The organism is Pseudomonas sp. BGI-2, assembly GCF_004310295.1.
Classification (GTDB): domain Bacteria; phylum Pseudomonadota; class Gammaproteobacteria; order Pseudomonadales; family Pseudomonadaceae; genus Aquipseudomonas.
This window is the reverse complement of sequence record NZ_SISB01000014.1, coordinates 57672-113935: the sequence shown is the minus strand read 5'-3', so window position 1 is coordinate 113935 and position 56264 is coordinate 57672. Positions and strand designations below refer to the sequence as shown.

Sequence of the window (56264 nt, the reverse complement as noted above, 5' to 3'; positions counted from 1 at the left end):
TGGACCTTTCCGGTTTCGAAAGTCGCCGAATCTGGCAGCTCTCGGGCGGCCAGAAGCAGCGTGTCGGCCTGGCCCGGGCCCTCGCCGCCGACCCTCGCGTTCTGCTGATGGACGAACCTTTCGGCGCCCTCGATGCCTTTACCCGCGAACAAATGCAGGAGCTGCTGCTGCAAGTCTGGCAGCGCACCGCCAAGCCGGTATTTCTGATTACCCATGACATTGAAGAAGCGGTGTTCCTCGCCACGGATTTGATTCTGCTGGCGCCGAACCCAGGGCAAATCGTCGAGCGCCTGAGCCTGGATTTCGGCCAGCGTTACGCAGCCGGCGAGTCGGCTCGCTCGATCAAGTCCGACCCGCGCTTCATCGAAACCCGCGAACACGTGCTCGCGAAAGTGTTCTCCCAACGCAGCACCGCCCAGCGGCAGGAGCGCGCATGAGCAGCTATGAAATTCCGGCCGCGACGGTAAAAACCAACGGCCAATCGGTGGTCATTCCGGTACGTCGCAGCCTCAGCACTCGGTGGATCAGCGTGCTGACGTTGGTCGCGCTCGTGGTCGTTTGGTGGGCCGTCACCGCCACGGGGATGATCGAACCGCTGTTCCTGCCACCACCCTCCGCCGTGCTGCAAAAAGGCTGGCTGCTGGCGACCACCGGCTACATGGATTCGACCTTGTGGCAGCACTTGGGCGCGAGTCTCAGCCGAATCGGTTTGGGTCTGGGTTTCGCGGTGCTGACCGCCGTGCCGGTCGGCATCGCCATCGGCCACAACCGCATCGCTCGCGGCATTCTCGATCCGCTGATCGAGTTTTACCGCCCTATCCCTCCATTGGCTTATCTGCCGCTGATCGTGATTTGGTGCGGCATCGGTGAGCTGTCGAAAGTTTTGCTGATCTACCTCGCGATCTTCGCCCCGATTGCCATCGCTACCGCCACCGGTGTGCGCACGGTCGACCCGGCCAAATTGCGCGCGGCGCAATCGTTAGGTGCAACCCGGGCGCAGTTGATTCGCCACGTGATTCTGCCCAGCGCCTTGCCGGACATTTTGACCGGTGTGCGCATTGGCTTGGGTGTGGGTTGGTCGACGCTGGTCGCCGCCGAATTGATCGCCGCCACCAGCGGGCTGGGCTTCATGGTGCAGTCGGCCGCGCAGTTCCTGGTCACCGATGTGGTGGTGCTGGGGATTCTGGTGATCGCGTTGATCGCCTTCGCCATGGAGATGGGCTTGCGCGCCCTGCAACGTAAATTGGTGCCGTGGCATGGCCAGGCTCACTAAACATTTTTAATGTGGGAGCGGCGGTGCGACGATTCGACTTGCTCGCGAATGCAATCTGTCAGTCGATATCCATGTGACTGATACACCGCTTTCGCGAGCAAGCCCGCTCCCACAGTCGGCGCCCCGGATTGAAGAGAAAGACCATGAGCATCCTGACAATCGTCCCCCTTAGCTCGGCCCTCGGCGCGCAAATCAGCGGCGTCGACATCAGCCAGCCGCTGAACCTGGAACATCGCGACGCCATCGAGCAGGCATTGCTCAAGTATCAGGTGCTGTTCTTCCGCGAGCAGCCAATCGAGCCACAGCAACAAGCGCGATTCGCCGCCAATTTCGGCGACCTGCATATTCACCCGATCTACCCGAATGTGCCGGAACAGCCCGAAGTGCTGATCCTCGACACCGCCGTCACCGACGTGCGCGACAACGCCATCTGGCACACCGACGTGACCTTCCTGCCGACCCCGGCCATGGGCGCAGTACTCAGCGCCAAGCTGCTGCCGGAGTTCGGTGGCGACACACTGTGGGCCAGCGGCATCGCGGCGTATGAAGCGTTGTCCACGCCGATGAAAACCTTGCTCGAAGGGTTGACGGCTACCCACGACTTCACCCGCTCGTTTCCGCTGGAACGTTATGGCAACACGCCTGAAGCGTTGGCCCAGTGGGAAGAGGCGCGCAGGAAGAATCCGCCGTTGTCACACCCGGTGATCCGCACACACCCCGTGAGCGGGCGCCGCTCATTGTTCGTCAATGAAGGCTTCACGTCGAAGATCAATGAGCTGTCGGAGACTGAGAGCGAGGTGATTCTGAAGCTGTTGTTTGCTCACGCGACACGACCGGAATTTACGATTCGCTGGCGTTGGCAGAAGGACGACGTGGCGTTTTGGGATAACCGCGTGACACAGCATTACGCCGTGGATGATTACCGGCCGGCGCGGCGGGTGATGCAGCGGGCGACAGTGTTGGGGGACGTGCCGTTTTTCCGGTGATCATCCAATACTTGTACTGACTTTGATGGCGCCTTCGCGGGCAAGCCCGCTCCCACACTGGTTATGTGTTGAACCAACATTCTGTGGCCAACCGATAAACCTGTGGGAGCGGGCTTGCCCGCGATGAGGTCAAAGCAGGCGCCAGATTATCCGGTGCCGAACACTTACTCCGCCGCCGAAGGCTTCTCCCAAAGATTAATCCCACCCTCCTGAGCAAACCGGTCAATCTCCGCCAGCTCTTCAGCGCTAAAGCTCAAATTCTTCAACGCCCCGACGTTCTCGACAATCTGCTCCGGACGGCTCGCACCGATCAATGCCGAAGTCACCCGCGGATCGCGCAACGTCCAGGCCAATGCCAGCTGCGCCAGACTCTGACCGCGACGCTTGGCGATCTCATTCAGCGCACGCACATGAGCGATGTTGGCTTCGGACAGGTGCGATGTCTGCAACGAACCACCGCCCGGACGATTGACCCGCGCATCCGCCGGCACACCGTTGAGGTACTTGTCAGTCAACAAACCCTGAGCCAGCGGCGTGAACGCAATCACACCCGTACCGAGTTCGTCCGTCGTATCGAGCAGGTCTTTTTCCACCCAACGATTGAGCAGGTTGTAAGCCGGTTGGTGAATCAGCAACGGGACTTTCCACTCTTTCAACAACGCAGCCATTTCACGGGTTTTAACCCCCGAGTAGGACGAGATGCCGATGTACAGCGCCTTGCCCTGTTGCACGGCGGTGGCCAGTGCGCTGGCGGTTTCTTCCAGCGGCGTGTCCGGGTCGAAGCGATGGGAGTAGAAGATGTCCACGTAGTCCAGACCCAGGCGTTGCAGGCTTTGATCAAGGCTGGCCAGCACGTATTTGCGCGAACCGCCGCCCTGTCCATAAGGGCCGGCCCACATGTCCCAACCGGCCTTGCTCGAGATAATCAGCTCGTCGCGATGCTGCTTGAAGTCTTCGCGCAGCAAACGACCGAAATTGATCTCGGCGCTACCGTACGGAGGGCCGTAGTTGTTGGCCAGGTCGAAATGATTGATGCCCAGATCAAACGCGGTGCGCAGCAATGAACGCTGGGTGTCGATCGGCGTGCTGTCGCCAAAGTTGTGCCACAGGCCCAGAGACAGTGCCGGCAGCACCAGCCCGCTTCGCCCCACGCGGCGGTAAGGGATGGAGTCATAGCGGTTTTCGGCAGCGGTGTAGGTCATCGAATCCTCTCTTGTCTGTTTTGAATGTGGTATCGACTGCTTCGCAAGTTGCCCAGCATACGCCCAGACAAACGCCGATAAACCTCTGACTCGAGAAAATGCTGAAACGTTTCATAGATGATCGTTCCCATGCTCTGGTCAATGGCGGGCTGTTTTAACTAAGCTCACACTGACACCGCAGTGCCGACTCAAAGGCCACACACACCTGAAGGGCGGAACACACCATGCACACCACCATCATCATCACCTTCGGCCTGATCCTGCTGGCGCTGATGCTGTTTATCGGCGAGAAAATCGGTTTCAGCCGCCAGACCCTGACCTACAGCTTTGTCATGCTGTGGTTCGCGCTGACGTTGATCAACGGTGCAGTCGGCATGGTCAGTGCTGGCCAGCCCTTTAGCACGGAGCTGGTAGTCGGCAGCGCCGTATTCGGCGTGCCGGTGGCGGCGATGGTGCTGTTCATGGTGTTGAGCGCCGAGACCTGAAAAGGGCCCGGCGCCACCGGTTCTCGATCAACGCACTAAATGCAAAAACTGCAAATGCCGTTCGTACTGATCAAGGATGTCGTTGATGATCTGCTCCTTGGTGTAACCCACCAGATCGTAGTCCTGACTGCCCTCGCTCAAATGCACTTCTGCCCGGTAGTAACGACGGTTGTTGAGTTCCTTGGAACCCATGCCGCCACGGGCAAACGATGGCGTGAAGTAGCCACGCATCTGCACCTGATAGATAAACGGATGCTCCTCGCCGTGACCGATTTCCAGGCTGACGTTGTCGTTGGCCGGATCCGGCTGAGTGACCACGTTCAAACCCTTTTCGACGAACACCGCCGAGACTTCTTCAATCGCCGGGCGCACCGTCGTATCGAGGAAGCGATAAACCTCATCGCGAGACGGGAAATGCACGGCCTGGGTCAAGCGTTGACGCCAGCCGCCACGCCGCGAGCCGGACACCGGCGCCAGGGAATGCAGCTGCGCGATCTGCTTCTGCGACTCCAGATAGAACGCCTTGTGCAGCCCCCACATCATCAGCAGCAAGATCAGCGAGAACGGCAACGAGGTCAGCACCACCGCTGATTTCAGCGCATCAATGCTGCCGGAGAACAGCAGCGCACTGGTCACCAGCGCCGTCATCGCACCCCAGAACACTCGCAGCCATTTCGGCCCGTCTTCATCCGGATTACCGCCCTTGGCGGACAGCGTCGACAGCACCACGGTGCCGGAGTCGGCCGATGTGACGAAGAACACGAAGCTGATGAACACCGTCACCGCGATGACCGTTTTGCTCCACGGATAGGTTTCCAGCAGCAGGTAGAGGGTCATCGACGGGTTGTCGATGGCCGACATGCCGAGCGCGCTCATGCCGTGGTTGAGCACCTGGTCGATGGCGCTGTTGCCGAAGATCGACATCCACGCCAGGGTGAAGCCGAGCGGAATCAACAGCACGCCGAAGACGAATTCGCGGATGGTCCGGCCACGGGAAATCCGTGCGATGAACAGGCCCACGAACGGCGACCATGCAATCCACCAGGCCCAATAAAACACGGTCCAGCCGCCCAGCCAGTCGCTGGGTTTGTCGTAGGCGTACAGGTCGAAACTCTTCATCGGCAAGGCGCCGAGGTAGTCGCCGATGTTCTGGATCAAGGTGTTGAGCAAGTGCTGCGTGGGCCCGGCAAACAACACAAACAGCAGCAGCGCACAGGCCAGCAGCATGTTGATGTCGGACATCACGCGCACGCCCTTGTCGACGCCGGACACCGCCACGAGGATCGCCGCGCCCATCATCAGCGTGATCAGCCCGACCTGAATCCACTGCGTGTGAGCGATGCCGAACAGGTAGTCCAGACCCGAGTTGAGGTGCAACACGCCAAAGCCCATGTCGGCGCCGAGGCCGAACACCGTGGCGATGATGCCAAAGCCGTCCACCGCGTAACCGATCGGGCCGTTGATGCGCTTGCCAATCAGCGGATAGAGCGCCGAGCGCAAGGCCAGCGGCAGGTTGTGACGGTAGGCGAAATAGGCCAGGGCCATGCCGACGAAAGCGAACACCCCCCAGCCGTGCAGGCCCCAGTGCAGAAACAGAATCTGCATCGCCTGACGCGCCGCATCTGCCGTGCCGGCTTCGCCTTGAGGCGGTTGCGCCAAGTGGGTCAGCGGTTCGGACACGCAAAAGAAGAACAGCGTGATGCTGATCCCGGCGGCGAACAGCATGCCGGCCCAGGACAGGTAACTGAATTCGGGCTCGTCGTGGTCGGCACCGAGCTTGATCTTGCCGTAGCCGGACAAGGCGGTGACCACCACGAAGACCAGGTACAAGGTCATCGCGAGCATGTAATACCAGCCGACCGTGTTGGCCGCCCAGTTTTGCGCTTCCAGCAGCCAGGCACCGGCCTGTTCAGGCATGGCGATGACGACGATGCCGAACAGCAAAATAAACGTCGCCGAGAAGTAAAACACCGGCGGATTCATGCGGACCTGGCCGCTTGGAGGGAGGGACGATGCACTCATGAAAGGTGCACCTCGAAAGGGTGAAACAGGTCAATCAATAACGGACTCGGCAAGGCAAGCCTCCTGTTGTGAACGGGCAGCAAACCGGCGGTTTAACTTGAATGAGCGTTCAAGTTAAACATGAATAGGGTGCTAAGGACTAATCGCAGGGCTCGGCGGTCACTTTCCTACGCTAGCTCAAGGATGGGTATGACGGGGGATTTGGAGGATTCGTTCAGAGGGAAATTATCTAAATGCCAGTATTTGGGTTCGGCTTAAAACCATTCGCGGGCAAGCCTCGCTCCTACAGGTTTTGTGTCGTTCACAAAATTGTCGTTCGACACAGACCCTGTAGGAGCGAGGCTTGCCCGCGAAGAGGCCGGGTCAATCAGCCGAGATTTCAGGGCTTACTTCTGCGTCCCATCATCATGCTGCAAATTCGCCTGCGTCAGGTTGCACCCGGCCGGCACGCTGCGGGTCAGCCAGACGTTGCCGCCAATGGTCGATCCCTTGCCGATGGTGATCCGCCCCAAAATCGTCGCGCCGGCATAGATCACCACATCATCCTCAACAATCGGATGCCGTGGATGGCCCTTCTGCAACTGGCCGTCCTCATCCGACGGGAAGCGCTTGGCGCCCAGCGTCACGGCCTGATAAATCCGCACGCGTTCACCAATGATCGCCGTCTCGCCGATCACCACACCGGTCCCGTGATCAATGAAGAAGCTGCGACCGATCTGCGCGCCTGGATGAATGTCGATACCGGTGGCCGAGTGGGCGATTTCCGCGCTGATCCGTGCCAGCAGCGGCAGCCCCGCGCGGTACAAATGGTGTGCCAGACGATGGTGGATCACCGCCAGAATGCCCGGATAGCAGAGCAACACTTCATCGACGCTACGGGCCGCCGGGTCGCCGTGATAGGCCGCCAGCACATCGGTGTCCAGCAAGCTGCGCAGCCCCGGCAATGCGAGGGCGAAGTCCTGAATGATCGAAATGGTCTTGGCCTCGACTTCGGTGTCGGCCTCGGCACTGTGGCGAGCGGCGTAACGCAGTTCGAGTCGCGCCTGCGCCAGCAACGCATTCAAGGCGACGTCCAGCGTGTGGCCGACGTAGAAGTCTTCACTCTCCTCACGCAAATCCACCGGTCCCAGACGCATCGGGAACAGGGCACCGCACAGCGCTTCAAGAATCTCCGCCATGGCTGCCCGCGAAGGCAACTCGCGACCGCCCTGCTCGCCGCTGGCACGGCCGTTTTGTGCGCGCCACTGGTCGCGCGCTGTACGCAGTTGGCTGACGATGGTCTGCAATTGCCAATGGCTTGAACGTTCGCTCACGGTAAAAACTCCTCACGGGCGGGCGGCCGGACTGCCTGGCCACGCTGACGGCGATTACTTTACGGCAAGGTCTTGAAGCCGAATTAAGAACCAATTGTGCTGTGTTCTTCACTTTCGGATATAAGCGATTGGCGGTTGCCCACGTATATAGGCGTGCCTATAGTCCTGACATCTCCCTTGGCCAGTACGGACCCATGATCAAACAACAGCTTGCCCGCTTTAACCGCCTCGACCTTCTCGGCCACCCTACCGCACTTGAAAAACTCGAACGCCTGTCGACCTGGCTCGGCCGCGATGTGTACGTCAAACGCGATGACCTGACACCGCTGGCCATGGGCGGCAACAAGCTGCGCAAACTCGAATACCTGGCGGCCGATGCCTTGGCACAGGGCGCCGACACGTTGATCACCGCTGGCGCGCTTCAGTCCAACCACGTGCGTCAGACCGCCGCCATTGCAGCCAAACTTGGCCTGGGTTGCATAGCGCTGCTGGAAAACCCGCTGGGCACCGACGACCCCAACTATCTCGGCAACGGCAATCGGCTGTTGCTCGACCTGTTCGATGCCAAGGTCGAGCTGGTGGAAAACCTCGACAACGCCGACGAGCAACTGCAAGCCTTGGCCGATCGTCTACGCAACAACGGCAAGAAACCGTACCTGGTGCCAATTGGTGGCTCCAACGCACTGGGCGCCTTGGGTTATGTGCGCGCCGGTTTGGAACTGGCCGAACAGATCAAGGACACCGGCCTGGAATTTGCCGCCGTGGTTCTGGCCTCGGGCAGTGCCGGCACCCACAGTGGTCTGGCGCTGGCACTGAGTGAAGTACTGCCGGATTTGCCAGTGATTGGTGTCACGGTTTCCCGTAGCGATGAAGATCAGCGCCCGAAAGTCCAGGGCCTGGCCGAGCGCACGGCCGAGTTGCTGGGCGTGAGCCTGCCGGCGAGTTTCAAGATCGAACTGTGGGACGAGTATTTCGGTCCACGCTACGGCGAGCCGAATGCCGGGACGCTCGCGGCGGTGAAGCTGCTGGCGGGTCAGGAAGGTTTGTTGCTGGATCCGGTGTACACCGGCAAGGCCATGGCCGGGTTGCTCGACGGCATCGGTCGTCAGCGCTTCAATGACGGCCCGATCATCTTCCTGCACACCGGTGGGGCGCCGGCGTTGTTTGCCTACAAAGAATTCCTGTAGTGATCAGCGATCGTTCCCACGCTCTGCGCTCATCGTTCTACATAACTCTGTTTTCAAGTATTTTGGAAACTCGGAAAAATGGAGAGCGATGAGCGCAGAGCGTGGGAACGATCTCGAACACGAGATCGCGTGAATCTAATATGCAAATAAAGAATAACAAACTGAATATTTATTATATTCCTATCTAAAGGCGCCATCATATAGTCACGCCGCAGGCGAATTTGCAGCGAGACGCATACGCTGCTTTAGGGCAGGATATTGCAGTCGTCCAAATCCCGATTTTGCCAACATTCCTAAAAAGCGTCTTCATAAGAAAACACAGGGGCTTGTCATGAATTTTTCCGCACTACGTCGAAATCTGCTGGTCGGTTCGCTGGGCCTGGCACTGAGCGCCGGTCTGCTGGGGCAAGCGGTTGCTGGTGAGCAGCTGCAAAAAATCAAAGACGCGGGCGTGATCAACGTCGGTCTGGAAGGCACTTACCCACCGTTCAGCTTCGTCGATGCCGACGGCAAACTGGCCGGTTTCGAAGTCGAGTTCTCCGAAGCCCTGGCCAAAGAGCTGGGTGTGAAGGTCAAACTGCAACCGACCAAATGGGACGGCATCCTCGCGGCGCTGGAATCCAAACGTCTGGACGCGGTGATCAACCAGGTCACCATCTCCGAAGAACGCAAGAAGAAGTATGACTTCTCCGAGCCGTACACTGTTTCCGGGATTCAGGCGCTGGTTCTGACCAAGAACAAAGACACCATCAAGACCGCCGCCGATCTGGACGGCAAGAAAGTCGGTGTAGGCTTGGGCACCAACTACGAACAATGGCTCAAGGACAATCAGCCGAAAGCCATTATCAAGACCTATGACGATGATCCGACCAAGTTCCAGGATCTGCGCGTCGGCCGCATCGACGCCATTCTGATCGACCGCCTCGCTGCACTGGAATACGCCAGGAAGGCCAAGGACACTGTCGCCGCCGGCGAAGCGTTCTCCCGTCAGGAAGCCGGTATTGCCCTGCGCAAAGGCGAGCCTGAGTTGCTGGCTGCGGTGAACAAAGCCATCGACAAGCTGCGTGCCGACGGTACGCTGAAAAAGCTTTCGGAAAAATACTTCAGCGCTGACGTCACTCAATAATGGAAGAAGCTTTCCAACTCGCACTGGACTCCCTGCCCTTCCTGCTCAAGGGGGCCTACTTCACGGTCATCTTGAGCCTGGGCGGGATGTTCTTCGGCCTCATGCTGGGCTTCGGCCTGGCACTGATGCGCCTGTCGCGCTTCAAGCTGGTGAGCTGGATCGCCCGTATCTACGTGTCGTTCTTTCGCGGCACGCCGTTGCTGGTGCAACTGTTCGTAATCTATTACGGCTTGCCGCAATTGGGCATGGAGCTCGATCCGCTGCCCGCGGCCCTGATCGGCTTCTCGCTGAACATGGCCGCTTACGCCTGTGAAATCCTGCGTTCCGCGATCAGCTCCATCGAGCGCGGTCAGTGGGAAGCTGCCGCCAGCATCGGCATGACCCGTGCGCAGACCCTGCGCCGGGCCATCATCCCGCAAGCGATGCGTACCGCATTGCCGCCGCTGGGCAACAGCTTCATTTCGCTGGTCAAGGACACTGCGCTGGCCGCCACCATCCAGGTTCCGGAGCTGTTCCGCCAGGCGCAGCTGATCACAGCACGCACCTTCGAAGTGTTCACCATGTACCTTGCCGCCGCGCTGATCTACTGGATTCTGGCCACGGTGCTCTCGCACCTGCAGAACAAGTTGGAAGAGCGGGTCAATCGGCACGATCAGGAGTCCTGACCCAATGATTGTCGTGGAAAAACTGACAAAGCAGTTCAAGGGTCAAGTAGTGCTTAACGGCATCGATCTGGAAGTGAAGGAAGGCGAGGTAGTGGCGATTATCGGGCCTAGCGGCTCGGGTAAAACCACCTTCCTGCGATGCCTGAATTTTCTGGAAGAACCCACCAGCGGCCGGATCAAGGTCGGCGACATCGAGATCGATGGCAGCCGCCCGTTGAACCAGCAGCAGAGCCTGGTGCGGCGCTTGCGTCAGCACGTCGGCTTCGTGTTCCAGAGCTTCAACCTTTTCCCCCATCGCACCGCCCTGGAAAACGTCATCGAAGGCCCGATCATCGTGAAGAAGATCCCGCACGCCGACGCCGTTGCCCTGGGTAAAAAACTCTTGGCCAGGGTTGGCCTGGCGGGCAAGGAAGACGCCTACCCGCGACGCCTTTCCGGTGGTCAGCAACAGCGTGTGGCGATTGCCCGTGCACTGGCGATGGAACCGGAAGTGATCCTGTTCGATGAACCTACCTCGGCGCTCGATCCGGAGCTAGTCGGTGAAGTGCTGGCGACCATCCGCAGCCTGGCCGAAGAGAAGCGCACCATGGTCATCGTCACCCACGAAATGGGCTTTGCCCGGGACGTGGCCAACCGTGTGGTGTTTTTCGACAAAGGTGTGATCGTCGAGCAAGGCGAAGCCAAGGCGCTGTTTGCCAACCCGAAAGAAGAGCGCACGAAGCAGTTTCTCAGCAAGTTCCTGAATAACGCCAGCCACTAATATCGCTTCATTACTTGTTAACTTCCATGGATGGAAGTGACAACTATCCCCGCTGCAAAAATCTTCCAACACTCTCTCATCGTTCATTCGAACAATGGATTATTCTCTGCAGCCACGTGCGGTACATATATATGTCCTGCAACAGATTTACCTCGCCTAAAATTCGCCAAATCCAACGCCATCTTCGAGCACAGGGTCGCCGCCACCCACCCATGAAAATCGATAAATACGCGGCCAAATTCGACAGAGCGATGCGGCTTATTAACTTCAAAGCGTAGGATTTTTCTGAATAACACTGAATACACTACTTAACTAGCCGGCTCTATTGACACCTATTCAAGCGCACTCTTATCTAGTCGCCAGCAGGCGTCAGCCATCGTTCCAAGTCATTATTTAAACTTGCAAATAGTGATCAACTTTGTTGCTCGGCAATACACGCCTTTGATCTTTCAGAAACGGACTTCGCTGCAAGGCTTCAAGGAGAAACCCATGACAAGCATCTCGAATACATCCGGACTTGCGGCCCCTACCCTGGCGCAATCTCACAAGACCGGCATCAATGTCACGTCGGCGGCCCATCTGCTGATCGACGTGGCGCCCTACCCCGGCATGGACGAAGGCGACCTGATCGAACTGTTCTGGGACAACTGCTACGTCGCCTCCCGCGTCCTCACGGCCGATGATGTCGGCGAAGTTGTCAGCCTGCGTGTGCCGCAAAGCTTCATCGCCAATGGCGCCTCCTGCATTCACTACCGCGTCATGCAGGTCGGACAAGGGCCGGCGCTGTCGCTCGCCACCCGGTTACAGATCAAGCTCGATTGCCCGGGCGGCCAGCCGCTGACGCTGTGCGGTCACGAAAACGAACACCTGGCACTGGTAGGCATCCCCGAAACCATTCGCCGTCAGGGGGTCAATCCGAACCAGATCAAGCGCGGCGTGCCGTTGACCATCGAGCCTTACCTGAACATGGCCGTCGACGACGAAATCACTCTGCGCTGGGGCGACATGCGCATGGACCTGCCGAAGCTCAAGGCTGGGGATATCGGCGAGCCGATTCAGGTCTGGGTGCCGCCGGCGATCATCCTCGAAGCCGGCGAAGACCTTCGGCTGGAAGTGACTTACTGCATCCTCGATCGAGTGGGCAACAACTCCGGCTGGGCACCGCCGCGCAGGTTGAAGATCGGTTGCGCCAATCCCTACCTGAAGGCCCGGCCCAAAGAGCTGCTCATGGCCGCCGAACCCCGCAAACGCTGAGATCCCTGCGTCCTACTGTAGGAGCGAAGCTTGCTCGCGAAGAACGATAACGCGGTGCGTCAGAACTGACGCCTTCGCGGGCAAGCCTCGCTCCTACAGGGGAAAGCAGTGCCCTTCTATGTATATTCCTAAAAGTTAGTTTATTAATTTTTTATACACGCTTAGGGTATATGCACCGGACCACCGGACATTCTTGATTTTCGTTCGCCGCATTCATCGCGGCGACTCCATGAGATGTGAGGTAGGTATGGTCCGGAACACAATCACCCCAGTGCAGATCGCCAGGGCATTGCGTGCAGCCAAGGAGCGGCACTGATGTCCAGTCTGGCAGATGCAATCGTTCAGAGTGATCTGGACATCGCCCCGTTGTTGTTGCCCGCGCAAGTCTTGCGCAACGACGCACAAGCCATCAAGGCCGCCCATGAGCTGGCGCAAGTCGCCCGCCTGCAAGCAGCCAAACGTGACCGGCAGCGCAAATTGCCGTGGTCGGAAATCGAACAGTTCACCTGTAGCGGATTAGGCAGCATTGCCATCCCGCGCGAGTACGGTGGCCCGCAGGTTTCGTTCGTCACCCTCGCCGAAGTCTTCGCGATCATTTCCGCAGCGGACCCGGCACTGGGACAGATCCCGCAGAACCAGTTTGGCATCCTCAATCTGGTACTCGGTAGCGCCACCGAGGCGCAGAAAAAACAGCTGTTCAAAAGCGTGCTCGAAGGCTGGCGCATCGGCAATGCCGGGCCAGAACGCGGCACCAAAAACACCCTTGAACTCAAAGCCCGGATCACCGCCGACGGTGACGGTTTTGTCATTAGCGGGCAGAAGTTTTACTCCACCGGCGCACTGTTCGCCCATTGGGTCGCGGTCAAAGCGCTGAACGACGACGGCAAGCAAGTGCTGGCCTTCGTCCGCCGTGGCACACCGGGCCTGCGCATCGTTGATGACTGGTCGGGCTTCGGTCAGCGCACCACCGCCAGCGGCACCATTTTGCTCAACAACGTGCGAGTCGACGCCGAGCTGGTGGTGGACAACTGGAAGATCAACGACAGCCCGAACATCCAGGGCGCCGTGTCGCAGCTGATTCAAGCGGCCATCGACGCCGGCATCGCTCGCGGCGCCATCGACGACGCCATCGAGTTCGTGAAAACCCGCGCCCGGCCGTGGATCGACGCCAAGGTCGAACGGGCCAGCGACGACCTCTACGTAATCGCCGACATCGGCAAACTGAAAATCGAGCTGCATGCCGCCGAAGCGCTGTTGCGCAAGGCCGGGCAAGTACTCGACCAGGTCAACGCCGCGCCACTCACTGCCGAGTCCGCCGCGCGCGCCTCGATTGCCGTGGCCGAAGCCAAAGTGCTGACCACCGAAATCTCGCTGCTCGCCAGCGAAAAGCTCTTCGAGCTGGCTGGCAGCCGCGCGACCCTCGCCGAATTCAACCTCGACCGTCATTGGCGCAACGCCCGGGTGCACACGCTGCACGACCCGGTGCGCTGGAAATACCACGCTGTTGGCGCTTATTACCTCAACGGCACGCTGCCCGCACGGCATTCCTGGATCTAACGACCAGAACACTTTTGACCAGATCTCTGGAGAAACACATGACTCTTTCTCACCACATCGCGGTCATAACCAGCGATGAGCAAGCCCTGATCGTCGCGACCGATCTGGCCGAAGACTTCAAACGCGACAGCGCCCTGCGCGACCGCGAACGCCGTCTGCCGCACCCGGAGCTGGAAGTGTTTTCCCGCTCGGGTCTGTGGGGCATCAGCGTGCCCAAAGAGTACGGCGGCGCTGGCGTTTCCAACGTCACCCTGGCCAAAGTGATCGCGTTGATTGCCCAGGCTGACGGCTCACTCGGACAGATCCCGCAGAACCATTTCTACGCCCTCGAAGTGCTGCGCGTGAACGGCAGCGAAGCGCAGAAAAAACGCCTGTACGCCGAAGTGCTCGCCGGCCAGCGCTTCGGTAATGCCTTGGCGGAACTGGGCACCAAAACCGCCCACGACCGCGTCACCAGCCTGACCCCCGATTTGCATGGAGAGCGCAACGGCTACCGCATCAACGGTCGCAAGTTCTACGCAACCGGCGCGATCTACGCGCAACGCATTCCGACCTCGGTCGTGGATGAAAACGGCGTGCAGCAACTGGCGTTCGTCCCCCACAACAGCAAAGGCCTGACCGTCATCGACGACTGGAGCGGTTTCGGCCAGCGCACTACCGGCAGCGGTTCGGTGGTGTTCGAAGACGTCTACGTCGCCGCCGAAGACGTCATCCCGTTTCAAAGTGCCTTCGAGCGCCCGACTCCAGTCGGCCCGTTGGCGCAGATTCTTCACGCCGCCATCGACACCGGCATCGCCCGCGCTGCTTACGAAGATGCGCTGCACTTCGTGCGCACAAAAACCCGGCCGTGGATTGACGCCACCCATGAAAAAGCCACTGACGACCCGCTGACCATCAAGAGCTTCGGCCACCTGAGCATCCGTTTGCACGCGGCTGAAGCACTGTTGGAACGCTCCGGCGAATTCCTCGACAAGGCCCAGGCCAACTCCAACGCCGAGACCGTCGCCGCCGCCTCGATTGCCGTCGCCGAAGCCCGCGCCATCAGCACCGAAATTTCCCTCGCCGCCGGCAGCACGCTGTTTGAACTGGCCGGGAGCCAGGCGACGCTGATCGAACACGGTCTCGATCGCCACTGGCGCAACGCTCGGGTGCATACGCTGCATGACCCGGTGCGCTGGAAGTATCACGCCGTCGGCAATTACTACCTCAACGATGAAAACCCTCCGTTGCGAGGGACCATCTGATGGCCGACGCCAAAAAGAAGATCCTGCTCAACGCGTTCAACATGAACTGCATCGGGCACATCAACCATGGCCTGTGGACGCATCCACGGGACACCTCCACCCAATATAAAACCATCGAATACTGGACCGAACTGGCGCAGTTGCTGGAACGCGGGTTGTTCGACGGCTTGTTCATCGCTGACATCGTCGGCGTGTACGACGTCTACCAAAACTCCGTCGACGTGCCGCTGAAAGAGTCGATCCAGCTGCCGGTCAACGACCCGCTGTTGCTGGTTTCGGCCATGGCCGCGGTGACGAAAAACCTCGGCTTCGGCCTCACCGCCAACCTGACGTACGAGCCGCCGTATCTGTTCGCCCGCCGCATGTCGACGCTCGATCACCTGAGTCGCGGCCGGGTCGGCTGGAACATCGTCACCGGCTACCTCGACAGCGCCGCCAAAGCCATGGGCCTGAGCGAACAGGTGGAACACGACCGTCGTTACGACCAGGCCGACGAATACCTCGAAGTGCTCTACAAACTCTGGGAAGGCAGCTGGGAAAACGGCGCGGTGCTGAATGACCCGCAGCAACGGATCTACGCCTTACCTGCGAAAGTGCACAAGGTCGAGCACAAGGGCGAGTTTTATCAGGTCGAGGGTTATCACCTCTGCGAGCCGTCGCCGCAGCGCACGCCGGTGCTGTTTCAGGCCGGCAGTTCCGATCGCGGTTTGCTGTTCGCCGGGCGTCATGCTGAGTGTGTATTTATCAGCGGGCAGAACAAACCGTCGACCAAGGTTCAGGTGGACAAGGTCCGCGCCAGCGCCATCGAAGCCGGGCGTAATCCCGAAGACATCAAGGTTTTCATGGGCTTGAACGTGATTGTCGGCGCCACCGAAGAACTGGCCTGGGCCAAGCATGCCGAGTACCTGAGCTATGCAAGTGCCGAGGCCGGTGTCGCGCATTTTTCGGCGTCGACCGGGACCGATTTCTCTGAATACGAGATCGACGAACCGATCCAGTACGTGAAGAGCAACGCGATCCAGTCAGCGACCAAAAACCTGCAAAACAACGACTGGACCCGGCGCAAATTGCTCGAGCAGCACGCCCTCGGCGGCCGCTACATCACGGTGGTGGGTTCGCCTGAACAAGTGGCGGATGAACTGGAATCGTGGATCGCCGAGACCGGGCTGGATGGCTTCAACCTGACACGGATTGTCACGCCGGAAAGCTATGTGGATTTCATTGAACTGGTGATTCCAGAGTTGCAGCGGCGTGGGTCGTACAAGACGGCTTATGACGACGGCAGCTTGCGAGAAAAGCTGTTTCACGGTGAAGCGTATTTGCCTGAGCAACATACCGGATCCGCGTTCCGCCGCTAAAAGCATCGCGGGCAAGCCTCGCTCCTACAGGTTCAGAGCGTACCGGTCATTTGTGAACGACCAATACCTGTAGGAGCGAGGCTTGCCCGCGAAGAGGCCCGCCCAAACACCCAAAATTTATGCACTGACTGGAAAACCCATCATGAAAAAGACCCACCTCTCCCACCCAGTCAAAGCACTGGCCCTGGCCCTCGGCCTCTTCAGCTCCATCACCTTCGCTGCCGACGCGCCGCTGAAGGTCGGCACCACCGCCGCCTTCGCCATCCCGCTGGAAGCCGCCGTCGAGGAAGCGAAAAAACAAGGCCTGCAAGTCGACCTGGTGGAGTTCAGCGACTGGATCGCCCCCAACGTCAGCCTCGCGGCCGGCGACATTGATGTGAACTACTTCCAGCACGTCCCGTTCCTCGAAAACGCCAAAGCCGCCGCCGGTTTTGACCTGGTGCCGTTCGCGCCGGGGATCATCAACAACGTCGGCCTCTACTCGAAGAAATACAAAAGCTTCGACGAGTTGCCGCAAGGCGCCAGCGTCGCGATTGCCAACGACCCGATCAACAGCGGTCGTGGCCTGCAACTGCTGGCCAAGGCCGGGCTGATCACCCTCAAACCGGGTGTCGGCTACAAGGCCACCGAAGAAGACATCATCGCCAACCCGAAGAAAATCAAAATCCTTCAGGTCGAAGCCGTGCAACTGGTGCGCGCCTATGACGACGCCGATCTGGTCCAGGGCTACCCGGCCTACATCCGTCTGTCGAAGACCTTCGATGCCGGTTCGGCCCTGCTGTTCGACGGCCTCGATCACAAGGAATACGTGATCCAGTTCGTGATCCAGCCGAAAAGCAAAACCGACCCGCGCCTGATCAAATTCGTCGATATCTATCAGCACTCGCCGGCCGTTCGTGCAGCCTTGGATAAAGCCCACGGCAAGCTCTATCAAGCTGGCTGGGAAAGCTGAGGATGACGGCCGCCACTCAACGGCGACTGGAAATTCCAGAGCCCCACAACGCGATACACACTGAACTGCATCCGGCCCTTAACCGTGCTCACGTGCGCTTCATTGGCCTGGGCAAAACCTACACCGGCCAGCAAGGCCCGGTGGCGGCGTTGCACGGCATCGACCTGGCGATCCAGCGCGGCGAGGTGTTCGGCATCATCGGTCGCAGCGGCGCCGGCAAGTCGTCGCTGATCCGCACCATCAACCGTCTCGAACAACCGAGCACCGGCCGGGTGCTGATCGATCAAGTGGACATCGGCGAGTTCGATGAAGACCGCCTGGTGGCGCTGCGCCGACGGATCGGCATGATCTTCCAGCACTTCAATCTGATGTCGGCCAAGACGGTGTGGCAGAACGTCGAGTTGCCGCTGAAAGTCGCCAGTGTGCCCAAGGACAAACGCGAACAGAAAGTCCGCGAACTGTTGGAACTGGTAGGCCTGCAAGGCAAGCACAAGGCCTATCCGGCGCAGCTGTCCGGCGGGCAGAAACAACGCGTCGGCATCGCCCGCGCCTTGGTGCACGACCCGGAAATTCTGCTGTGCGACGAGGCCACTTCGGCGCTGGACCCGGAAACCACGCAATCGATTCTCGGCCTGCTGCGCGAGATCAATCAGCGCCTGGGTTTGACCATTGTGCTGATCACCCACGAGATGGCGGTGATTCGCAATATCTGTGATCGGGTCGTGGTGCTGGAACACGGGCAGATTGTCGAGCAAGGGCCGGTGTGGGAAGTGTTCGGCAACCCGCAGCATGAGGTCAGCAAAACCTTACTCGCGCCGCTGCAACACGCTCTGCCGGAAGAACTGCAAAGCCGCTTGCGCCCGCAACCGCAGTCCTCGGATGCCGCGGTGGTGTTGCGTTTGCAATTCACCGGCAGCGCCACGGACGAACCGGATCTGGCGGCGCTGTTCAGCGCCCTCGGTGGCCGCGTGCGCTTGCTGCAAGGTGGCGTGGAACGGATTCAGGGTCATGCGCTGGGGCAATTGCTGCTGGCGGTAACAGGTTCGTCGCTTGGCGCTGAAGAATTGCGTCAGCGCGCTGGCCACTGGGCGCAACAGGCGGAGGTGCTGGGTTATGTGGTTTGATCGCTTGCTGCAAGGCTTCATCGACACATTCTTGATGGTCGGTGTGTCGTCGCTGATTGCGCTGCTGGCGGGCATTCCGTTGGCGGTGATTCTGGTCACCAGTTCCAAGGGCGGCATCTACGAAGCACCGGCGTTGAACCGCGCACTGGGCGCGTTCGTGAACCTGTTCCGCTCGATTCCGTTTCTGATTCTGATGGTGGCGCTGATTCCGTTTACCCGGTTGATCGTCGGCACCACTTACGGCGTCTGGGCCGCCGTGGTGCCGCTGACGATCGCGGCCACGCCGTTCTTTGCGCGCATTGCGGAAGTCAGCTTGCGCGAGGTGGATCACGGCTTGATCGAAGCCGCGCAGGCGATGGGTTGCCGGCGCTGGCACATCGTCTGGCATGTGCTGTTGCCTGAAGCGTTGCCGGGGATTGTCGGGGGGTTCACGATTACGCTGGTGACCATGATCAACTCGTCGGCCATGGCCGGGGCGATTGGCGCGGGCGGGTTGGGGGACATTGCGTATCGGTACGGGTATCAGCGGTTTGATAGCCAGATCATGTTGACGGTGATTGTGTTGCTGGTGGTGTTGGTGGCGGTGATTCAACTGGGCGGGGATCGGTTGGCTCGGGGCCTAAACAAGCGCTAGACCTGTTGCGAACACTTTTTGTTGGTGAAGGGGCTGTTGTGGCGAGGGGATTTATCCCCGTTGGGCTGCGAAGCAGCCCCAAAACCTGACGACTTGGTTTGCCTGACACACCTCTTTGAATGGCTTGAGGGGCTGCTGCGCAGCCCAACGGGGGTAAACCCCCTCGCCACAAAAGCGTCCTCGGCACAGGCAATTTCCCTCGCTATGGAGGGAACATTTCCCACAGGAAAATCAGCGTGCCTACAGGCCTGTTCCCTTTCATTTGCAGGACGTTTCCTAGATCATTCAGCTCGCTTGCGCCGGTGGATTCTCGTGGCTAGTCTCCGTCCGTCACTGCTCATCAGTGATCGGGTTTAGTCGCCCGGACCGGACGCATAGCGCCACCCATTCTCAGGCATTTCCTTTGCCTGAAATCTATGGTGGCTGTGCGTAGGGCACCTTCGGGTGCGCCGGTTCCCGGTGTCCGGTCGACTAACCTGCGTGCAGCCGCCACCCCTAATTCGTTTAGTCGCGAGATCGGTTGGCTCCAACTAATCACCGGAGTTTTACCAATGAAAAGATCTGTTCCCGATCCACCTCCCGAAACCTCCACCAAAAATAAACCCGCCGACGACCCGCCAAGAGACCGTTCCGCCCTTTATCGCGCCATCGATTTCTACCTCACCGGAGAACAGCCTTCGGCACCCGATGAGCTGCGGTTCTACAACGTCAGCGACGACGTGAGTTTCGAAGACACCCAACTCTATGTCGCGGATCTGCTGCGCTGCGCGTCCGTCACGGCGTATCAATGTGGTGACCACCTGAAAGGCGCGGACCGGGCCATGGTGTTCTCCATTTGGCATCTGCTGGAGATAGCCAAAGCCATGGTTGATCGTTCCATTGATTGTTTGGGGATGAAGCAGGGCTGAGTCATCGGTCGTCAGTGAAATTGCCTTCGCGGGCAAGCCTCGCTCCTACAGGGAAATGCGATCAACTGTAGGAGCGAGGCTTGCCCGCGAATGGCTGCGCAGCAGCCACCGGCCTCATGGCGTATATTCGGCAAACCCCAATTGCCTGCGCAGCCCACCATGAAACAAACCCCCGACGACCTCAAACAGATCACCTCCACCACCCTGGGCCATTACAACTCGGTGGCCGAAGGTTTTCGCGAGGGCACTCGCGATCATGATGTCAGCCAGAACATCGATGCCCTGCTGCGGCATATCCAGGGCGAGGCGCCGTTCGACATTCTCGATTTTGGCTGTGGGCCGGGGCGTGATCTGCAGACGTTCACGCGCATGGGCCACACGGCTGTCGGGCTGGATGGGTCGGAGAAGTTTGCGCAGATGGCGCGTGAAGATAGTGGTTGCGAGGTGTGGCAACAGGACTTTCTGAAGCTGGATCTGCCAGATGAACGCTTCGATGGGATTTTTGCCAATGCCGTGCTGTTTCATATCCCGCGCCAGGAATTACCTCGGGTGTTGAAGGCGTTGCGCGGGGCGTTGAAGCCAGGTGGTGTGTTATTCAGTTCCAATCCGCGGGGTGAGAATCAGGAAGGGTGGAATGGGCCGCGGTATGGGGCGTATCACGATCTTGCGGCTTGGCAGCAATTGCTGACTGAGGCGGGGTTTGTGGAGTTGGAGCATTACTACCGGCCGGCGGGGCTGCCGCGGGAGCAGCAGCCTTGGTTGGCGAGTGTTTGGCGTAAGGTGTAAGGCCTTAAGACTTGCGGTGTCTGTACTTGCGTCTTCGCGAGCAAGCCCGCTCCCACAGTTGACCGAGTTGTCCAGACTGACGCGGTCAAATGTGGGAGCGGGCTTGCTCGCGAATAGAGCGCGAAGCGCTCGCCTTACTGCACCTCTTTTTTCGGTTCGCGGATTTTGTACCAGGCGACGTACAGCGCCGGCAAAAACAGCAGCGTCAGCAACGTCGCAATAATGATCCCGCCAATCATCGCGTAGGCCATCGGCCCCCAGAACACTTCCCGGGCAATCGGGATCATCCCCAGGCTGGCCGCCGCAGCAGTCAGCAGAATCGGTCGGCGCCGATGCTCCGTGGCCTGCGCCACGGCATCCCAAGGTGCAACGCCCTCTTTCTCCAAGGCATCGATCTGGGTCACCAGAATCACCGAGTTACGGATGATGATGCCGATCAGCGCCAGAATCCCCAGGATTGCCACAAAGCCCATCGGCGTGCCCGTCGGGATCAACGCCAGCACCACGCCAATCAAGCCGAGCGGCGCGACGCTGGCCACTAGGAACAGCTTCTGCACGCTGTGCAGCTGGATCATGAGGAAGGTCGCCATGAGGAACAGCATCAACGGCACCACTTTGGCAATCGGCCCCTGAGCCTTGCCGCTTTCCTCCACCGTGCCGCCCGTGGCGACCGAGTAACCCACCGGCAAGCTGGCGGCGAATTTATCGATGTCGGGTTTGAGCTGTTTCACCAGGTCGGTCGGCTGAATCTCGTCGCGCACTGCGGCTTTGATGGTAATCGTCGGTTTGCGGTCGCGGCGCCAGACCAGCGGTTGCTCCAGTTCATAGCGCACCGTGGCGAAGGCCAGCAGCGGAATCGAGGTGCCGCTCGGCGTCACGATCTGCAAGTTCTGCAGGGTTTCCGGCGTGCCGCGTTCCGCGTCCACCGCGCGGCCCACGACATTGATCAGGTAGATATCGTCATCGACCTGAGTGACCGGCGAACCGACCACGATGCTGTTCATCAGGTTGGCCACATCTTCCGACGACAACCCCAATTGACGCGCCTTGTCCTGAGCGATGTCGATGCGCAGGACTTTGCCCGGTTCGTTCCAGTCGTAAATGATCTCGCCGATGTGCGAGTTCTTGTCCAGCTCGGTGGCCAGGGCAATCGCGTGCTTGCGCACCTGATCGATGTCCTTGCCGCTGACCCGATACTGAATCGGGCGACCCACCGGCGGGCCCATTTCCAGCGCCTGGACGTAGCTGCCGATACCGACAAAATCTTTGCGCAGCCGCTCGCGCAAGCGCTGGCTGAGGACGTTACGCGATTCCAGGCCTTTGCTGACGATCACCAATTGCGCGTAGTACGGGTTCTGCAATTGCTGGTCGAGGGGCAGGTAGAAACGGATCGCACCCTCGCCGATGTATGTGCTCCAGCGCACGATGTCCGGATCGTCCTTGAGCGTCGCTTCGAGCTTATCCACCGCTTTGCGGGTTTCGGCGATCGAGGCGTTTTGCGGCAGGTTCAGGTCGACGAGGATTTCCGGGCGGTCCGAGGACGGGAAGAACTGGTTCTGCACGAACTGCATGGAAAACACTGACGCCACGAACAGCGCAATTGTGATGCCGATGGCCCACCAGCGGTTGCGCATCGCCCAGAGCATGCCGTAATTGAACGTCCGACCGATGCGCCCCGGTTCTGCGTCGTGAGGTTTCACGTTGACGCTGAGAATGTGCACGCCGATCACCGGGGCGAACAGCACCGCGACAATCCACGACACGATCATGGCCACCGCGATCACCGCGAACAGCGTGAAAGTGTACTCGCCGGCCGAGCTGGCGTTCAGGCCGATGGGCACGAAACCGGCCACCGTCACCAACGTACCGGTGAGCATCGGGAACGCCGTCGAGGTGTAAGCGAACGTGGCCGCTTGCTCCTTGGTCTCGCCCATTTCCAGGCGCGTGACCATCATCTCGACGGTGATCATCGCGTCGTCCACCAACAAGCCGAGAGCGATGATCAGGGCGCCGAGGGAAATCCGTTGCATGGTGATGCCGCTGTATTCCATGAAGACGAAGACCATCGCCAGCACCAGCGGAATCGAGCAGGCCACCACCAGTCCGGCGCGCACGCCGAGGCTGATGAAGCTGACGATCAGCACGATAACCACCGCTTCGAACAGTGCGCTGGTGAAACCGCCGACGGCTTTTTCCACCACTTCGGCCTGGTCGGAAACCGTGTGCACACCGACGCCCACCGGCAAGTCCGCAGTCAGGTCGGTCATGCGCTGGTGCAACGCCTTGCCGAACTCCTGGATGTTGCCGCCCTTCTTCATGGCGATGGCGAGGCCGATGCCCGGATGGCCGTTGAAACGGAACTCCGGTGTCGCCGGGTCAACGTAGCCACGGCTGATGTCGGCGATGTCGGCCAAACGGTAGAAGCGATCATTGAGCCGCAGGTTGACGTTGGCCAGGTCTTTCTCGGAAGCGAACTGCCCCGAGGTGCGCACCGAGATGCGCTCGGGACCGGCCTCGATCACCCCGGCCGGGGTCACCGCGTTTTGGGTTTGCAGGCTCTGCACCACCTGGCGCTGATCGATGCCCAGCGCCGCCAGTTTGCGGGTGGAGAAATTCAGGTAGAGGACTTCGTCCTGCTCACCGACCATCTCGACTTTGCCCAGCCCCGGCACTTCCCGAATTTCGGCGCGGACCTGTTCCACGTAATCGCGCAACTGGCGCATCGACAAGCCGTCGGCGGTAAAGGCGTAGACGGAACCGAACACATCACCGAACTCGTCGTTGAACCCCGGCCCTTGCAGGCCCTGAGGGAAGTCGCCGCGAATGTCGTTGATTTTCTTGCGCACCTGGTACCAGATTTCCGGAATGTCCTTGGCACTGGTGGTGTCGCGCAGGTTGACGAACACCGTCGATTCACCGGGACGGGTGTAGCTTTTCACGTAGTCGAGGGAGTCGAGCTCTTCAAGTTTCTTCTCGATGCGGTCCGTAACCTGCTTGAGGGTTTCTTCCTGGGTCGCGCCCGGCCAGCGGGTCTGGATGACCATGGTTTTGATGGTGAACGACGGGTCTTCTTCGCGGCCCAGGTTCATGTACGAGAACACGCCCATCAGCAGCGCGACGAACATCAAATACCAGACAAACGACTGATGCTTGAGGGCCCATTCGGATAAGTTGAAACTCCCTTTCATTGTGGGCTGTCCTCATCGATTTTCACTTTTTGCCCAGGTTTCAGGCTGTTCACACCGGCGCTGACCACCCGCTCACCGGACTTCACGCCACTGGCCAGGATCATCGTTGAATCCGTGCGGCTGACCAGGCTGACGTCTCGTGGGGCAACGGTCTGAGTCTGCGTATCGATGACCCAGATGCGGGTTTTGCCATCGACCTCCTGAAGCGCACTCAAGGGCAGTTCGATGCGTGGTTTGATCGCGGAGCTGAGGGTCACGCTGATCGCGGTGCCCAGGCGAAAACCGGGCGGTGTGTCGGTCAGGGTCAGGCGGGCTCGACGGGTACGGGTCGCACTCTGGGCCTGGGGCTCGATTTCACGAACGATGGCGGTGGTGGTGATGCTCGGGTCCAATTGGGCCGTAACTTGAAACACGACGTCGGTCGGCAGCTGGTCGACCAAGGTGTCCGGCAGGTCGATCACGGCTTCCTTGATGTCTGGCTGCGCCAGGGTCACCACTTGCTGGCCGGCGGTGACGACTTGCCCGGCTTCGGCATTCCACGCGGTGACCACGGCTTTGTGGTCGGCGCGCAGTTCGACGTAGTTGAGCTGGTCCTTGGCCTGATCGACCGCCGCCTGCGCTTGATCGAGGGAGGCCTGGGTGGTTTTGAGGTCGGTCTGCGCGATGTCGAGTTGCGCCTGGGCGCCGACGCCGCGATCGAACAATTCCTTTTGGCGCCGGGCGTTGGCCTGGGTGTTGATGAGTTGCGCCTGGATGCTGGCCAAATTGCCTTGGGCGGAACGCAGCTGGTTCTGTTGATCGGTGGGGTCCAGCGTGGCGAGCAAAGCGCCCTTTTCGACTTCGGCACCGACATCGACGCTCCGGCTGGCGATGCGTCCCGGCACGCGGAACCCGGTATTGCTTTCATAGCGGGCCTGGATGCTGCCGGCGAAGCGGCCGAGATTTTCCTCATCCAAAGCCTGGACTTTGACCGATAGCACCGGGCGTACCGGCTCCGGCGGTGCATCTTTTTCCGAGCAGGCCGCCAGCATCACCGCGGTGCACACCAGTAACAGACGCTTCATGGCTGGGGTTCCACTGCTAAATCCTTGTAGGTGTTTTCGGCGATTTCGACTTTCACGCCGGGGTGCAGTAACTGGCCACCCGCGATGACGACTTTTTCGCCACCCTGCAGACCGGCGCTGATGATCACTTTGCCGGTCAGGTAACGACCGACCGTGATGGTGTGCAGTTGCGCCTTGCCCTCACCGTCCACCAGCCATACCGCCGGATCGCTGAGGTTTTTGGTCAGCGCCGACCACGGCAGTTCCACGGCGAACTTGCCCGGCGTCTTCGCCGTGGCGCTCACCACCGAGCCCAATTGCATGCCTTCGGGCAGACCGTCGAGGGTGACTTTGACTTGCACGGTGCCGGTCTGCGCGGACACGGCCGGGGTGATTTCCCGAACGGTGCCGGTGGTTTTGATCGCCGGGTTGTCGAGCAGGCTGACCACGATGGTTTTATCCTCCGGCGCCTCGGCCAGCAGCGATTCGTAAACGTTGAACACCGCGTCGCGCTCACCATCGCGCGCCAGGCTGAAAATCGGCACCGTCGCCTGCACCACCTGGCCGACCTCGGCCTGACGCGCAGTAATCACCCCCGGCGCATCGGCAATCAGCGCGGTGTAGCGCAGTTGATCGCGAGCGTTGGCGAGTTGCGCCTGGGCAGCGGTCAACGCGCTCTGACTGCTGCGCAACGCGGCTTGGGCGGAATCGTATTCGCTTTGGCTGGTGTAGCCCTTGGGCAGGAGTTTTTGCTGGCGAACGAAAGCGGCGGCGGTCTGTGTGACCCGGGCCTGCTCGGCGACGACCTGGGCCTGGGCCGAGTCGACGTTGGTCTGCAGATCCTTGGGATCGAGTTTGGCCAGCACTTGCTTGGCCGACACCCGGTCACCGACATCGACCCTGCGCTGAATGATCTTGCCGCCCACGCGGAACGACAATTCGGTCTGGACCCGGGCCTGAACATCGCCGGTGAGCGTCACCGACGCGGCGTAATCCTTGGGTTTGACCTCCTGGACGAACACCCGTGGGCGGTCCTTCTCGACCGGCTTCTTATCGCCGCACGCGGTCAGCAGGGCGAGGAGGCTCAGGCCAACCATTATTTTCAATCCGGGACCAGCCATGCAGACTCCTTTGCGTTGTACGGACGTGCCAATGGCGATAGGACTGTGAGCTTAGAACAGGGTTCCACGGGTGCACCTGACGGCTTCAAATAAAGCGATCACGCCACAATTCTTGTAGTAGCTGGCGGAGCCCTGTGGGGGTGAGCCTGCTCGCGATAGCGGTGTATCAGCCAACATTGATGCCGACTGAAACGCCGCTATCGCGAGCAGGCTCACTCCCACAGGGGCTTCGCCAGCTGCTACAGGGGATCACGGTGCTACTGACAATAAGGCAAACTGGCGGCCTCTGCAGCAGGAAGCGCTTATGCTCAAAACCCTCGCGGTGGCCAATTTCCGCTCGATCAATAAATTGGTGATTCCGCTGGGCCGGTTGAACCTGATCACCGGCCCCAACGGCAGCGGCAAATCCAACCTCTACCGCGCGTTGCGGCTGCTGGCGGAAACCGCTCAGGGCGGCGTCGTCAATGCCTTGGCCCGCGAGGGCGGGCTGGATTCGACGTTCTGGGCCGGGCCGGAAACCATCACCCGGCGCATGCGCAACGGTGAAGTCCCGATCGAGGCGACCGTGCGCCACGGCGCCAAACGCCTGCGCCTGGGGTTTGCCGGCGAAGATTTCAGCTATTCGATCGCGCTGGGCTTGCCTGAGCCAAGCCTGTCCGCGTTTTCCCTGGACCCGGAGATCAAAAAGGAATGCATCTGGAACGGCCCGTTTTACCGCCCGGCCAGCCTCATGGTGGAACGTAACGGCCCGATGATCCGCGCCCGGGTCGGTCGCGACTGGGACGTGCTGGCCCAGCACACGCCGAATTTCGACAGCCTGTTCGATCAGGTCGGCAGCTTCCGCACCTCGCCGGAAGTCATGCAATTGCGTGAGTTCATCCGCCGCTGGCGCTTCTACGATCACTTTCGCAGCGATGCCGATGCACCGGTGCGCCAACCACAACTGGGCACCCGCACGCCGGTATTGCATCACGATGGTCGTGACCTCGCCGCCGCGTTGCAGACGATTCGTGAAATCGGCGACCCCGAGGCGTTGCAGTCGGCGATCAGTGACGCGTTCCCTGGTGCGCGATTGAATATCGCGCCGTTGCAGGGCGGGCGGTTTGCGATTGAGTTTTTTCAGGAAGGGCTGCTGCGGCCGTTGTCCGCGGCTGAACTGTCGGACGGGACGTTGCGTTATTTGCTGCTGGTGGCGGCGTTGCTGACGCCTCGGCCGCCGACGCTGATGGTGCTGAACGAGCCGGAAACCAGTTTGCACCCCGACCTGTTGCCGGCATTGGCACGGTTGATTATCCGGGCGTCGGAACAGTGCCAGGTGTGGGTGGTGTCCCATGCGCGGCGGTTGATCTCGGCGTTGCAGGAAGATCCGGAATGCAATTGCATTGTGCTGGAGAAGAACCTCGGCCAGACCGGGATTGTCGGGCAGCGGTTGCTGGATGAGCCGGCGTGGCATTGGCCGGATTAGTCGGCGCCTGAACCACCGCTATCGCGAGCAGGCTCACTCCCACATTTAGACCCCGTCCGCCGGTGCAACTCGGTCAAATGTAGGAGCAAGCCTGCTCGCGAAGGCGTCCGAAAGATCACTGCAAAGGTTGAAGACTACTAATCGTTCCCACGCTCCGCGTGGGAATGCAGCCCGTGACGCTCCGCGTCACTGGACGCGGAGCGTCCCTTAGAGGCATTCCCACGCGGAGCGTGGGAACGATCATCACCCCTGCCACTTCCCACCCTCGACAATCACGCTCTCAGGCTTGGTGTCATCGCTCAGCTCTTTACGCACATATTGGTCGTAAAGCTTTAGCAAATACTTCTCCTCACCCAGTTTCGCCAACTCGGCATTCACCCAGTCACGCAGTTCGATATTGCCCTTCTTCACCGCCGGCGCAATCGGTGCTTCTGCGCCCAGCGTCTGGGTCAGCACGCGGTAGCCAGGGTTCTGCTTGGCCCAGCTGAACAGCACCAGATTGTCCTGTGCATAAGCATCGCCGCGCCCATTGGCCAGCGCTTGCAGAGACTCGGAGTTTTTCTCGAACTTCAGCAGTTTCCAGTCCGGGTGATTCTTGGTCAGCCAGATATCGGCCGTGGTGCCCGTGGTCACGATGGTGGTGCGAGTCGCCAGGTCATCGAGGTTTTTCACCGTGCTGGCTTGGGGAACCAGTGCCTGCACCGCGACCTTGAGGTTCGGGTTGGTGAATTCCACCGCTTCCTTGCGCTCCGGGGTAACGGTCATGTTGGCCAGGATCAGGTCGACCTTGTCGCTTTGCAGGAATGGAATCCGACTGGCAGGTTCTACCGCGACGAACTCGACTTTGTTCTCGTCACCCAGCAGGTCCTTGGCGAATTGACGGCCGATGTCGGTATCGAAACCCACATAACGCCCGGCCTCATTGACGAAGCCAAACGGCGGTTTGTCGGTGAAGACGCCGACGATCAGCTTGTCCCGTGCCTTGATTTTTTCCAGATAGCTGGCGGTGGTCGCAGGCTTGGCGGGTTCTTCGGCTTTGTTGCAACCGGCCAGCAACGCGAGGCCGAGCAGCGGGAGTAGCAGCAGTGAAGTCTTGGCAGTTTTCATAGCGGTTCCAGTTCCTTTGTTTGAGTCGTTTTGGGTAAAGCGGCGACGTAGGAGAACTTCTCCAGGAACTGCTGCGCTCGTGCGGTTTGCGGGTTCGTAAAGAAAATCTCGGGTGGGTTTTGTTCGAGGATTCGCCCGGCATCCATGAACACAATTCGGTCCGCCACGGCACGGGCAAAGGCCATTTCGTGGGTGACGATCAACAGGGTCATGCCCTCGCGGGCCAGGCCCTGAATGACTTCCAGCACTTCCTTGACCATTTCCGGATCGAGGGCGGCGGTGACTTCGTCGAAGAGCATGACTTTGGGGTTCATGCACAGCGAACGGACGATGGCGATGCGTTGCTGCTGGCCACCGGAGAGCTGACGCGGATAAGCGTCGCGCTTGTCCAGCAAGCCAACGCGCGCCAACAAGGCTTCGGCCTGATCCCGGGCTTCGCGGCGGTCGCGTTTCTGCACTTTGACCGGGCCGAGCAGCAGGTTGTTGAGCACGCTCATGTGCGGGAACAGGTGATAACTCTGGAACACCATGCCGATCAGCTGCCGCACTTCGCGCCAGTCGGTGCCCTTGTCCAGCAGCTCGCGCCCGGCGAAATTCAGGCTGCCGCTGTGGGCGACTTCCAGTCCGTTGAGGCAGCGCAGCAAGGTGCTTTTGCCACAGCCGCTGGGGCCGAGGATGACAATCACTTCGCCTGACTTCACGTGCAAGTCGATACCGTCCAGCACTTGCTGCTCGCCGAAAAACTTGTTGAAACCCTTGAACTCGATCAATGCGCTCATGCTTGCGTCCAGCGCCGCTCCAGCACGCGCGAGGCGGCCGACAGCGGATAGCAGATGAAAAAGAAAAACAGGAACAGCGCACCGTAGATCAGCACTGATTCATAGGTGCGTTCGATGATTTGCTGGCCGACCTTGATCACGTCCACCACGCCGATCAGCACCGCGAGGGAGCTGGTCTTGATGATTCGCGTGTAGACGTTGATGGTCGGCGGCGTCATGCGTTTCAGCGCCTGGGGCAGCAGCACGTAGCCGTAGAGTTGCGGGCCGTCCAAACCAATCGACAACCCCGCTTCACGCTGCCCGCGCGGCAACGAATGCAACGCGCCACGCACCACTTCGCCAACTTCGCTGGCGCCCCACAGCGACAGCACCAGCACTGCGCACCAGAAGCTCGGAATGCTCAGGCCAAAAAAAATCGGCAAGCCAAAAAACAGCAGGTACAGCCACACCAGCACCGGGATAGCCCGAAACAATTCCAGGTAGATCCGCAGGATCACGTTCAGCCATTTCACGTTCAGCGTGCGCAAAACGCCGTACAGAACGCCGCCAACGGTGCTGATGGCGATGCTCAAGAATGAAATCGACAAGGTTTGCGCCGCGCCCTTGCCCAGTTGCGGCAAAGACACCCAGAGCAATTCAAGACCCGAACTGGCCATGCTGGAGCCTCCTTTCCAGACGGCTGAGCAGCAGCGACAGCGGCAAGAACAGCAGCACGCAAATCAGCGTCAGCACGGCGAGCATTTCGTAGGTTTTGTAGTAGAGCGCGATGTAGCTTTTGGTGGTGTAGAGAATCTCCGGCACCGCCACCGCCGAGACCACGGTGGTCTCCTTGAGCAGGAAAATGAAATTGGCAAACAGCGACGGCAGGCTGAGAATCCCGGCTTGCGGCAGGATCACGTAGCGCAGCAATTGCCCGTGGGACAAGCCGATGGAGCGGCCGGATTCGAGTTGCGCCTGTGGCACCGCATCCACGCCAGCGCGCAGCACTTCGGTCAGGTAAGCACCGCCGAGAAAGGTCATGGTGACGATCGCCGCGGCAAAACCCGAGACCTTGATGCCCAATGCCGGCAAGGCGAAGTACACGAAGAACAGCTGAATGAGCAGCGGCGTATTGCGCGCCAACTCGACGTAGAGGCCGACCAGCCGCTGCAGGTAGGGCGTGCGAAACACCAGGATCGTTGCGTTGATCAGGGCCACCAGCAACGATGTGCCGATGGCGATCAAGCCGACCTGCAGCGTCACGCCCACGGCTTTGAGAAACGCCGGCAGGGTGCTGAGGATAAAAGCGTAATCGAAGTTCATTGACCATCCTGGACGTCGCGGGGGTAAGCGACGGTGGTGCAGTCCATGGGCAGTGGTAACCACCCGGCAGGAACCGACTCTAAAGGTATAAAAAGAAGAATTTAAATACCGTTAAAGCATATTGATATCACGCAAAAAACTATCCGCCGGATTTGCCCAGGCGAAGGAAGACGACTATTTTCCTTCCAGCTGTCGGAGGGATCCTTTTTTCAAAAAGCCCCTCCAAGGACGCACAGCTTTTGGTCAGACTCCCTGGCCGAACTATCACAAGGAAGAGAAAATGGCTGACGTGAAAGTGCCACAGCGGTTGGATCCGCAAGAAATCGTGAAATTGTTGGTGGCGTTGCGCAGGGCGCTGGAGGCCAGGGTGGCCTGACCCGGTTCTTGGGGCTGATCACCCCCCTGTGGGAGCGGGCTGCTCGCGAAGGCGGCGTGTCAGCAACATCAATGTCGACTGACACTCCCTCTTCGCGAGCAAGCCCGCTCCCACATGGAATGTGCAGGCACAAAAAAACGCCGACGCTATTCCAGCCGTCGGCGCTCGAAACCTTGAAGGGGTTTATCTCGCGAATCAGAACGCCGGCAGTACCGCGCCGCTGTACTTCTTCTCGATGAATGCTTTCACTTCCGGGCTGGTCAAGGCTTTGGCCAGTTTCTGGATGGCAACGCTGTCCTTGTTGTCCGGACGAGCCACCAGGAAGTTCACGTAAGGCGAATCGGCACCTTCGATCACCAGCGCGTCTTTAGCCGGGTTCAGGCCTGCTTCCAGCGCGTAGTTGGTGTTGATCATGTCCAGGTCGACCTGGTCCAGAACACGCGGCAGCATGGCCGATTCCAGTTCCTTGAACTTGAAGTTGTGCGGGTTCTTGGCGATGTCTTTCGGGGTAGCCAGGGCGTTTTTCGGGTCTTTCAGCTCGATCAGGCCAGCCTTCTGCAGCAGGATCAGGGCACGGCCGCTGTTGCTGCCTTCGTTCGGGATTGCAATGGTTGCGCCGTCTTTCAGCTCAGCCAGGGTTTTGACTTTCTTCGAGTAGCCGCCGAACGGTTCGACGTGTACACCGATCACGGTCACCAGGTTAGTGCCTTTACCTTCGTTGAAGCTTTTCAGGTACGGCAGGGTCTGGAAGTAGTTGGCGTCCAGACGCTTCTGATCGACCTGTACGTTCGGCTGGACGTAGTCGGTGAAGACTTTGATTTCCAGGTCCACGCCTTCTTTGGCGAGGGTTGGCTTGATCAGTTCAAGAATCTCGGCGTGTGGAATCGGGGTCGCCGCAACCACCAGTTTCTCGCCAGCCTGGGCCAGGCCCGCAGTCAGGGCAGCCGCCAGTGCGGTGAACAACAGAACCTTTTTCATGCAGTGTCCTTATCGAAAATCACGGTCGTCATCGACGACGGCTATTAGTACGTGTGCCAGCGAAGTGCTATCGCTGGTGTGAAGCGGACAATACCGGGATTTTTTATTCCCGAATAATATCTTTTATTCACTTTGATATTCCATTTTGTTCATACAGCTCTAGCTTGCGTGCTTTACCTGTAGGAGCGAAGCTTGCTCGCGAAAGCGTCTTCCCTGACACACCGCATCGCCTGGTTCGCGAGCAAGCTTCGCTCCTACACGGAACGCGTTTTTTCCGATAGATCGCGTCGTCTGCTTCGCTCCTACAGAAGCCCTGTCTGCTTGAGCAGTTGTTTCAAGGCTACTTTCTCGGCGGCGGAACCGCTTCCGATAATCTGCCGAAGTTGCTGTTCGATCTGCACCAACGACACAGGCACTTCAGGCAGATTCAAATGCTCCGGCAAAATCTCGTCACCGGTGCTGACCAGCAGCGCGAAGTGGATGACGTTTTCCAGCTCCCGGGTGTTGCCCGGCCAACTGTGCCGCTCCAGCACAAGTTGCGCAGCCTCGCTGATCAGCGGCACCGGCAGGTCGAGGCGCTGGCTGTAGATGCCGAGGAAATATTCGGACAGCGAAAGAATATCGCCGACCCGCTCGCGCAACGCGGGCAGTTCGAGCTGGCCTTCGCTGAGGTAGTGATAAAGCCGTTCATGGAATTTTCCAGCCGCCACCGCTTGTGCCAGATCGATGCTGGTGGCGGCGACGAGACGCACATCCACCGGGCTAGGCTGAGGCGCGCCAACGCGGGTGACTTCGTGGTTTTCGAGGGCGGCGAGCAATTTGATCTGGATCGGCAGCGGCAAGTCGCCGATCTCATCCAGGTAGAGCGTTCCACCGTTGGCCGAACCGAACCAGCCCGCGCGGCTGCTGGCCGCGCCGCTGTAACTGCCGGCGGCATAACCGAACAGTTCGGCGTCGGCATAGGTCGGGCTGATGGCACCGCAATTGACCGAGACGAATAACCCGCCGCGATCACTCGCGCGATGAATGTGCCGCGCGAGTAATTCCTTGCCGCTGCCGGTCTCGCCACGGATCAACACCGAGATCGAGCGCGGCGCCAGTTGCTCCAGCTCCTGGCGCAATTGCCGGGAGCGTGGATCGACAAACACCAGCGCCTTGGCGCGAATGCTGAGGGGGCTTTTTTCTGCGTCGGGGAAGGTCAGCAGTGGCTGACCGAAAGCTTCAAAACTCATGGCAGACTCCCGCCCAAAACCGCCGGGAGACGGGGGGCGTTTTTACAAAAAGGTTTAAGCGCGTCGCAGGGCGTGGTGTTCCATTCGGTTTTGCAGGCGATAGAGATAAGCAAAACCCTGCTCCCAGCGTTGATGACCGGACTTCACATTGATGTGACCGGCACCCGACAAAATCCCCGCCTCGGCGCCCCAGTTGCGTGCCAGTTCCAACGCACGCGGTGTGCTCACGGCGCTGTCGTTGTCGGAGCTGACGACTTGGCTCGCAAAGGGCAAAAGGGTTGTTGGAATCGGTGCGAAGTTGCGCAGGGCCGGTGCGCAGGCCGGGCGCTCGACGTCCGCAGGGGCGACCAGCAAGGCGCCGCGGACCTGACGCAAAAACTGCACGGGCGCAGTGGCAGCCCAATGCGCGACAGTGATGCAACCCAGGCTATGGGCGATCAGGATCACTGGCGTGCTGTCGGCGGCAATCGCCTCGGCCAGTGCCGCCACCCAGTCTTCACGACGCGGCGTCAACCAGTCGGCCTGCTCCACCCGCGCGCTGTTCGGCAGGCTGTTCTGCCAATGGCTTTGCCAATGATCTTCTGGCGATCCTTGCCAGCCCGGCACAATCAGGTAGCGAATTGATTCGTTGCGCATGGGGGAACTCTCCTGCTGCGTGTCTGTTCCTGAGCAAGTATAGGGAGGAGAGTTATATCCGCTAAGGAATAAGAAGCTATTTGTTAAGACCTATAAAGCATATGCCGCAATTTGGTACAGACAAAAAAAGGGACCGCACCCTGCCAAGGAGACGGCCCCGGAAACTCAAAATCTGCTAGCGCTGATCAACATCATTGGATCGATGATTAGCTGAAACGGTTATCTAATAAAGGAATATTTAATTACTTTATTAGGCCGAAATTGCATATGGCAATCACTCCTTGCTGCACAGCTTAGCGTCCCTTTGGGTCAAATTGATGACCAGCGTTTGAGTGTCCGAGCGCATCGATCAAGCCTGAGCGGCACGAACCTCCTGCGCCTCTGTTGTTTCTTTGCGCACAAACCGGTTCGCCCGCCAAAACGTCCCGAAATCATTGAACCGCACTCCCATCTCGCGCATGACCTTATGCGCCACCGGCACGGTCATCTGACGGATGTAAAACGGTTCCTTCACCACAAAATGATGGATGCCGTGGCTGCTGCCAAAGTTGAAGCAGAACGCCTGCAACGGCCACATCCACCACGGATTCAGCACCTGGGTCTGCTGGATCACGTTGCCCGGCTCAATATCACCGTAGTAGTGCATGTTCGAGCTGACGAAATGCAGGCAAAAGGTACGCAACACGTTCGGCCCGATGATCACGACCGCCGCGATATCGATGACATGCATCACCGACAACGTGGTCGCCGACCATTCGATCGGCGTGCCCAGCAGGTGAGCGATGCCCTTAGTCGCATGGAAGCCCAGGAACAGGTACCAAGCGCCCCAATGAACCAGCGCCAGTGGCGCGTAGACCTTCAGCGCGCGCTTGATGATGCTGATCTTGTGAGCCCAGGTCTTGGCCCGCAGCATACGGATGAACGCCGACATTACGTTGTCGCCGACCATCAACAGCCGCGCGAACCCCCACGGCTCGCCGTTGGTGATGGCGCGCTCTTCCATGTCGGATTCTGTGCCGGAGACTTTGTGGTGATTGAGGTGCAGATGCCGGCGAATCCACGGATTGATCGTGCTCGGCCGCGCCAGCCACACCATGCCCATCATCAGGTTGTGCGGCACGCGCTGTTTGCGAAAGTACATGCTATGAATCAGGTCGTGTTCCAGCTCATGGGTCAACGAGGCGAAAAACGCATTGAGCAACAAACACGCCCACCACGCCATGTGCCCAGTCATGTAGAGCGTCGCCGAGCCGATCATCCCAACTAGAGCGAAGGCCAGAATGCCCGCGCCCAAGGCGTCCTGATGGTTGAGAATCGGATAGCGCTGACGCAATTCAACACCCTTGGCCAGCACCACTTCACGAATATGCGCTGATCGTTGAGCTGCATTCAGTTGCTGGGGACTTGCAGAAGTACCGTGCATGCTTCCATCCTCTGGTTATTGATGTTCGCATCCTGCCTTGTGAACCCTCGCAAAGCGGTAGCCGTGAACGCCAACCTGTTGACCGGAAGCGCCAATCAGCATGACTGAACCGACCTCCCTCGCCAGCTGGACCCGCGCCCTGCGTAAGCAACTCGATGCGCTGGGCCTCGACAGCACCGCCCTGTGCCAACAGGCGGGGCTCGACCCGCAATTGATGGACGACCCGAACGCCCGTTACCCGTTGTCGGGCACCACGCGCCTGTGGGAAATCGCCGTGCAGGTCAGCGGCGATCCGGCGATTGGCCTGCGGGTGTCGCGCTTTGTCAGCCCGACCACTTTTCATGCCCTCGGTTATGCACTGGTTGCCAGCGGCAGTCTGCGCGAAGTGTTCGAGCGCATCGTGCGTTATCACCAGGTGGTCAGCGATGCGCTGGAACTGGAGCTGACCCGCGCCGAGGATCGCTACCGTTTCCGCCTGAAAATTCCCCTAGGCAACCCCGCACCAGCGCTGGAGGCCATCGACGCGTTCGCAGCGATCTACGTGCGCACCTGCCGCAATCGCCTGGGCCGCGATTACGCACCGCTGGCGGTGTACTTGCGCCGGCCGGAACCTGCCGACCCGCATCAATGGCACAAAGTCTTTCGTTCACCGGTGTATTTCGCCGCCGACGAAGACCGACTGGAATTTGCGCTCGTGGACTTCGACAGTCACTTGGACGACGCCAACCCGGAACTGGCCGAACACAACGAAGCAGTGCTTAAGCGCACCCTGGCGCAACTCAAACCGCTGACCTGGGAGCGCAAGGTCCGCGATGCCATTGAAGAACAACTGCCCGAAGGTGAACCCAGCGCCGAGCACATCGCCAAGGCCCTGCACCTGAGCTTGCGCAGCCTGCAACGGCATCTGGCGGACGAAGGCTATCGATTCGACACGCTGCTCAATGAAAGCCGCGAAAACCTGGCGCTGCTGCACCTGCGCGACCCGCAATGCTCGTTGAGCGAAATCAGTTATTTGCTGGGGTTCGCCGATACGAGCAGCTTCAGCCGCGCATTCAAACGCTGGACCGGGATGACGCCGGGGCAGTTTCGGGATGGGTTGCGGTGACAGAATCCGGAAGGTGGGCTGGATATACCGGCCTCATCGTCGGAACACCGCCCGGAGCCGGCTCGCTCCCACAGTTGATCTCAGCTTTTGACCAGACTTCGTGCAACACCTGATGTCCACTGCTCCATCATCGCGTCGCCAACCTCGGCAAAACCGTTGTTGACCCGAATGTAGTGAGCCATCTCACCCATCGCCACATCCATCCCATGAGCAACCTGTTGCAGCAGCTCATTGCAGCGCCCTTCCGTCAGGTTGCAGGCCGACCGACCAAACCGCATCAGCATTTTGTACTTGGGCCATGCTTTTGATCCGCCTAACAGCAATGCCATGCTGTCAGACTTGATGTAGACCGACGTCGTAACGATGTCGTAGGCCGGAGCAAGGCTGATCTGCGCATCGTTGGCGCAATGTTCATACAGCACGCCAAAGTTCTTGAGGTGAGCGTCGCCATTTTTCACACCGGACGAGAGCGCGACGATCTTGAAAAAAGATTCAAGTGCCTGGTTGAGCAATGGCGGGGAGATGAATTCTTTGATTTGCTTCGCGGCACCTTCATACGAGCCATCGTATTTGGCCTTCGACGGCCAGGCATTGAGGACACAGAAATCCTCGAATCCCAAATAACCGTTGTCATTCAGATCAAAGCGTTCGACGACCAGAAATTTGCCGTGCTCGCTGAGTTCAAATGTCGGCACTTCAAGTCCGCAATGCAACGCGGCACGCATGCAGAAATATTCGTTGGCTGCGAGTTCAGGGTATTCCTCTGGACGAAAGGATTTGACCAGATGGGTCGCGCCTCGATGGGTCAGCCGGTCGACCGTTGTCGCACTGTCCCGGACAAGCACTTTCGGCTGCACACCCGAAACACCCGAATACTGGCCATACGTGTGTAACAGATCATCGAACAAACCTTGCGCACCGTCATGCACCAGAAGATCCGCGAGGCTGGTTTCAGGGGGCCGTTCACTCGCATCTGGCGCGTTCGCAATAGCCACTCGCCCAAGCTGATACGGGCCGACGATCGCCAGCATCGCGAAATCATCAAACCCGCGGACCGCTTTGCTGAAACGACGAACCAATGCATCGCGCAGAGCGCCCTCTGGCAGGTTCATTTCGAAAATGGGCGGCACACCTTGCTCCCACGTGTAACTCTCAAGACGAGTCGGCATGGTCAGCGAGACTGCGTTTTCCTCCTGCGCGTTTTCGGCGTAGGTAAAAACCGAATCGCCGCGAGACTGACCACGACCGAGAGTGCCGACTGCCGTTTCAGAAACACTGATGTGCAGCCTGTCCTTTTCCTGCTGCTCACTCATGGAAGTTAACCTTCTTCAGAGAGTCCAGAGTTGGACGCTTCGACTGACGAGGTACGGCGGTTAGCTCGTACCCAAAACCGTTCAGGATCGCCTCAACCTTGCGCAGACCGATTTCCGAGATGGTGTTGTTCTCGATACCTGAAATCGTGGAACGGCTCATGCCGTACTGTTCTGCCAGTGCCTGCTGAGAAAGCTTTCGCTCTTTGCGTAAAGACCGGATGAGTCGGCCTAGGTTTTCCATTACTTAACCTGCATCGTATACCGTGCAATTTTCCACAAAATATGGATATGCATTGTATTTAGTGCAGATTTGAGAAGATGTCCAGCTCATTTTTTAACCAGTCTCGAAACACTACCGCCCTCGATCCCGCCGCAACAACTTGCGCACCCGCGCCACCAGCTCGCTCACGGTAAACGGCTTGAGTAAGTAGTCATCGTCATGCAGCTCCAACCCGCGCAGACGATCTTCGATGCCATCCTTTGTCGTCAGGAACAGCACCGGCGTATCGCCGAGCTTGCGGATCTGTTGCTGCAACTGCCAGCCGTTGAGCCCCGGCAGCATCACGTCGAGGATGATCAGTTCGTATTCGCCGGACTCGATAAAGCGACGGCCGTCCATTCCGTTGAGCGCCACGTCGACCGAATAACTCGCCTCGTTCAGGCCGTTGGCCAGGAGTTTGGCGGTCTCCGGTTCGTCTTCTACTAACAGCACACCCATGGCACACCTCAATTGTCGTCATCACAGGCTAGGCGCGTTCGCGGACAAAGCCCATCAATAACGCTGAGTTTTAGAAAATCGCCAGTGCCCGCAAGCGCTCGGCATCGACAATCTCGATCTCGCCGTACTTCAAATTCAGAATGCCCTGCCCCTGCAAGTCCTTGAGGATCTGGTTGGTGGTCTGGCGCGACAGCGACAACATCGACGCCAATTGTTCCTGGGGCAATTGCAGCACCCGGCGCGGCGGATCGTATTCGCCGTAACCCTTGGCAATCATCAGCAGGCGATGAGCCAAGCGTGCCGGGGCAGGCATCAGGCTCAGCTGTTCGAGGCTGATGAAGGTCAGGCGCAGTTTGTGGCTCATCAGCAGCGCCAGTTGCCGCCAGTACACCGGTTGTTCATCGAGCAACGCCAGCAGCGCAGCCTGCGGGATGTGCAACAGGGTGCACTGGCCCACACCGAACGCATCGTGGGTGCGTGGCTGGCCGTCGAACAGACAGATTTCGCCGAACCAATGGGGCGATTCCACGAGGCTCAGCAACGCTTCCTTGCCCTGCTCGCTGACCGCACCGATGCGCACCGAGCCTTCGAGCACCGCGTACAACCCGCACGGCGGATCACCGCGTTTGAACAACAGCTGCCCCGTCGATAACCGCCGCACCCGGGCCGCAGCCAGCAGACTATCCTGTAGAGGAACAGGTAAATGACTGAACCACTGCCCCGACTCCAGGCGCGCACGCCAAACCTGCATGTCCATCAAAACTCCTGGAGATTGTCGCCTGCCTGACAGAGCGAAAAGTGAACCCGAGGCATGATCAATCACCCTACAGGAGGAATAACAATGAAAAGCCTCGTTGACCATCTCAGTCAATACGCCGCTTATCACCGTGACCCGCGCAATATTGCCAGCCACTTTATCGGTATTCCGCTGATTGTGGTGGCCGTGGCGGTGTTGCTGTCGAGGCCGCAATGGGCCGGGGGCTGGGTTTCGCCGGCAGTGCTGGTGGCATTGGCGTCGGCGTGGTTTTACCTGCGCCTGGAGGTGCGGCTCGGCGTTCTGATGACCTTGTTGCTGGCGTTGTGCGTTTGGGCGGGTCAGGTTCTCGCGCAGCAAAGTACGCTGGTGTGGCTGGCGAGCGGGATCGGGATGTTTGTGGTGGGGTGGGCGATTCAGTTTGTCGGTCATCATTACGAAGGGCGCAAACCGGCGTTTGTCGACGATGTGACGGGGTTGATTGTCGGGCCGTTGTTTGTGGTGGTTGAGTTGGCGTTTTTGCTGGGGTTGCGGCGGGATTTGAAAGAGCAGATCGAGGCGCGGGTTGGAGGAGTGCGGATCAATCCGAATCGCGCTGCGGCATAAGACGCCTTCGCGGGCAAGCCTCGCTCCTACAGGGGATCGATGTACGCCATAGATTCCCTGTAGGAGCGAAGCTTGCTCGCGAAGCTTTTGATCTTAGATGTTGGCGAGTTTCTGCCATACCTTGGGTTTGAAGAACAATGTCTCGCCCTTCGCCAGGCCGATCAGGCTGTCGTGATCCTTCACCACTTCAGCTTCGATCAACTCGCTCTGGCCTTCGACCTTCAGCGTTACTCGAGTCGTCGCGCCCAACGGACGAATATCCCGCACTTCTGCTGCGTGATGGTCTTCCAGTTCATGCCGCGACAGCGACACTTCGTGCGGACGGAACAGGACGTGGTTGTCTTCACCCAAATGCAGACGGTTCGAATCCCCGAGGAAGTGATAAACGAAATCGCTGGCCGGGTTTTCGTAGACATCACCCGGTGAACCGATCTGCTCGATCACGCCTTTGTTCATCACCACAATGCGGTCGGCGACTTCCATGGCCTCTTCCTGATCGTGGGTCACGAATACCGAAGTCAGGTTGATGTCTTCGTGCAACCGCGCCAACCAGCGACGCAGTTCCTTACGGACCTTGGCGTCGAGGGCACCGAACGGCTCGTCGAGCAGCAGGACTTTCGGCTCAACCGCCAGGGCACGAGCCAGCGCGATACGCTGACGCTGGCCGCCGGAGAGTTGCTCCGGGTAGCGATCCGACAGCCAATCGAGTTGCACCATGTTCAGCAGTTCATGAACCTTCACCGCAATCTGGCTTTCGCTAGGGCGCTGGTTTTTCGGTTTCATGCGCAGGCCGAACGCGACGTTGTCGAACACGGTCATGTGGCGGAACAGCGCGTAGTGCTGGAACACGAAACCGACGTTGCGATCACGCACGTCATGGCCGGAAACGTCTTCCCCGTGGAACACGATGTTGCCCTTATCCGGCGTTTCCAGGCCGGCGATGATCCGAAGCAGCGTGGTTTTACCGCAACCCGACGGGCCAAGCAACGCCACGAGCTCGCCGCTTTGAATGTCCAGGCTGATGTTGTCCAGCGCCTTGAACGCATTGAAATTCTTGCTGACGTTACGCACTTCGATCGACATGAATTATTCCTCCGCGGCGCTGGCGCGCAGGCGGTTAATACGGTTTTCGCTCCACTGCTTAAGCAGCAGGATGAAGAGCGCCATGATCAGCAACAGGCTCGCTACCGCGAACGCGGCCACGTGGTTGTATTCGTTGTAGAGGATCTCGACGTGCAGCGGCAAGGTGTTGGTCACCCCGCGAATGTGCCCGGAAACCACCGACACCGCACCGAATTCACCCATCGCCCGCGCAGTACACAACACCACGCCGTAGATCAGGCCCCATTTGATATTGGGAACGGTGACGTGCCAGAACATCTGCCAGCCATTGGCCCCGAGCAAGCGCGCGGCCTCTTCCTCCTGGGTGCCTTGTTCCTGCATCAGCGGGATCAACTCACGCGCCACGAACGGTACGGTGACGAAGATCGTCGCCAATACGATACCCGGCAAGGCGAAGACGATCTGGATGTCGTGATCCTGCAGCCACGGCCCGAACAGGCCCTGCGCGCCGAACATCAGCACGTAGACCAGACCGGCGATCACCGGCGAGACCGAGAACGGCAGGTCGATCAGCGTCACCAGAATGCTTTTACCGCGGAACGAGTACTTGCTCACGCACCACGCGGCGCTGACGCCGAACACGAGGTTCAGCGGGACCGAAATCAACACGGCGATGACCGTGAGTTTCAGCGCCGACAGCGCGTCGGGTTCAAGGATCGCGGTGAAGAACGAACCCAGACCATTTTTCAAACCCTGGGACACCACGATCACTAGCGGCAGCAACAGGAAAAGGGCAAACACCAGCCAGCCAAGACCGATCAGGATTCGCCGTGAATTGGCACTGCCACGGCGGGCAGCGTTCGAGGAAGCAGCAGCAATAGATGATTGGGACATTTCTGCGCCTCCTTATGGGGTTTCAATACGGCGTTGCAGCAAATTGATCAGCAGCAACAGGACGAAGGAAACCACCAGCATCAGTACACCAATGGACGTGGCGCCGGTGTAATCGTACTGGTCGAGCTTGACCATGATCAGCAGCGGCAGAATTTCTGTTTTCATCGGCATGTTGCCAGCGATGAAAATCACCGAACCGTACTCGCCGACCCCGCGGGCAAAGGCCAACGCGAAACCGGTCAACCACGCAGGCAGCAGCGCGGGCACCAGAATATGGCGGAAAACCTGCAAGGGCTTGGCACCCAGGCACGCCGCCGCTTCTTCGACTTCACGGGGAATATCGGCCAATACTGGCTGTACCGTACGTACTACGAATGGAAGCGTTACGAAAGTCAGCGCCAGCGTGATACCGAGGGGGGTATACGCGATCTTGAAACCCAGGTCCGCAGCAAACTGACCCACCCAACCATTCGGCGCGTACAGCGCAGTCAGCGCGATACCGGCCACGGCAGTAGGCAAAGCGAAGGGCAAATCGATCATTGCGTCGATGATCTTGCGACCAGGGAAGCTATAGCGCACCAGCACCCAGGCCAGCAGCGTGCCGATGATGCCGTTGATGATCGCGGCATAGAGCGCGGTGCCGAAGCTCAGCTTCAACGCTGCCAGCACCCGCGGCGCCGAGATAATCGCCCAGAACTGATCCCAGGTGAGTTGAGCGGCATGCACGAACATCGCCGCCAGGGGAATGAGTACAATCAGGCTGAGGTACACCAAGGTGTAGCCCAGCGTCAGCCCGAAGCCGGGTATGACGGGGGAGATACGACGCGACATAAAAGTCCTTGGTTGAGAACGCGCAAAGCCCCGAATGTAAATCCGGGGCTCGTTGATGGCTATTTAAAACTATTGCGCCTGGTAGATCTGGTCGAACACGCCTCCATCGTTGAAGAATTTCGGCTGAGCGGATTTCCAGCCGCCGAAGTCCTTGTCGATGGTCACCAGGTCCAGCGTCGGGAACTGCTTGCTGTATTTGGCGGCCACATCCTTGTCACGTGGACGATAGAAGTTTTTCGCGGCAATTTCCTGGCCGGCCGGGCTGTACAGATGCTTGAGGTACGCTTCGGCGATCTGCTCGTTGCCCTTCTTCTCGGCGTTTTTGTCGACCACAGCCACTGGTGGCTCTGCGAGAATTGACAGCGAAGGCACGACGATTTCGAACTTGTCAGCACCGCCGTCTTCTTTCAGCGCCAGGAACGCTTCGTTTTCCCAGGCCAGCAACACGTCGCCCTGACCGTTGTTGACGAAGGTGATGGTCGAACCGCGAGCGCCGGTGTCCAGAACCGGAACGTGTTTGAACAGGGTCTGCACGTATTCCTTGGCCTTGGCTTCATCACCGCCGTTGGCTTTGAGGCCGTAGGCCCAGGCCGCGAGGAAGTTCCAGCGCGCACCGCCGGAGGTTTTAGGGTTCGGAGTGATCACCGACACGTCATTCTTGACCAGATCGCCCCAGTCCTTGATGCCTTTAGGGTTGCCCTTGCGCACCAGGAACACGATGGTCGAGGTGTAAGGCGTGCTCGCCTCGGGAAGACGCTTCTGCCAGTCGGCTGGCAGGGTCTTGCCGAGTTTGGCGATTTCGTCGATGTCACCGGCCAGGGCCAGGGTCACCACGTCGGCCCGCAGACCGTCGATCACGGCACGGCCTTGTTTGCCCGAACCACCGTGGGATTGCTGGATTTTCACGTTGTCGCCAGCGTGGTCTTTTTTCCAGAAGTTAACGAACTCGGCGTTGTAATCCTGATACAGCTCGCGAGTCGGGTCATACGACACGTTGAGCAGCTCGTAATCCTTGGCAACCGCGGAACCAGCAAAAAGGGCACTGGCCAGGGCGGCCAAAGCGAAATGACGAATCGACGACATGGTGAAAGCTCCTGGAATTCTTGGTGTGTTGGCTTTTTTTATGGTGTGCTGGAATCGGGTTGCCGGCTTTTAGCTCGGTTTGTTGCTCGGGTTCTGCAAACGGAATTTCTCTTTGCGTTCGATCTGGACCACCTGGGCGTTGTGCACGGTGATTTCCACGGCGCCAAAACGCAGGTCGCGCAATGCGCTCTGGATCTCACGCAAGATGGTGGCTTCGTCTTGACCGTCAACGCTACGTAGGGATGCGCTCATGGTGCTGCTCCTTCAACTGAGAGGTTGCCTGGCAGTGGCGGCACTGCTTGCGGCGTGAGAGCAATAGTAGAGACGTGCGGATATTCTTAAAAAGACTATTTAAGAATGTTTATATAACCAGAAAACCGATCGTTCCCGCGCTCTGCGTGGGAATGCATCCGGTGACGCTCTGCGTCACGGTTTTTATGGAGACGCAGGCTTAGCGGATTTCCGGCGTGTACGCCCACCCCAGCAGCTCGGCCGGAACCGGTCGCCCAAACCAGTAGCCCTGCCCCAGATCACAGTCCTGTTCGAGCAGGAAACGCGCCTGCTCGACCTGCTCGATACCTTCGGCATGCACTTGCATCCCCATGCTTTGCGCCAGCGCGATAATCACTCGTACGATCGCCGCGTCATCCTCGTCCCACGGCAAGCCTGCGACAAAACCCTGATCGATCTTGAGCTTCTGCACCGGTAAACGCTTGAGTCGCAGCAGCGACGAATAACCGGTGCCGAAATCATCGATGGCCAGCCGTACACCCAGCTCACGCAGGCGATGCATCTGCTCCAACGCCACTTCAGGGTCTTCCATCACCGCGCTTTCAGTGACTTCCAGCTCCAGATACGCCGGATCCAGGCCGGTTTCGTGCAGCACCTGAGCCACCTGCTGATACAGCTCACGGCGGGCAAACAACCGCGACGAAACATTCACCGCGACGAATGACAACGCCACGCCGGCGGCTTGCCACTGACACATCTGCTGGCAGGCATGGCGCATGACCCAGGCATCGATCTCGGCAATCAGCCCGGTGCGTTCGGCGATGGGAATGAACTCTGCCGGCGACACCAACCCGCGCTGCGGATGCTGCCAACGCACCAGCGCCTCGACGCCGATCAAGCGGCTGGTCTTGAGGTCATGCACGGGCTGGTAATGAACCCGCAACTCCTGCTTTTCCAGAGCGCGGCGCAGTTCGAACCCGATCTCTACCCGTTGCTGGGCATGCGCAGTCAATTCTTCGGTGTACAGGGCGTAGCCGTCGCGGCCGGCGCTCTTCGCCTTGAACAGTGCCGAATCGGCGTTGCGCAACAATTGCTCGGCGCTCAAGGCATCGCTGGGAAACAGGCTGATGCCGATACTGGCGTTGATAAAAAGCCGATGCCCTTCGATATGCAGCGGCTCGCGCAGGCCATCGATGATCCGCTGAGCCAGCGCCCCGGCGTGCACCAGTTGCGGACAGCTCTCAGCGAGCACCGCAAATTCGTCACCGCCCAGACGCGCCAACGTGATACCCGGGCCGAACATGGCGTTCAATCGCTCGGCCACGGCTTTGAGCAATTGATCGCCGATCGTGTGCCCGAGGCCGTCGTTGATCATCTTGAAGTGATCCAGATCGACCAGCAGCAACGCGCAGCCGCGTTTGTGGAGTTGCGCCGACGCCAGTGCCTGCTCGGCGCGGTCAGTGAAGAGCAGCCTGTTTGGCAACGTGGTCAGCGGATCGTGGTGGGCCAGGTGCTTGAGCTCATGCTCCGAGTTCTTGATCGCACTGATGTCGGAAAACACTGCGACGTATTGGCTGACCTGCCTCTCGTCGTCGCGAATGATCCGGATGGTCTGCCACTGCGGGTAGATCTCGCCGCTTTTACGCCGGTTCCAGATTTCCCCACTCCACTCGCCGGTATTGTCCAGCGTGGCGAACATCGTCTGATAGAACGCCGGCGGATGATGCCCGGACTTGAACAGGTTCGGCCGCTGCCCCAGCACTTCCTCGCGCTGGTAGCCGGTAATTTCCATAAAGGCCCGGTTCACATGAACGATCAGCCCTTCGCTGTCAGTGACCAGCACGCCTTCACGGGTGCAATCGAACACCGCGGCCGCCTGACGCAAACGCTCCCGGTCTTCACTGCGCTCGCGCAACTTGGCGCCGATCCCCAGACACCGGAACAATCGCGCTCGGGCGATGAAAATCAGCCCGGCACTAAACGCGACCCAGACGTAACCGTTGATCAGTTGCCATCGCAGTAACTCAGGAGAGTTATCGAAGAAACTGTTCAATAAGTAGCCGCTAAACTGCAGCCACACTGCGGAAAGCAACAGGTAAAGCAGCGCTGCGCGCAAGGCATCGCGATAGGTGGCAGACATTCGGCCGTCCATGTCCCTACAAAATGGTTGGGATTATAGGTTAAAGAAACATCCGGCCACTCTTATCTGAAAGGGCGACTGGTTTTATCTGTGGGCTTAGTGATAATGCAACGGCTGTTTTTTTCTTTATCGAGGGCCCTATAGCCTATGTGGTACGAAGGTTTTCTCGGCTTGTCGCCCTGGTCACTGGTGGCAGTCACCCTGCTGATGACCCACGTGACGATTGTCGGCGTCACGGTCTATCTGCACCGTTATTCAGCCCATCGCTCGCTTGAGCTCAATGCAGGCCTGAAACATTTCTTCCGCTTCTGGCTGTGGCTGACCACGGCGCAGAACACCCGCGAGTGGACCGCTATCCACCGCAAGCATCACGCCAAATGCGAAACCGTCGATGACCCGCACAGCCCGGTCATCAAGGGCCTTTCCACCGTTCTGCGCAAAGGTGCCGAGCTGTACCGCGCCGAAGCGGAAAACCCGGAAACCCTGCGCATCTACGGCAAGAACTGCCCCGAAGACTGGATCGAGCGCAACCTCTACAGCCGCTACCCGCTGCTGGGTGTGGCGATCATGGCGGTCATCGACCTTCTGCTGTTCGGCACCATCGGCATCACCATCTGGGCCATCCAGATGATGTGGATCCCGGTGTGGGCCGCCGGCGTGGTCAATGGCCTGGGCCATGCCATCGGTTACCGCAACTTCGAGTGCCGCGACGCGGCAACCAATCTGGTGCCTTGGGGCATCCTGATCGGCGGTGAAGAACTGCACAACAACCATCACACCTACCCGAACTCGGCAAAATTGTCGGTGAAGAAGTGGGAGTTCGACCTCGGCTGGGCCTGGATCCAGGTCTTCAGTTTCTTCCGCCTGGCCAAGGTCCAACGGGTTGCGCCGATCGCTCACCGCGTCGAAGGCAAAGGCAGCCTGGACATGGACACCGCCATGGCGATCCTCAACAACCGCTTCCAGATCATGGCCCAGTACCGCAAATTGGTGATCGCGCCGCTGGTCAAGCAAGAGCTGGAAAAAGTCGATCACTCGGTCCGTCACCAGTTTCACCGGGCCAAGCGTCTGCTTTCGCGGGAAACCAGCCTGCTGGACGAAAAACACCACCTGCGCATCCAGACCATGCTCGAGCACAGCCAGGCGCTGAAGGTAATTTACGAGAAACGCCTGGCCTTGCAGCAGATCTGGGTCAAGACCAGCTCAAATGGTCACGACATGCTGGCCGCCATCAAGGATTGGGTTCACGAAGCCGAAGCCAGCGGGATTCAATCCCTGCGCGACTTCGCCGACCAGCTGAAAACCTACTCCCTGCGCCCTGCCGCGGTCTGACCCTGCTGATCGGCGTCCCTGCGGCAATGGGGCTTGTTTGTGGTGAGGGGATTTATCGGAACGCCGCATCGCCCCGTTCGGCGACGAAGTCGCCGTAAGTCGCCGTAAGTCCTGCGACGCGTTTTAACTGAAAAAACGCGTCGCCAGTACCGCCCGGCGGGAGCAAGCTCCCGCGCCCCAAAGGGCGGGAACCAATCTCCAAATCCTCTATCTCAAAGACACTTCGCCACCCGGCGGGCTTTGCTGTAGCCGCTTTCGAATTCCGAGCGGCGTACGCTCTTTGAGATTTGTCCCGATGGTCCCCAAAAACCCACAAGACTCATCCCCTCCTCAGTGGCCGGACGCCGCTCAAACCCTGATGGCGCTCATGCATGCACAGGGCGAAGTGGCGCGCCTGAGCGAACGCGAGCAGCTGTTCAGCTCCCTGCTGGTGAGCGTGAACGCGGTGCTTTGGGCATTCAATTGGGAAACCCGTCAGGTGCTCTACGTCAGCCCGGCCTATGAGCGGATTTTTGGCCGTTCCGCAGGCCTGTTGCTGTCCGACTACAACGAATGGCGCGACAGTATTTACCCCGATGACCTGGATTACGCCGAGCGCAGCCTGGCTGAAGTACTGGTCAAAGGCGCCGTTGAAGACCGCGAATACCGCATCATCGCCGCCGACGACCAGGTCCGCTGGCTCAGCGACAAATGCTTCATCAACCGTCAAGCCGAGCCGGGCCAACCGGTGATCATCGTCGGTATTGCCGAAGACATCACCGAAAAGAAACGGATGGAAGCCGAGCTGCAGCGCCTGGCGACCACCGACGTGCTGACGCAAAGCAGCAATCGCCGACACTTCTTCGAATGCGCCCAGCGCGAGTTTGCACAGGCGCGCAAGCAAGGCGCGCCGATGGCGTTCCTGTTGCTGGACATCGATGACTTCAAAGTGGTCAACGACACTTACGGCCATCAAGCCGGCGACAACGTATTGCAACGAATCGCCGAGAGCGGTCGTGCCGCCTTACGCCGGGGGGATTTTTTCGGGCGGATCGGTGGCGAGGAATTCGCAGCGGTGTTCCCGGGATGCGCACCCGACATGGCCATGCAAGTCGCCGAACGCCTGCAACGGCAGATTCAGCAATTGAGCTTCAGCCATGACGACCAGACGTTCGGCATCACCGTCAGCCAAGGCTTGACCAGCCTGACCGCGGAGGACGATTCCCTCGACAGCGTGTTCGCTCGCGCGGATGCCGCGATGTATGAAGCCAAGCGACAGGGCAAGAACCGCATCATTTCCGGATGACCCCAGCACCAAATTCAACACCAACCCTGTGGGAGCGAGCTTGCTCGCGATAGCGGACTCTCAGCCAACATCAATGCTGAATGTTATTCCCTCATCGCGAGCAAGCTCGCCCCCACAAGGGTTTCGTGTGAAGTCTACTTTTTGCGCAGGCGCATCAATTCCGGCAACCCGATCTTAAGCAACCGCGCGGTCCGGCACTTGGCCAATGCCTCAATGCCCTCATGCTCGGTCAGACGCGCCAATTGCGCAGCAATGTTCATCACCAGCGCTTCACGGGAGAAAACCCCGCCACCGAGCTGGTAGACCGCGGCAATCAGCTCTCGCAACTCAAGCGGCAGACGCCAACGGGTGCGCAGCGCTGAACCGTAGGCCGCGCCGAAGTCGGCCAAGGCCTCTCCCACCTCCTCCCATTCATCCAGCTCGCCACCGGCCTGCTTCCATTCCTGCAAACACCTCAGCAAAGCGAGGTCGCCGAGGCAATGCAGCATGCCCGCGCAATAGCAGCGCTCCTGATCCAGGTCCAGCAAGCGCGCCAGCGTGCGGGCGTATTCGGCGGTGTGCAGCGACAACTCCCAGAAACGCTCGGCGTAGTCCGCCAGGTACGGATCGCTGAGCCGGGCACTGCGCTTGAGCGCCAGCCCCAGAATCAGGTTCATGCTTTGCCCTGTGCCCAAGCGATGCAGTGCCTGGGACAGGGTTTGTACGGCGTCACCCAGGTGATGAGCCGCACTGTTGGCCGCGGCGATCAGCACGGCGGTGATTTGCGGATCGGTACGGATTTCGTCTCCCAACCGGGTCAGATCAAGGCCATTGGGATTAAGGCTGCGCTTGATCGCCACCTGCACGTCGGTCATCAACGGCGCACCCTCCGCCAGTTCACGGCGACGCTCCAGGTACACCGACAAGGTCATGCCGGGCGCCAACGTTGGCACCTCGCAGGCAACCTCCTCTCCGGCATTCACCAGCAACTCTTGCAGGCGATGGGTCAGGTCTTCCATGTCCAGGGGTTTGGTCAGATACGCCGTGGGCGCCAGGGGCAAGGTTTCGCGCACGCTGGCGCTGTCGTTGCGGCTGCTCATCAGAATGAAGGGCAGCGGCGGATTACGTTTGCGTTGACGCACATTGCGCAAAACATTCAGGCCATCGACGCCAGGCAGCTCCCAATCGACGATCACCAGGTCGTAAGGATTTGCTGCCTGTTTCAAGAGGCGAAAAAAAACCCGCCTAAGCGGGCTTTTTGTCGATCAGGTCACACTTGGCAATCAGAGCTCCGAGAAGCACTCTTCGATGATTGCCAGACCTTGATCCAGTTGCTCGTCCGGCGAAGTCAGCGGTACCAGGACGCGCAGAACGTTGCCGTAAGTGCCACAAGACAGCAGGATCAGACCCTTGTCGCGAGCCTTGGCCACCACCGATGCCACTGCAGGAGCGTTCGGCTTGTGGCTGTCGCCGTCGACGAACAGCTCGACCGCGATCATCGCACCCAGGGCACGGACTTCGCCGATGACCGGGTACTTGGCCTGGATGGCTTTCAAGCCAGTGACCAGACGCTCGCCAACTGCCTTGCAGCGGTCCAGCAGGTGCTCTTCTTCGAACACTTCCATCACGGCCAGGGCCGCGGCGCAAGCGATCGGGCTACCGGCGTAGGTGCCGCCCAAGCCGCCTGGAGCAATGGCGTCCATGTATTCGGCTTTGCCGCAAACACCGGCCAACGGGAAGCCGCCAGCGATGGATTTGGCAAAGGTGGTCAGGTCGGCAGCAACGCCCATCTGTTCCATGGCGAAGAAGGTGCCAGTACGGCCAGCGCCGGTCTGTACTTCGTCAGCGATCAACAGGATGCCGTGCTGGTCGCACAGAGCGCGCAGACGCTTCATGAACTCTTTCGGCGCGACGTAGAAACCACCTTCGCCCTGAACCGGCTCAATGATGATGGCAGCGATGTCACGCGGCTCGGCGTCGTTCTTGAAAATGCGTTCGATGCTGGCGATCGAATCGTCGATGCTCACACCGTGCAGTTCGTTCGGGTACAGCGCGCGGAAGATGCCGCCTGGCATCAGGCCCATGCCGGCCGAGTAAGGCACGACTTTGCCGGTCAGGCCCAGGGTCATCATGGTGCGACCGTGGTAAGCGCCGGTGAACGCGATCACGCCGGCACGGCCAGTGGCGGCACGGGCGATTTTCACGGCGTTTTCAACGGCTTCGGAACCGGTGGTCACCAGCAGGGTTTTCTTGGCGAAATCACCTGGCACCTTGGCGTTGATTTTTTCGCACAGCTCTACGTACGGTTCGTAGGCCAGTACCTGGAAGCAGGTGTGGGTCAGCTTGTTCAGCTGCGCGGTCACGGCGGCGATGATTTTCGGGTGCAGGTGACCGGTGTTCAGCACGGCGATGCCGCCGGCGAAGTCGATGAACTCGCGACCTTCAACATCGGTCACGGTGGCGTTCTTCGCGGACTCGGCGAAGATCGGGTGAATCTGGCCAACACCGCGTGGTACAGCGGCTTCGCGGCGTTTCATCAGGGATGCGTTAGTCTTGCTCATAAAGTCCTCATTCACCGCTCATCGGGCGGTGTGGTTCAAGGAAAATGCGGCGGGGAGGCAACTACGGCAGCATGCGATGATCGACTGCCACAGCGTTCCCGGCCACAGAGAAAATTCCGTTTGAAGCACGCAAAGGGTCAGCGCTCTCGTGCCCTTTGCGTTTGAAGCAATGCCTTGCCGGGCTTATCCCTTCGAGCTTAGATGCCCAGGCAGAGGTATTTGATTTCCAGGTAATCTTCGATGCCGTATTTGGAGCCTTCACGGCCCAGGCCCGACGCCTTGATGCCGCCGAACGGCGCGACTTCGTTGGAGATCAACCCGGTGTTGACGCCGACCATGCCGTATTCCAAGGCTTCCGCCACACGGAACACACGACCCAGGTCGCGAGCATAGAAGTACGAAGCCAGACCGAACTCGGTGTCGTTGGACATCGCGATCACTTCGGCTTCGTCTTTGAAGCGGAACAGCGGCGCCAATGGACCGAAGGTTTCTTCCTTGGCCACGGCAGCGTTCTTCGGCACGTTGGTCAGGATGGTCGGTTCGAAGAAGTTGCCTTCCATGACCTTGCCACCCGCCAGAACGGTTGCGCCTTTGCTGATCGCGTCAGCAATGTGTTCTTGAACCTTGGCCACGGCTTTTTCGTCGATCAGCGGACCCGTGGTGGTGCCTTCTTCCAGACCGTTGCCGATCTTGAGTTTGGCCACGGCCACTTTCAGCTTCTCGGCGAACGCGTCGTAGACCGAATCCTGAATGTACAGACGGTTGGCGCAGACGCAGGTCTGGCCGTTGTTGCGGTACTTGGAAATGATCGCGCCTTCGACGGCCTTATCCAGGTCCGCGTCGTCGAACACGATGAACGGCGCGTTGCCGCCCAGTTCCAAGGACACTTTCTTGATGTCCTTGGCGCATTCAGCCATCAACTGACGACCGATTTCGGTCGAGCCAGTGAAGGACAATTTACGCACGATCGGGTTGCTGGTCAGCTCGCTGCCGATGTCGCCGGCGCTGCCGGTCACAACGCTGAACACACCGGCAGGAATGCCGGCACGCTGGGCCAGTTCAGCCAGAGCGAATGCGGAGAATGGGGTTTGCGAAGCAGGCTTGAGCACCATGGTGCAACCGGCGGCCAGGGCCGGGCCGGCTTTACGGGTGATCATCGCGGCCGGGAAGTTCCACGGGGTGATTGCAGCGGTCACGCCAATTGGCTGCTTGATCACGATCAGGCGCTTGTCTGGCTGGTGGCCCGGAATCACGTCACCGTAGATGCGCTTGGCTTCCTCGGCAAACCACTCGATAAAGGAAGCGGCGTAAACGATTTCGCCCTTGGCTTCGGCCAATGGCTTGCCCTGTTCCATTGTCATCAGGCGAGCCAGGTCGTCCTGGTTTTCGATGATCAGTTCGAACCAGCGACGCAGCTTGTTCGCACGGTCCTTGGCGGTCAGTGCACGCCAGGCCGGCAGCGCTTTGTCAGCGGCTTCGATTGCACGGCGGGTTTCGGCAGCGCCCATTTTCGGCACAGTGCCCAGAATTTCGCCCGTTGCCGGGTTGTTGACCTTGATCGTCAGACCATTGTCCGCATCAACCCAAGCGCCATCGATAAAGGCTTGCTGGCGGAACAACTGGGTGTCTTTAAGCTGCATGTCGGCTTTCCTTAACAGCACCGCGGCAAGCGCGGAGCGAATTATGATTGTAGAAAGGCGCCTTAAAGGCTGCCGTCAGGGAAATCATTCACCGGGCTGAAGCACATAAATAGCGCACTGTTCGAAACTCGTGCGGTTCAGCACCCAGACAAGAGCGTTTGAAATCTCAAACGGATCGTAGGATCAAAGCGCCTAAAGGACAAGACTCTGTTCGAAAAAAAGAACGAAAACGGCGCATTTGCCTAATTTTTCTGATCAACGTAGCAAACGGTTGTTACGGTTGCGAAAACCACAGTCGATTCAGCAGCATGGACGCCCGCGGTGCATATGAGTATCATGGCGCCCGCTTGCACCAGTAGCTCAGCTGGATAGAGTACTGCCCTCCGAAGGCAGTGGTCGTGGGTTCGAATCCCGCCTGGTGCACCATATAAATCAATAGGTTACGCAACGCTGTCTCGACCGACGCCGAAACGGTGACAGCAGCGTGACAGCAGCACGAACAAAAAAGGCCCCGCTCTGAATCTCTCAGGCGGGGCCTTTTACGTTTCATTCATCTGAGTGAGCGAGCTGGACGCTTGTTATTGCAGGCTAATACTCACAACGCGTCGCTCTCAGGCTCTTCATCTTCCCCGGCGCCATTCTCAGCAAACCATTCCAGTGTGTCTGCACGCTCCAAGGTCATCCTCAGTTCGCACCCCGCCCCCTCTAGAAGGTCCATCGTGCCTCCGGTGAGGGAATAGTACATGCTGCAATCAGCCTTTCGAAACTTCACCCATAGAGCTTGGCCTTCTTGCAATTTCCTCATCTTCCCGACAGGTAAGACAGTAATCGCCGACTTATAAGCCTTATCCATCCGGGCATTTTGCTTGACTAACTCTGCATAGCTGCAATCGCTAAGCGCGGATGTGTTGCCGCCTGACTTATCAGTGCAAGCACTGTATGCCGCAGAATATTCGCTTTTTGCAAATACGGAGGGGGAGGAAAAAGCTACAAGGAGAGCCGTTGCTATAATGTGATGACGCATGAATACAACTCCAATTTTTGATGTTCAGCGCGGGGGGGGGGAACTCCGTGGATAATCCAACCCGGAACACTTACTATGGTTTATGACGCTCGAATCAAAACGTCATACATGTTTCTATATAATGACTTACGCAGGCGGTCAGGCAGAATATAGTGCAGGGTCAAGTTCTAAGCATTCTGATAAAGACGTAAATTCAGCCCGACGGCAAAGCCATGCGGTAAAGAAAGTATAACCCGCAGACACAGCGACTATCTGAACTCTAGTATTTCTTGACTCTCTGCGTCGTCGGGCCTCTGCCTGCGTTAGAGATTCGCCTTTTCTTCGAGCCCCACCAAAAAATGAAAGTATCAAGAATCCAATGACCACGTAAAACACAGATACAAACGTTAACTTGGCGACAATAGTTAGTAAGATATTTAGACCGCCCCGATTACTTTTGACTGCTGTATATATTGCGAAAAATACCGCCAACAGTATCCCGGTGACTACACACACTTGGTACACTTGATGAGGCAATCCGAGCCAGCCACAAAGAAGGCCTATACCCCAGCCAGTGACTGGCAGCAAATTGGTGATCGTTGCATCGGTATAGTTATTGTAGATAGTGGCTTCCGCTCTGCGGTGCCGCTTAACCGCCCAGCAGGACATTACAACCGCTACTATCAACGCACACTTCCATAAAATGCTGAATATTTGCTGCCAAAGCGTTTCTTCACGAGTCTCTGCGAATTGATGTTGCGGTTGCTGAGCAGTCTGATAGGCCGATGTTTGATAGGTAGATGAGGCAGAGACTGTATTCGACTGAGAATAAACGGTCTGCTGTTGTGCAGCCTGTCGCCGCTGTTGATAAGCCTGCTCTTCCGCTACGTATGCCTCGTGTTTGCGTCGAGTGCGATCAGCGTCTTCTGCTTGAGATTTGGCGATTTGCTGTTGCTGTTCTAACTCCAGTCTTCTCCCTATTTCGGCGCTCGTAAAGTCTTCAATCGCCTTGAAACGAGTGACCATTGCTTGGTCGAGGCATTTCTGTGTAGTGCACTGGTTTCGAGTGGCAAGCCACTCACGTTGGGACTGGATAAGAGCATCCTGCCGGTCAGGAGCCTTCAGCAACGCAGCTTTGTAGTTTCGACTAAGAGAAGTGTCGAGACCGGAAAGGTAGCCGTCGCTGCAAATTTCCTTTTCGGCAAAATTGCTCGCCTTAGTGCAGTCAAAGCTAGCGGCCATCGAATTGCTGGCAAGTACTGCCAATAGCAGCGCAGTCGCGCGGTGAACTACCATTTAGAAGATCTCCTATCTTAGCAACCCGAGAATGGGCATCCACGTCACGCCTTACACCCATCTCACATCCCTTGAGCAGGCCCAGAAGCCAAGGCCGTAGCCATAGACCGCATCAAAAGGCCAAATGTCACGATTAGTGTGTTCACGATTAGATCACATCGCCACATCATCTGGGAATGCCACCTTCCCTACGTCATCGTTTTGGCCATCGAATTCGTGAACTCCGTCTTGCCACAGGCATGAACCAGGAGGAGTTCGCTGACAGGTGCGGTTTCGCTCGGACGTATATGTCAAGAATCGAGACTGGTGGAGCGAATCCCAGCCTTGATGCGATTCAAACACTCGCGGACGGGCTGAAGATTGATCTCGCGTCGTTGTTCAAAGAAATATGACAGCTTGAGCAGAAGGCGGAATAGGAGATATTCCGCCCATAAAATATTACAGCGCTCTAGCCCATGCCAAATCGAGCGCTTGCTTTAGCGTTTTCATCTCCGCTTCAAATGCTTCGAGAGTGATTTCATCCCCCACACGCCTTGCAAGTTTTTTCTTTTGATCACCATTCATGGCGCTAACCGCGTCAGCGGTCCTCTTCCAATCCAAGAAATCTGGATAACATTCCTCAAGACTTCCATAACTAAGCACGTGAATTTGGTTATTATCATTCAGTGGTTTGTTAAGTTTAATGAATTCATCGAAACCTGGTTTAGCTTTGATTGACGGCATATCACACAAAACTATAAATCTATCGCTATAGATAGAGTTGCTCATTGGCGAAAAAGCTTTAGTTATCGCATTGATAGTCCGCTTCGCTTGATGAGTATCGCCTTCTGCGGACACTATTTGCAACGCAGGCATGGTCGGGTAATGGCGCTTGATAATCCTTGTCAGCAGTTCAAATTCGCTAGGACCTTCCACAATAAGAAAGTTTCTTGGAAGAAGCAAATC

Annotated in this window: 52 protein-coding genes, 1 tRNA gene and 1 pseudogene (2 of these 54 cut by a window edge); 24 read left to right on the top strand and 30 right to left on the bottom strand. The window is 58.8% G+C overall.

All coding sequences use genetic code 11. From position 1 onward, the window contains the following. The 3 genes from tauB to tauD form a co-directional block, all read left to right on the top strand. A protein-coding gene (gene tauB / locus EYC95_RS12095) for a taurine ABC transporter ATP-binding subunit (RefSeq protein ID WP_131060561.1) crosses the window boundary here: on the top strand, nucleotides 1-437 show its 3' portion. The gene continues 358 nt to the left of window position 1, outside the view; the window shows 437 of its 795 coding nt (coding positions 359-795); its start codon lies off the left edge, out of view; the stop codon is at nucleotides 435-437. Next, nucleotides 434-1273, top strand: coding sequence for a taurine ABC transporter permease TauC (gene tauC, locus EYC95_RS12090; protein ID WP_131060560.1), 840 nt, complete (start codon nucleotides 434-436; stop codon nucleotides 1271-1273). Before tauB ends, tauC begins: the two co-directional genes overlap by 4 nt. A gap of 143 nt (nucleotides 1274-1416) precedes the next feature. After that, entirely contained in the window at nucleotides 1417-2259 is an 843-nt protein-coding gene (tauD, locus tag EYC95_RS12085) for a taurine dioxygenase (RefSeq protein ID WP_131060559.1), read from the top strand. A 164-nt stretch (nucleotides 2260-2423) separates the two neighbouring features. Here the strand turns inward: tauD and mgrA are convergent, their stop codons facing one another. Then, nucleotides 2424-3461, bottom strand: a complete 1038-nt coding sequence (gene mgrA, locus EYC95_RS12080; protein WP_131060558.1) for an L-glyceraldehyde 3-phosphate reductase — start codon at nucleotides 3459-3461, stop codon at nucleotides 2424-2426. 224 nt (nucleotides 3462-3685) lie between these two features. Between mgrA and EYC95_RS12075 the strand changes: the two genes are divergently transcribed. Next, nucleotides 3686-3946 carry a hypothetical protein gene (locus EYC95_RS12075; protein ID WP_131060557.1) on the top strand — a complete coding sequence of 87 codons (261 nt, stop codon included), beginning with the start codon at nucleotides 3686-3688 and terminating at the stop codon, nucleotides 3944-3946. Nucleotides 3947-3973: 27 nt separating this feature from the next. On the opposite strand, the gene betT is transcribed toward EYC95_RS12075, so the two are convergent. Together betT and epsC are read right to left on the bottom strand one after the other, a co-directional pair. Further along, on the bottom strand, nucleotides 3974-5929 hold the full coding sequence (gene betT / locus EYC95_RS12070; protein ID WP_165557453.1) for a choline transporter BetT: 1956 nt from the start codon (nucleotides 5927-5929) through the stop codon (nucleotides 3974-3976). A gap of 425 nt (nucleotides 5930-6354) precedes the next feature. Next, nucleotides 6355-7281 carry a serine O-acetyltransferase EpsC gene (epsC, locus tag EYC95_RS12065; protein ID WP_131060555.1) on the bottom strand — a complete coding sequence of 309 codons (927 nt, stop codon included), beginning with the start codon at nucleotides 7279-7281 and terminating at the stop codon, nucleotides 6355-6357. Between the two features lie 194 nt (nucleotides 7282-7475). Between epsC and EYC95_RS12060 the strand changes: the two genes are divergently transcribed. From EYC95_RS12060 to EYC95_RS12000, 13 genes are all read left to right on the top strand, one after another. After that, entirely contained in the window at nucleotides 7476-8468 is a 993-nt protein-coding gene (locus EYC95_RS12060) for a D-cysteine desulfhydrase (protein ID WP_131060554.1), read from the top strand. Nucleotides 8469-8799: 331 nt separating this feature from the next. Then, on the top strand, nucleotides 8800-9594 hold the full coding sequence (gene tcyJ, locus EYC95_RS12055) for a cystine ABC transporter substrate-binding protein (RefSeq protein WP_131060553.1): 795 nt from the start codon (nucleotides 8800-8802) through the stop codon (nucleotides 9592-9594). Then, nucleotides 9594-10259, top strand: a complete 666-nt coding sequence (tcyL, locus tag EYC95_RS12050) for a cystine ABC transporter permease (protein WP_084318303.1) — start codon at nucleotides 9594-9596, stop codon at nucleotides 10257-10259. The genes tcyJ and tcyL overlap by 1 nt, the downstream gene beginning before the upstream one ends. 4 nt (nucleotides 10260-10263) lie before the next feature. Beyond that, on the top strand, nucleotides 10264-11019 hold the full coding sequence (gene tcyN, locus EYC95_RS12045; RefSeq protein WP_131060552.1) for an L-cystine ABC transporter ATP-binding protein TcyN: 756 nt from the start codon (nucleotides 10264-10266) through the stop codon (nucleotides 11017-11019). Between the two features lie 489 nt (nucleotides 11020-11508). Then, entirely contained in the window at nucleotides 11509-12273 is a 765-nt protein-coding gene (locus EYC95_RS12040; protein WP_131060551.1) for a hypothetical protein, read from the top strand. A gap of 315 nt (nucleotides 12274-12588) precedes the next feature. Next, entirely contained in the window at nucleotides 12589-13830 is a 1242-nt protein-coding gene (locus EYC95_RS12035) for an SfnB family sulfur acquisition oxidoreductase (RefSeq protein ID WP_131060550.1), read from the top strand. Between the two features lie 38 nt (nucleotides 13831-13868). Beyond that, nucleotides 13869-15074: an SfnB family sulfur acquisition oxidoreductase gene (locus EYC95_RS12030; RefSeq protein WP_131060549.1), complete on the top strand. Its 1206-nt coding sequence runs from the start codon at nucleotides 13869-13871 to the stop codon at nucleotides 15072-15074. Continuing rightward, nucleotides 15074-16432, top strand: a complete 1359-nt coding sequence (locus EYC95_RS12025) for an LLM class flavin-dependent oxidoreductase (protein WP_131060548.1) — start codon at nucleotides 15074-15076, stop codon at nucleotides 16430-16432. The genes EYC95_RS12030 and EYC95_RS12025 overlap by 1 nt, the downstream gene beginning before the upstream one ends. 142 nt (nucleotides 16433-16574) lie before the next feature. After that, entirely contained in the window at nucleotides 16575-17384 is an 810-nt protein-coding gene (locus EYC95_RS12020; RefSeq protein ID WP_131060547.1) for a MetQ/NlpA family ABC transporter substrate-binding protein, read from the top strand. Nucleotides 17385-17386: 2 nt separating this feature from the next. Beyond that, nucleotides 17387-18508: a methionine ABC transporter ATP-binding protein gene (locus tag EYC95_RS12015; RefSeq protein WP_131060546.1), complete on the top strand. Its 1122-nt coding sequence runs from the start codon at nucleotides 17387-17389 to the stop codon at nucleotides 18506-18508. Then, on the top strand, nucleotides 18498-19142 hold the full coding sequence (locus EYC95_RS12010) for a methionine ABC transporter permease (RefSeq protein ID WP_030128490.1): 645 nt from the start codon (nucleotides 18498-18500) through the stop codon (nucleotides 19140-19142). Before EYC95_RS12015 ends, EYC95_RS12010 begins: the two co-directional genes overlap by 11 nt. 551 nt (nucleotides 19143-19693) lie before the next feature. Next, entirely contained in the window at nucleotides 19694-20050 is a 357-nt protein-coding gene (locus EYC95_RS12005) for a DUF6124 family protein (protein WP_131060545.1), read from the top strand. A 159-nt stretch (nucleotides 20051-20209) separates the two neighbouring features. Beyond that, nucleotides 20210-20836 carry a bifunctional 2-polyprenyl-6-hydroxyphenol methylase/3-demethylubiquinol 3-O-methyltransferase UbiG gene (locus tag EYC95_RS12000; protein ID WP_131060544.1) on the top strand — a complete coding sequence of 209 codons (627 nt, stop codon included), beginning with the start codon at nucleotides 20210-20212 and terminating at the stop codon, nucleotides 20834-20836. A 134-nt stretch (nucleotides 20837-20970) separates the two neighbouring features. Here the strand turns inward: EYC95_RS12000 and EYC95_RS11995 are convergent, their stop codons facing one another. The 3 genes from EYC95_RS11995 to EYC95_RS11985 are packed head-to-tail and all read right to left on the bottom strand — an operon-like array spanning nucleotide 20971 to nucleotide 26188. Continuing rightward, the gene (locus tag EYC95_RS11995; RefSeq protein WP_131060543.1) at nucleotides 20971-24024 is read right to left on the bottom strand and encodes an efflux RND transporter permease subunit; all 3054 of its coding nucleotides are present in this window, start codon (nucleotides 24022-24024) and stop codon (nucleotides 20971-20973) included. Beyond that, nucleotides 24021-25088, bottom strand: a complete 1068-nt coding sequence (locus tag EYC95_RS11990) for an efflux RND transporter periplasmic adaptor subunit (protein WP_131060542.1) — start codon at nucleotides 25086-25088, stop codon at nucleotides 24021-24023. Before EYC95_RS11990 ends, EYC95_RS11995 begins: the two co-directional genes overlap by 4 nt. Then, nucleotides 25085-26188, bottom strand: a complete 1104-nt coding sequence (locus EYC95_RS11985) for an efflux RND transporter periplasmic adaptor subunit (RefSeq protein ID WP_131060541.1) — start codon at nucleotides 26186-26188, stop codon at nucleotides 25085-25087. Before EYC95_RS11985 ends, EYC95_RS11990 begins: the two co-directional genes overlap by 4 nt. 304 nt (nucleotides 26189-26492) lie before the next feature. On the opposite strand from EYC95_RS11985, the gene EYC95_RS11980 reads away from it, so the two are divergent. After that, a complete protein-coding gene (locus EYC95_RS11980) occupies nucleotides 26493-27653 on the top strand; it encodes an AAA family ATPase (RefSeq protein ID WP_131060540.1) in 1161 nt (386 codons plus the stop codon). 243 nt (nucleotides 27654-27896) lie between these two features. Here the strand turns inward: EYC95_RS11980 and EYC95_RS11975 are convergent, their stop codons facing one another. The 8 genes from EYC95_RS11975 to EYC95_RS11940 all read right to left on the bottom strand — a co-directional run bounded on the left by EYC95_RS11975 (nucleotide 27897) and on the right by EYC95_RS11940 (nucleotide 35486). Further along, nucleotides 27897-28760: a transporter substrate-binding domain-containing protein gene (locus EYC95_RS11975; RefSeq protein WP_131060539.1), complete on the bottom strand. Its 864-nt coding sequence runs from the start codon at nucleotides 28758-28760 to the stop codon at nucleotides 27897-27899. Then, nucleotides 28757-29539, bottom strand: a complete 783-nt coding sequence (locus tag EYC95_RS11970; protein ID WP_131060538.1) for an amino acid ABC transporter ATP-binding protein — start codon at nucleotides 29537-29539, stop codon at nucleotides 28757-28759. The genes EYC95_RS11975 and EYC95_RS11970 overlap by 4 nt, the downstream gene beginning before the upstream one ends. Continuing rightward, a complete protein-coding gene (locus EYC95_RS11965; RefSeq protein ID WP_131060537.1) occupies nucleotides 29536-30195 on the bottom strand; it encodes an amino acid ABC transporter permease in 660 nt (219 codons plus the stop codon). Before EYC95_RS11965 ends, EYC95_RS11970 begins: the two co-directional genes overlap by 4 nt. Next, a complete protein-coding gene (locus EYC95_RS11960; protein WP_131060536.1) occupies nucleotides 30176-30841 on the bottom strand; it encodes an amino acid ABC transporter permease in 666 nt (221 codons plus the stop codon). Before EYC95_RS11960 ends, EYC95_RS11965 begins: the two co-directional genes overlap by 20 nt. 571 nt (nucleotides 30842-31412) lie before the next feature. Then, nucleotides 31413-32195: a MetQ/NlpA family ABC transporter substrate-binding protein gene (locus EYC95_RS11955; protein WP_027922262.1), complete on the bottom strand. Its 783-nt coding sequence runs from the start codon at nucleotides 32193-32195 to the stop codon at nucleotides 31413-31415. 302 nt (nucleotides 32196-32497) lie between these two features. Next, nucleotides 32498-33427 (bottom strand): sigma 54-interacting transcriptional regulator, encoded by a 930-nt coding sequence (locus EYC95_RS11950; RefSeq protein ID WP_131060535.1) that lies wholly within the window; start codon nucleotides 33425-33427, stop codon nucleotides 32498-32500. Nucleotides 33428-33481: 54 nt separating this feature from the next. Further along, nucleotides 33482-34063 carry an alpha/beta hydrolase gene (locus EYC95_RS11945; RefSeq protein WP_131060534.1) on the bottom strand — a complete coding sequence of 194 codons (582 nt, stop codon included), beginning with the start codon at nucleotides 34061-34063 and terminating at the stop codon, nucleotides 33482-33484. A gap of 349 nt (nucleotides 34064-34412) precedes the next feature. Next, a complete protein-coding gene (locus EYC95_RS11940; protein WP_131060533.1) occupies nucleotides 34413-35486 on the bottom strand; it encodes a fatty acid desaturase in 1074 nt (357 codons plus the stop codon). A gap of 100 nt (nucleotides 35487-35586) precedes the next feature. On the opposite strand from EYC95_RS11940, the gene EYC95_RS11935 reads away from it, so the two are divergent. Then, nucleotides 35587-36591 (top strand): AraC family transcriptional regulator, encoded by a 1005-nt coding sequence (locus tag EYC95_RS11935; RefSeq protein WP_131060532.1) that lies wholly within the window; start codon nucleotides 35587-35589, stop codon nucleotides 36589-36591. 80 nt (nucleotides 36592-36671) lie between these two features. Here EYC95_RS11935 and EYC95_RS11930 read toward each other — a convergent pair whose 3' ends face one another. The 4 genes from EYC95_RS11930 to EYC95_RS11915 all read right to left on the bottom strand — a co-directional run bounded on the left by EYC95_RS11930 (nucleotide 36672) and on the right by EYC95_RS11915 (nucleotide 39379). Beyond that, nucleotides 36672-37904 (bottom strand): type II toxin-antitoxin system HipA family toxin, encoded by a 1233-nt coding sequence (locus tag EYC95_RS11930; protein ID WP_131060531.1) that lies wholly within the window; start codon nucleotides 37902-37904, stop codon nucleotides 36672-36674. Further along, nucleotides 37897-38145, bottom strand: a complete 249-nt coding sequence (locus tag EYC95_RS11925) for a helix-turn-helix domain-containing protein (RefSeq protein ID WP_131060530.1) — start codon at nucleotides 38143-38145, stop codon at nucleotides 37897-37899. The genes EYC95_RS11930 and EYC95_RS11925 overlap by 8 nt, the downstream gene beginning before the upstream one ends. A 111-nt stretch (nucleotides 38146-38256) precedes the next feature. Further along, nucleotides 38257-38622, bottom strand: coding sequence for a response regulator (locus EYC95_RS11920; protein WP_131060529.1), 366 nt, complete (start codon nucleotides 38620-38622; stop codon nucleotides 38257-38259). Nucleotides 38623-38692: 70 nt separating this feature from the next. Next, nucleotides 38693-39379 (bottom strand): Crp/Fnr family transcriptional regulator, encoded by a 687-nt coding sequence (locus EYC95_RS11915; protein ID WP_131060528.1) that lies wholly within the window; start codon nucleotides 39377-39379, stop codon nucleotides 38693-38695. An 84-nt stretch (nucleotides 39380-39463) separates the two neighbouring features. On the opposite strand from EYC95_RS11915, the gene EYC95_RS11910 reads away from it, so the two are divergent. Further along, the gene (locus EYC95_RS11910; protein ID WP_131060527.1) at nucleotides 39464-39982 is read left to right on the top strand and encodes a DUF962 domain-containing protein; all 519 of its coding nucleotides are present in this window, start codon (nucleotides 39464-39466) and stop codon (nucleotides 39980-39982) included. A gap of 93 nt (nucleotides 39983-40075) precedes the next feature. Here the strand turns inward: EYC95_RS11910 and EYC95_RS11905 are convergent, their stop codons facing one another. The 6 genes from EYC95_RS11905 to dibA form a co-directional block, all read right to left on the bottom strand. Beyond that, the gene (locus EYC95_RS11905; protein ID WP_131060526.1) at nucleotides 40076-41065 is read right to left on the bottom strand and encodes a sulfate/molybdate ABC transporter ATP-binding protein; all 990 of its coding nucleotides are present in this window, start codon (nucleotides 41063-41065) and stop codon (nucleotides 40076-40078) included. 3 nt (nucleotides 41066-41068) lie between these two features. Beyond that, nucleotides 41069-41938 (bottom strand): sulfate ABC transporter permease subunit CysW, encoded by an 870-nt coding sequence (gene cysW, locus EYC95_RS11900; RefSeq protein ID WP_131060525.1) that lies wholly within the window; start codon nucleotides 41936-41938, stop codon nucleotides 41069-41071. A 12-nt stretch (nucleotides 41939-41950) separates the two neighbouring features. Continuing rightward, a complete protein-coding gene (gene cysT / locus EYC95_RS11895) occupies nucleotides 41951-42769 on the bottom strand; it encodes a sulfate ABC transporter permease subunit CysT (protein ID WP_131060524.1) in 819 nt (272 codons plus the stop codon). Between the two features lie 69 nt (nucleotides 42770-42838). Beyond that, nucleotides 42839-43852 carry a sulfate ABC transporter substrate-binding protein gene (locus tag EYC95_RS11890; protein ID WP_131060523.1) on the bottom strand — a complete coding sequence of 338 codons (1014 nt, stop codon included), beginning with the start codon at nucleotides 43850-43852 and terminating at the stop codon, nucleotides 42839-42841. Between the two features lie 69 nt (nucleotides 43853-43921). Continuing rightward, nucleotides 43922-44104 (bottom strand): sulfur starvation response protein OscA, encoded by a 183-nt coding sequence (gene oscA / locus EYC95_RS11885; protein WP_007945260.1) that lies wholly within the window; start codon nucleotides 44102-44104, stop codon nucleotides 43922-43924. Between the two features lie 199 nt (nucleotides 44105-44303). Beyond that, the gene (dibA, locus tag EYC95_RS11880) at nucleotides 44304-46223 is read right to left on the bottom strand and encodes a phosphodiesterase DibA (protein ID WP_131060522.1); all 1920 of its coding nucleotides are present in this window, start codon (nucleotides 46221-46223) and stop codon (nucleotides 44304-44306) included. Between the two features lie 147 nt (nucleotides 46224-46370). Here dibA and desA point away from each other — a divergent pair, with 147 nt between their 5' ends. Together desA and EYC95_RS11870 are read left to right on the top strand one after the other, a co-directional pair. Next, nucleotides 46371-47555 (top strand): delta-9 fatty acid desaturase DesA, encoded by a 1185-nt coding sequence (desA, locus tag EYC95_RS11875; protein WP_131060521.1) that lies wholly within the window; start codon nucleotides 46371-46373, stop codon nucleotides 47553-47555. A 295-nt stretch (nucleotides 47556-47850) separates the two neighbouring features. Next, entirely contained in the window at nucleotides 47851-48840 is a 990-nt protein-coding gene (locus EYC95_RS11870) for a sensor domain-containing diguanylate cyclase (protein ID WP_131060520.1), read from the top strand. Nucleotides 48841-48974: 134 nt separating this feature from the next. Here the strand turns inward: EYC95_RS11870 and EYC95_RS11860 are convergent. From EYC95_RS11860 to gabD, 3 genes and pseudogenes are all read right to left on the bottom strand, one after another. Beyond that, nucleotides 48975-50036 (bottom strand): annotated as a pseudogene (locus EYC95_RS11860) (HDOD domain-containing protein); the annotation flags it as partial. Between the two features lie 66 nt (nucleotides 50037-50102). Beyond that, nucleotides 50103-51380 carry a 4-aminobutyrate--2-oxoglutarate transaminase gene (gabT, locus tag EYC95_RS11855; RefSeq protein WP_131060517.1) on the bottom strand — a complete coding sequence of 426 codons (1278 nt, stop codon included), beginning with the start codon at nucleotides 51378-51380 and terminating at the stop codon, nucleotides 50103-50105. A 197-nt stretch (nucleotides 51381-51577) separates the two neighbouring features. Continuing rightward, a complete protein-coding gene (gene gabD, locus EYC95_RS11850) occupies nucleotides 51578-53020 on the bottom strand; it encodes an NADP-dependent succinate-semialdehyde dehydrogenase (protein ID WP_131060516.1) in 1443 nt (480 codons plus the stop codon). A gap of 349 nt (nucleotides 53021-53369) precedes the next feature. Here gabD and EYC95_RS11845 point away from each other — a divergent pair. Continuing rightward, nucleotides 53370-53446 (top strand) — tRNA-Arg (locus EYC95_RS11845). Nucleotides 53447-53615: 169 nt separating this feature from the next. Here EYC95_RS11845 and EYC95_RS11840 read toward each other — a convergent pair. Next, nucleotides 53616-54044, bottom strand: a complete 429-nt coding sequence (locus tag EYC95_RS11840) for a lysozyme inhibitor LprI family protein (RefSeq protein WP_131060515.1) — start codon at nucleotides 54042-54044, stop codon at nucleotides 53616-53618. 138 nt (nucleotides 54045-54182) lie between these two features. After that, nucleotides 54183-55319, bottom strand: a complete 1137-nt coding sequence (locus EYC95_RS11835) for a lysozyme inhibitor LprI family protein (RefSeq protein ID WP_131060514.1) — start codon at nucleotides 55317-55319, stop codon at nucleotides 54183-54185. A 176-nt stretch (nucleotides 55320-55495) separates the two neighbouring features. Between EYC95_RS11835 and EYC95_RS11830 the strand changes: the two genes are divergently transcribed. Then, nucleotides 55496-55711: a helix-turn-helix domain-containing protein gene (locus EYC95_RS11830; protein ID WP_131060513.1), complete on the top strand. Its 216-nt coding sequence runs from the start codon at nucleotides 55496-55498 to the stop codon at nucleotides 55709-55711. Nucleotides 55712-55757: 46 nt separating this feature from the next. On the opposite strand, the gene EYC95_RS11825 is transcribed toward EYC95_RS11830, so the two are convergent. Continuing rightward, nucleotides 55758-56264, bottom strand: partial view of an ATP-dependent endonuclease gene (locus EYC95_RS11825; RefSeq protein ID WP_131060512.1) — the 3' end only. It continues 1107 nt past the right edge of the window; the window shows 507 of its 1614 coding nt (coding positions 1108-1614); its start codon lies beyond the right edge, outside the window; its stop codon occupies nucleotides 55758-55760.

Excerpts from the sequence above, each read along its gene's own strand:
- EYC95_RS11955 (WP_027922262.1), bottom strand. The coding sequence starts at position 32,195 with ATGAAAAAGGTTCTGTTGTTCACCGCACTGGCGGCTGCCCTGACTGCG.
- EYC95_RS11905 (WP_131060526.1), bottom strand. The coding sequence starts at position 41,065 with ATGTCGATCGAAGTGCGTAACGTCAGCAAGAATTTCAATGCGTTCAAG.
- EYC95_RS12015 (WP_131060546.1), top strand. The coding sequence starts at position 17,387 with ATGACGGCCGCCACTCAACGGCGACTGGAAATTCCAGAGCCCCACAAC.
- EYC95_RS11985 (WP_131060541.1), bottom strand. The coding sequence starts at position 26,188 with ATGGCTGGTCCCGGATTGAAAATAATGGTTGGCCTGAGCCTCCTCGCC.
- EYC95_RS12005 (WP_131060545.1), top strand. The coding sequence starts at position 19,694 with ATGAAAAGATCTGTTCCCGATCCACCTCCCGAAACCTCCACCAAAAAT.
- dibA (WP_131060522.1), bottom strand. The coding sequence starts at position 46,223 with ATGTCTGCCACCTATCGCGATGCCTTGCGCGCAGCGCTGCTTTACCTG.
- cysT (WP_131060524.1), bottom strand. The coding sequence starts at position 42,769 with ATGTCGCGTCGTATCTCCCCCGTCATACCCGGCTTCGGGCTGACGCTG.
- EYC95_RS11995 (WP_131060543.1), bottom strand. The coding sequence starts at position 24,024 with ATGAAAGGGAGTTTCAACTTATCCGAATGGGCCCTCAAGCATCAGTCG.
- tcyJ (WP_131060553.1), top strand. The coding sequence starts at position 8,800 with ATGAATTTTTCCGCACTACGTCGAAATCTGCTGGTCGGTTCGCTGGGC.
- EYC95_RS12030 (WP_131060549.1), top strand. The coding sequence starts at position 13,869 with ATGACTCTTTCTCACCACATCGCGGTCATAACCAGCGATGAGCAAGCC.
- EYC95_RS12020 (WP_131060547.1), top strand. The coding sequence starts at position 16,575 with ATGAAAAAGACCCACCTCTCCCACCCAGTCAAAGCACTGGCCCTGGCC.
- tcyN (WP_131060552.1), top strand. The coding sequence starts at position 10,264 with ATGATTGTCGTGGAAAAACTGACAAAGCAGTTCAAGGGTCAAGTAGTG.
- EYC95_RS11980 (WP_131060540.1), top strand. The coding sequence starts at position 26,493 with ATGCTCAAAACCCTCGCGGTGGCCAATTTCCGCTCGATCAATAAATTG.
- EYC95_RS11935 (WP_131060532.1), top strand. The coding sequence starts at position 35,587 with ATGACTGAACCGACCTCCCTCGCCAGCTGGACCCGCGCCCTGCGTAAG.
- EYC95_RS11830 (WP_131060513.1), top strand. The coding sequence starts at position 55,496 with ATGCCACCTTCCCTACGTCATCGTTTTGGCCATCGAATTCGTGAACTC.
- EYC95_RS11910 (WP_131060527.1), top strand. The coding sequence starts at position 39,464 with ATGAAAAGCCTCGTTGACCATCTCAGTCAATACGCCGCTTATCACCGT.
- tcyL (WP_084318303.1), top strand. The coding sequence starts at position 9,594 with ATGGAAGAAGCTTTCCAACTCGCACTGGACTCCCTGCCCTTCCTGCTC.
- tauC (WP_131060560.1), top strand. The coding sequence starts at position 434 with ATGAGCAGCTATGAAATTCCGGCCGCGACGGTAAAAACCAACGGCCAA.
- EYC95_RS11870 (WP_131060520.1), top strand. The coding sequence starts at position 47,851 with ATGGTCCCCAAAAACCCACAAGACTCATCCCCTCCTCAGTGGCCGGAC.
- EYC95_RS11965 (WP_131060537.1), bottom strand. The coding sequence starts at position 30,195 with ATGGCCAGTTCGGGTCTTGAATTGCTCTGGGTGTCTTTGCCGCAACTG.
- gabT (WP_131060517.1), bottom strand. The coding sequence starts at position 51,380 with ATGAGCAAGACTAACGCATCCCTGATGAAACGCCGCGAAGCCGCTGTA.
- cysW (WP_131060525.1), bottom strand. The coding sequence starts at position 41,938 with ATGTCCCAATCATCTATTGCTGCTGCTTCCTCGAACGCTGCCCGCCGT.
- EYC95_RS12035 (WP_131060550.1), top strand. The coding sequence starts at position 12,589 with ATGTCCAGTCTGGCAGATGCAATCGTTCAGAGTGATCTGGACATCGCC.
- desA (WP_131060521.1), top strand. The coding sequence starts at position 46,371 with ATGTGGTACGAAGGTTTTCTCGGCTTGTCGCCCTGGTCACTGGTGGCA.
- betT (WP_165557453.1), bottom strand. The coding sequence starts at position 5,929 with ATGAATCCGCCGGTGTTTTACTTCTCGGCGACGTTTATTTTGCTGTTC.
- EYC95_RS11975 (WP_131060539.1), bottom strand. The coding sequence starts at position 28,760 with ATGAAAACTGCCAAGACTTCACTGCTGCTACTCCCGCTGCTCGGCCTC.
- gabD (WP_131060516.1), bottom strand. The coding sequence starts at position 53,020 with ATGCAGCTTAAAGACACCCAGTTGTTCCGCCAGCAAGCCTTTATCGAT.
- EYC95_RS11945 (WP_131060534.1), bottom strand. The coding sequence starts at position 34,063 with ATGCGCAACGAATCAATTCGCTACCTGATTGTGCCGGGCTGGCAAGGA.
- EYC95_RS11970 (WP_131060538.1), bottom strand. The coding sequence starts at position 29,539 with ATGAGCGCATTGATCGAGTTCAAGGGTTTCAACAAGTTTTTCGGCGAG.
- EYC95_RS12075 (WP_131060557.1), top strand. The coding sequence starts at position 3,686 with ATGCACACCACCATCATCATCACCTTCGGCCTGATCCTGCTGGCGCTG.
- EYC95_RS11990 (WP_131060542.1), bottom strand. The coding sequence starts at position 25,088 with ATGAAGCGTCTGTTACTGGTGTGCACCGCGGTGATGCTGGCGGCCTGC.
- tauD (WP_131060559.1), top strand. The coding sequence starts at position 1,417 with ATGAGCATCCTGACAATCGTCCCCCTTAGCTCGGCCCTCGGCGCGCAA.
- EYC95_RS11915 (WP_131060528.1), bottom strand. The coding sequence starts at position 39,379 with ATGGACATGCAGGTTTGGCGTGCGCGCCTGGAGTCGGGGCAGTGGTTC.
- EYC95_RS12000 (WP_131060544.1), top strand. The coding sequence starts at position 20,210 with ATGAAACAAACCCCCGACGACCTCAAACAGATCACCTCCACCACCCTG.
- EYC95_RS12060 (WP_131060554.1), top strand. The coding sequence starts at position 7,476 with ATGATCAAACAACAGCTTGCCCGCTTTAACCGCCTCGACCTTCTCGGC.
- oscA (WP_007945260.1), bottom strand. The coding sequence starts at position 44,104 with ATGAGCGCATCCCTACGTAGCGTTGACGGTCAAGACGAAGCCACCATC.
- EYC95_RS11890 (WP_131060523.1), bottom strand. The coding sequence starts at position 43,852 with ATGTCGTCGATTCGTCATTTCGCTTTGGCCGCCCTGGCCAGTGCCCTT.
- EYC95_RS11950 (WP_131060535.1), bottom strand. The coding sequence starts at position 33,427 with ATGAGTTTTGAAGCTTTCGGTCAGCCACTGCTGACCTTCCCCGACGCA.
- EYC95_RS11835 (WP_131060514.1), bottom strand. The coding sequence starts at position 55,319 with ATGGTAGTTCACCGCGCGACTGCGCTGCTATTGGCAGTACTTGCCAGC.
- EYC95_RS11930 (WP_131060531.1), bottom strand. The coding sequence starts at position 37,904 with ATGAGTGAGCAGCAGGAAAAGGACAGGCTGCACATCAGTGTTTCTGAA.
- EYC95_RS12040 (WP_131060551.1), top strand. The coding sequence starts at position 11,509 with ATGACAAGCATCTCGAATACATCCGGACTTGCGGCCCCTACCCTGGCG.
- EYC95_RS11925 (WP_131060530.1), bottom strand. The coding sequence starts at position 38,145 with ATGGAAAACCTAGGCCGACTCATCCGGTCTTTACGCAAAGAGCGAAAG.
- EYC95_RS11840 (WP_131060515.1), bottom strand. The coding sequence starts at position 54,044 with ATGCGTCATCACATTATAGCAACGGCTCTCCTTGTAGCTTTTTCCTCC.
- EYC95_RS12010 (WP_030128490.1), top strand. The coding sequence starts at position 18,498 with ATGTGGTTTGATCGCTTGCTGCAAGGCTTCATCGACACATTCTTGATG.
- EYC95_RS11960 (WP_131060536.1), bottom strand. The coding sequence starts at position 30,841 with ATGAACTTCGATTACGCTTTTATCCTCAGCACCCTGCCGGCGTTTCTC.
- EYC95_RS11940 (WP_131060533.1), bottom strand. The coding sequence starts at position 35,486 with ATGCACGGTACTTCTGCAAGTCCCCAGCAACTGAATGCAGCTCAACGA.
- mgrA (WP_131060558.1), bottom strand. The coding sequence starts at position 3,461 with ATGACCTACACCGCTGCCGAAAACCGCTATGACTCCATCCCTTACCGC.
- EYC95_RS12025 (WP_131060548.1), top strand. The coding sequence starts at position 15,074 with ATGGCCGACGCCAAAAAGAAGATCCTGCTCAACGCGTTCAACATGAAC.
- EYC95_RS11920 (WP_131060529.1), bottom strand. The coding sequence starts at position 38,622 with ATGGGTGTGCTGTTAGTAGAAGACGAACCGGAGACCGCCAAACTCCTG.